Origin of the sequence: Kribbella sp. NPDC051718 (assembly GCF_040681515.1) — a bacterium.
GTDB lineage: Bacteria > Actinomycetota > Actinomycetes > Propionibacteriales > Kribbellaceae > Kribbella.
Genome location: NZ_JBFAYZ010000004.1, coordinates 507,927 through 563,476, shown reverse-complemented (window position 1 = coordinate 563,476; position 55,550 = coordinate 507,927). Strand labels below are relative to the sequence as shown.

The window sequence follows — 55,550 nt, the reverse complement described above, 5'->3', positions numbered from 1 at the left end:
GGCCCAGGCCGGCGTACTGCTCGAGCTTGGCGCGGGAGTCGGCGATGTCCAGGTTCCGCATGGTCAGCTGGCCGATCCGGTCGACCGGGCCGAACGCCGAGTCCTCGGTCCGCTCCATCGACAGCTTGTCCGGGTGGTAGCTGAACGCCGGGCCGGTGGTGTCGATGATCGAGTAGTCCTCGCCCCGCCGCAGCCGCAGGGTGACCTCACCGGTGATCGCCGAGCCGACCCAGCGCTGCAGCGATTCCCGGATCATCAGCGCCTGCGGGTCCAGCCAGCGACCCTCGTACATCAGCCGGCCGAGCTTGCGGCCCTCGTTGTGGTACGCCGCGACGGTGTCCTCGTTGTGGATCGCGTTCACCAGCCGCTCGTACGCCGCGTGCAGCAACGCCATCCCGGGTGCCTCGTAGATGCCCCGGCTCTTGGCCTCGATGATCCGGTTCTCGATCTGGTCGGACATCCCGAGTCCGTGCCGGCCGCCGATCGCGTTGGCCTCCAGCACCAGATCGACCGCCGAGCCGAACTCCTTGCCGTTGATCGTCACCGGCCGGCCCTGGACGAACCCGATCGAGACGTCCTCGGTGGCGATCTCCACCTCGGGATCCCAGAACTTCACGCCCATGATCGGCTCGACCGTCTCGATCCCGGTGTCCAGGTGCTCGAGCGTCTTCGCCTCGTGGGTCGCGCCCCAGATGTTGGCGTCGGTGGAGTACGCCTTCTCGGTGCTGTCCCGGTACGGCAGGTCGTGGGCGACCAGCCACTCGCTCATCTCCTTGCGGCCACCGAGCTCGGTGACGAAGGCGGCATCCAGCCACGGCTTGTAGATCCGCAGCTTCGGGTTGGTCAGCAGACCGTACCGGTAGAAGCGCTCGATGTCGTTGCCCTTGTACGTCGAGCCGTCGCCCCAGATCTGCACGTCGTCCTCGAGCATCGCCCGGACCAGCAGCGTGCCGGTCACCGCCCGGCCGAGCGGGGTGGTGTTGAAGTATGCCCGGCCGCCGGTGCGGATGTGGAACGCGCCGCAGGTCAGCGCGGCCAGGCCCTCTTCGACCAGGGCGGCGCGGCAGTCGACCAGGCGGGCGATCTCAGCGCCGTACTCGCCGGCGCGGCCGGGGACCGAGTCGATGTCGGGCTCGTCGTACTGCCCGATGTCGGCGGTGTAGGTGCAGGGGACCGCGCCCTTGTCGCGCATCCACGCGACCGCGACCGACGTGTCGAGCCCTCCGGAGAAGGCGATGCCGACCCGTTCGCCGACGGGCAGAGACGTGATGACCTTGGACATGAGAATAAGTATGCATTGGTCTGCATGATCATGCAAACCGGCTGGATAGGATGACCGGCATGCGCGCTGTTGTGATCCGCCAGTACGGCGTACCGCCCGTGGTCGAGGAGGTCGCTCCGCCTGTCGCCGAGCCGGGTGGGGTGGTGTTGAAGGTGGAGGCGACCGGGTTGTGCCGGAGTGACTGGCATGGGTGGCAGGGTCACGACCCGGACATCGTGCTGCCGCATGTGCCAGGGCATGAGCTGGCGGGGACGATCGCTGCGGTTGGATCCGGCGTCTCGGGGTGGGCGGTCGGGGAGCGGGTGACGTCGCCGTTCATCTGCGCTTGTGGGACTTGTGAGCAGTGTCTGGCGGGGAATCAGCAGGTGTGCCTTCGGCAGTTGCAGCCGGGTTTCCACTATTGGGGTTCTTTTGCCGAGTACGTCGCTCTGCCGTTCGCCGCGGTCAATTTGGTGCGGCTGCCGGACGCGTTGGACTTCGGGACCGCGGCTGGGCTGGGGTGCCGCTTCGCCACGTCGTTCCGCGCTGTGCGGCAGGTCGGGCGGGTGGTTGCCGGCGAGAACGTGGTGGTCTTCGGCTGCGGCGGGGTTGGGTTGTCGGCGGTGATGATCGCCGCCGCCTTGGGTGCCCGGGTGATCGCCGTCGATACGAATCCCGCGGCGTTGGAGCTGGCCCGCTCCTACGGTGCTGCCGAGGTGGTGCTGTCGTCGGCTGACGTCGTACCGGAGTTGTTGGACTTAACTGATGGTGGGGCGCAGGTGACGATGGACGCTCTCGGTTCGGCTGCCATCGTTCAGTCGGCCTTGACCGCCTTGCGGCCGCGAGGGCGGCACGTGCAGGTGGGTCTGTTGCCGGGTGGGGTTCAGCTGGATGTGGGGCGGTTGATCGGGCAGGAGCTGGAGTGGTTGGGGAGCCACGGGATGCCGGCGCACGCCTACCCGGAGATGCTCGGGCTCGTCGCCTCCGGCGACCTCGCCCCCGACAAGCTGATCACCCGCACGATCACCCTCGATGAAACCCCCGAAGCCCTAGCTGCCCTAACCAACGGCACCCCAGCTGGCGTAACCGTCATCAACCCCTGGCCGTAGCAACCGTCGAGTGGGCTAGAGGCGGATCAGGTAGACGGTGGGTGGGCGGCCGGTTCGGCCGTGTTGTTGGCTGCCGATGGGGTCGGCCAGGCCGGCTCGTTCCAGGCGTTTGAGGACTCGTCGGGCTGTGCGGAGTTGGACTGCTAGGTGTTCTGCGACGTCTTGCGTGGTCAGGCCTTCGGGGAGGGTGGCTACCAACTCGCGCATGCGGGAGAGGGTCTGGGTGTTCAGGCCTACCCGGCGGGCCAGCAGAGGGAGCGACTCGGGGGCGCGGTCGGGGGCCGGCTGGTCCTGGTCGCTGGAAGGCTCGATGACTATCTCTACGTCGTCGGACATGGAGACGACACCGGCGACAGGGCCCATGGAGGCGGCTCGGCTGACGGCTCGGCGGGCTAGTGCCTCGGCCTCGGCGGCAGTACGGCCTACTCCGAAGCCGACTCGGGCGGTCGCGTGACGGGCGGCTAGTGCGTCCAGTAGGGGCATGCGGCTGAACTCTTCGGTCGCCTGCTCCAGGAGGCCGCGGGTGGTGACTACCAGGTTCCGGCCGTCGGGTAGTACGGCGAGGCTGCCGCCGAGGGTGATGAGGTCGCGGGCGAGCGCCTCGTCGGGCTCGGGCAGCTCGATGATGCCGAGCGCGACCTGGGCGTCGCCGACGTGCTGGCCGGTGGTGGTGAGGACAAGCGCCTGCAGGGTCGACTGGATCGAGTACCGCGAGGGGGCGAGCCGCACCGACGGCATCTCGTTCTCGAGCAGGTGGAAGGCCGAGCCGAGGCAGCTGATCGCGATCTTCGTCTCGTGCTGGTCGCGCGCGTTGCGGTGGAAGGCGACGATGTCGCCGGACGTGAGGCCGGCCCGGTACGGAAGTACGTGGATGTCATCGGTCGGCAGTTTCGCCTCGATCAGCGTCTCGAACACCTCGCTGCGGCGCAGGGTGTCGATCGACAGCCGGGTGACGTCGTGGCCGAGCCGCAGCAGCTCGACGAGCGCGCGCAGCAGGGTGGCGCCGTCGTACGAGACGTACATCGCCGGCCGGTCGATGACGCCGGCCTCGGTGGCGATCGTGAACGGCACGACGCCGGTGAAGAGGATCGCGTCGACCTGCTCGTGGACCTGCTCGACCAGCTGGACGGCCTCGGTCTCGTGCCGGTACGGCAGCGGGACGAGGGTGGCCGGGTGGTTGGCGGTACCGACGGCGAGGACACGCTGGACCAGGTCCTCCGGGCCGATGATCCCGACGCTGATCACTGCGCTGCGCTCCTCAGGAGGCCGATTTCGATTCAGGTCCGGCCCTCAAATCGGCACAATAGCGCACTGTTTGCGCGATGTGAGGCAACTTGACGCCATCTGACGCCGTCTCCTACCTTTCGGTCAGGGCCTAAATTACCGCAGACTGGGAGAGGTGCTCATGACCGATGACCCAGTACGCCGTACGCCGCTCCCCGGAGTGCTCGAACCGGCCGGCCGGACCATCGGCGCGGAGGAGCGCGCGGCGGTGCTCAGGGTGCTCGACTCGGCTGTGCTGTGCAGCACATTCGGCGGCGAGGCCCGGGCGCTCGAAGCGGAGATGGCTGACCTCTACGGGCGGGAAGCGGTCGCCTGCAGTTCCGGTACTGCGGCGTTGCACCTCGCCGTCGCGGCCGCCGGATTCGACCCGGGGGACGAGGTCATCACGACGCCGATCTCCGATTTCGGGACTGTCGCGCCGATCCTCGCGCAGAACGGCGTACCGGTCTTCGCGGATGTGGACCCGGTGACGGGCAACCTGGACCCGGCGGCCGTCGAGGCAGCCATCACGCCGCGCACGCGGGCGATCGTCGTGGTGCATCTGTTCGGCGGGGCTGCTGACGTGGTGGCGCTGCGGTCGATCGCTGACCGCCATGGGTTGCTGCTGATCGAGGACTGCGCGCAGGCGTGGCTCGGGACGACGGCCGGCGGTGAGCTGCTGGGGACCTTCGGCGACATCGCGTGCTTCAGCCTGCAGCAGTACAAGCACATCACCGCCGGGGATGGCGGGCTGGCAATCACCGCTTCTGCTGAGCTGGCGACCCGGATGCGGCTCTTCATGGACAAGGGCTGGGACCGCTCAGGCGGCCGGGTGCACCTGATGCTCGGCCTCAACTACCGGATGACAGAACTGGTCGCCGCCGTCGCCCGAGCCCAACTGGCCAAGGTCGCCGACGTCGTGAAACGCCGCCGCGAATCCGCCGAGCAGCTGGTGACCGCACTCGACGGGCTCTCCGGCATCACACTGCCTTCACTGGCAGGACACGCCTTCTGGCTTCTCCCGCTGGTCGTTGCTGAAGGCAATCGAGTGTGGGCCGATGCGCTGACCGCTGAAGGTGTACCTGCCTCGGCCGGCTACCTGGACCGCACCCTCTACGCGAACCCGGTCTTTACCGGCCCGATCTACGGAACCTCCCGCTACCCGTTGGAGGGCAGGGACTATCCGACCGGCCTGTGCCCGAATGCCGAACGCATGATCAACCAGACGCTCATCGTCTTGCCCTGGAACGAGGCCTACACGGAAGCTGACGTAGACGACATCACCCGCGCGATCCGGAAGGTGCACCCCGATGGCTGACTGGCTCACCCCATCGCCCGAGGAGCACATCCAGTACGACGTAGACGTCCTCTTCGGCCCCTGGCCCAGCCACCCGACCGACATGGACCTGCCCGCCCTCAAGTCCCACCTGGCCCACCACCACATCCAGACCGCCCTGACCCTCTCCACCCGAGGCGCCCTCTTCTCCGACCAAGCCGGCAACACCGAAACCCTCTCCGCGCTGGACTCGGAGGACGGCCTCATCCCCGTGGGCACTGTGGATCTGCGGGATGCGGTGACGGCGGCGGAGCAGTTGGACGGGTTGGTGGGCGAGGGCGTCAAGTTTCTGCGGTTGTTTACCGGGCTGCAAGGGGTGCAGGGGGAGACTCCGGCGTACAAGTACGTCGTGGGTGAGGCGGTTGAGCGGGGTTTGGTGATTTTGCAGGATGGGGATCCGCGGAAGTTCGGGGCGGTGTTGGCGGGGCGTGGGGCGGATGTGATCTTCCTGGACCTGCATGTCTATCTGCTCGGCGACTTCGTGTTGATGGCGAAGCAGGAGCCCGGGTTCAAGGCGACTACGCGGATGTTGTCCAGTCCGGATGGGATCGAGCGGGTGGTGGAGAGCGTCGGCGCGAGGCATTTGGTGTTTGGGTCGAGGACGCCGTTCATGGACATCTCGCCTCAGACGTTGCGGTTGAGGTATGCGCGGATCAGTGCGGGCGATCGGGCTTTGATTGCTGGCGGCAACATTCAGGAGCTGGTCTGATGCGGATCATCGACGTGCATGGGCATTGGGGGCCGTGGCCGTTTCATATGGACGTGGGGGATGTGGCGCTCAATCTCGAACTGATGGATCGGTACGGGATCGAGCGGCAGATCGTGTCGGGTGCCGAGGCGGTGGTGTACGACGCGGTGGCGGGGAATGCGAAGCTCGCCGAGGTGCTGCAAGAACAGCCGCGGCTTCATGGGTATGCGGTGGTCAACGCGAATCGGCTGGAGCGTAGTGCGGAGGATCTGAAGGACTGTCTGAGCACGGGACGGTTTGTCGGGGCGAAGATCCATACGACTTATCCGGGCGTGGGGATCGGGTCGCCGCTGATGGCGGACGCGTTCGACATGCTGAATGAGGTCGGCGTGCCGTTGCTGCTGCATACCTGGGGGACGGATGTCGCGTTGCTGCCGGGGATGTTGGCCACCAGGCCGAATCTCACGGTGATCGCGGGGCATGCGGGAGGGGACGCTTGGCGGGAGGCGGCGAGGGCTGCCGTCGAGTGCGACCGGATTTATCTCGAGCATTGCCGGACGGTGACGGACGCCGGGCGGATCGCGTTCGCGCGCAGCGTCGGCGTACCGATGGAACAGTTCTTGTTCGGGACGGACTCGACCTTGATCGATCCCTGTGTCTCGCTCGGCGTGATCCGGGACGCGGGATTCACTGAGTCAGAGCTTCGGAAGGTGCTGTCGGGTAATGCGCTGCGACTGTTCAAAGGCCTTGCAGACAATGGATGACGAGGTCGCGCTCCGAGCGCGGCAGCACGGGGCCGTAGGGGTCGTACGCGGCTTCCTCCGGGATGAGCCCTTCCCAGACCGCGGCCCACAGCATGCGCTGGACATAGCCCTCGATCGGAGCGTAGAAGGTGGCGGCGGCGAAGCGGTCAAGCCGCTCCGACGCAAGCAAGAAGCCTGACGAGTCCCCGGCCGTCCACGCACGCAGTACGGCGGCTGAAAGCTCCACCTGAGCCGCAGCGATGCCCACCAACGCGGTATCGGCGCCCCACATCATCGACGGCCCGTACATCCGATCCTCGCCCGTGATCAACAACTTCCCCGTACTACGCCCCGCCCAGATCGCGTCCTGGCAGTCAACGGCCCGGTCGAGCGTCGCCGTCTTCACCCCGAGCATCTCCGGAAGCGACAACAGCTCCTTGATCAGCGAAGGTGGGTACGGATACCCACCAGCCTCCCCATGCAGGTAGAAGCCGACCAGCGGCAACCCACTCTCAGCAGCGACCCGCTGATGCAGCCGTACCGCCGCCGCCTCTCCATCAGGCAAGTCCCCATAGGCAGCCAACGGATAGACCATGACCGCATCGGCCCCGAAGCCCGCTGCGGTCACGGCCATCCCGACAGTGGCGTCCTCCGCCTCCCGCAGCCCCACAACCCCTGCACTGCGTGGCACGCCGACCCCTGCGACCAACGGAGCCGTAGTAGCGGCCCGCCAGGTCGCCAGAACCTTCCCGCGATCCGCCTCACTCAGGTAGAGCCCCCGCCCGGTGTGAGCCCACACCGCCACCCCACCGATCGGCCCTGCCGCGATGGCGGCCGCATAGGCAGACAGCGCGTCGTACGCCACCACACCGTCAGCGCTCATCGGTGTGACGACAGCCGGGAGCAGTGTGCCGCGGAGTTGATCAACCAGTGCGTGCATCAGAGGTCATGCCCCAGTCCGGGTCGAGTAGGCACTTCCACCCAGCCGTTGACGTCGCTGAAGGTCTTGGGAGCCAGCGGCTCCTCACGGACGAGCAGCGGTCCGACCAGGTCGGCCGGGACGGTAGCACCCGGCACAGCGGCCGCGAGGTGCACTGCGGCCAGCGTCGCCACCCCCAACTCCGGCATCGACCCCACCTTGACCGCCAGCCCGGCCGCCTCGGCCAGATGAGCGATCTGCAGCGCCCGATGCAGCCCACCCACCTTGAGGATCTTGATGTTCAGTACGTCCGCAGCACCCCGCCGCACGATCTCCAGCGCGTCCTGCAGCGACTGCATGCTCTCGTCGACCATCAGCCGCAGGTCAAGCCGCTCTCTGAGCCGCACCAGGCCGACCAGGTCCCACCGAGGCAGCGGCTGCTCCACCAGCGCCAAACCCGCAGCGGCCATCTTGGAGAGCACCGGCAGCGCAGTACCCGCGTCATACCCCTCATTGGCATCCAGACACAGCTCCGCGCCGGGTGGAAGGGCAGCAAGGACCGCCCGGACCAGTTCGAGGTCCCGTACCGGGTCCTCACCGCCCTTGACCTTCAGGTGCCGGAACCCGCGCTCCGCGTACTCCGCAGCCTCCGCCGCCATCTCGTCCAACGTGCCGAGCCCGACAACCCAGGCAGTCTCCACCCGGGAGCGGATGCTGCCGCCAAGCAGCACATGCACCGGCCACCCGCTCAAGACGCCGGCCAAGTCGAACAGCGCGATGTCCAGCCCCGACTTGGCCACATGCTGGCCGCGCAGTGCGGAATCCATCAGCAGATGGGCACCGGCCCGGTCGAGTGGGTCGTGGCCGACCAGGGCCGGCGCGAGGTGCTCTTCGATCGCAGTACGGACGCCTGCGAGCGTCTCCCCGGTGTATGCGGTCATCGGCGACGTCTCCCCGATGCCGACGACGCCGTCGGTGGTCTCGACCTCCACCACCAAGCTGACCAGCTCGTTGCTGACCCCGCTGCTGATCCGGAACGGCCGCCGATAGGCAGCGCGCACCACGCGTGTACGGATCTGCGCGATGGAGCCGGCGGCCGCGGCGGCCGGCAGACCGATGGGCTGCGATGCAACACTCATAAGTCTGGGCTCCTAAGGTCGCGCCATGTAAGAAAATGACTTACGGTCAAGACCGTAAGTAGCTGACACGGTTGATGTCAATGGACGGAAAGGCGGCATCCATGCGGCTGGGCCTCTATCTGAACCTGTACGGCGACGAGGCGGATCGACCCTCCCTCGAGGACGGCGTCGAGCAGGCCCGGCTGGCCGAGCAGGCCGGCTTCGCATGGGTGGTGCTCGGCGAACGCCACCTGCACCGCCCTGGCTATCACGAGATCCTCACCTCCGCGACCTGGTTGGCCGCCAAGACCGATCGGATCGGCATCGCGACGGCCGGCATCGTCGCGCCGCTGTACCAGCCGGTCGTACTGGGCGAGGCGCTCGCGCATCTCGACGTACTGTCGGGCGGGCGGCTGACCGCGGGATTCGTGCTCGGCTACCGGCCGGAGGAGTTCGCCCTGTACGGCGTGACGCAGGCCGAACGCGTCGCGCGGTTCGAGGAGTGCCTCGAGATCCTGACCCGGTTGTGGACCGAGGACGAGGTGACGTACGACGGCAAGTTCACCAGCATCCAGGAAGCGTTCCTGTCGCCGAAGCCGGTGCAGAACCCACGTCCGCGGATCTGGAACGGCGGCCGCGTCTCGGCGATGCTCGAACGCACCGCCCGGATGTGCGACGGCTGGACCACGTCGTTCAACGAGCTGGACGCCGACCTGCCCGGCAAGATCGCGGAGTACCGGTCGTACGAACGCGGCGAAGGCACTCTCGGTGCCGAGGTGATCCTTTGCAGGGAAGGGTTTGCGGCGCCGACGACGCAGGAAGCACGGCAGACGCTGGAGGAGCCGCTGCGGGACCTGTACGACGCTTACACCGGCTGGAAGCGCACCTCGGCCGACGCCTCGCGCTACACCCAGGGCTGGGACGACATCGTCGACCGCAGCATCATCGGCTCACCGGCGGAGTGTGCCGAACGGATCCAGCACTACGAGGAGTTGGGTGCCGACGGCATCATCCTCCGGATCCAACCGCCGGGAATGCCGCAAGCCGATGCCCTGAAGGCGATCGAGGCCTTCGGGAACCTCTAGACCGATCAGGCCTTCAACCCTGACATCGCGATGCTGTCGGTCAGATAGCGCTGCAGCAGGCCGAAGACGAGCAGGCTCGGGACGACGGTGATGGTCGCGCCGGCCATCACCTGGTTGATCGGGACGGCCTCGGTCTGCAGGCTGGCCAGGCCGACCGTCAGCGTCTGCATGTTCGCCGACTGGCCGATCACCAGCGGCCAGAGGAAGTCGTTCCAGTGCCAGAGGAAGACGAAGATGCCGAGCGTCGCCAGCGCCGGCCGGACCAGCGGCAGCACGATCATGGTGAACGTCCGCCACTCCGACGCGCCGTCGAGCTCGGCCGCCTCGAACAGTTCGTCCGGCAGCTGGCTGATGAACTGGCGCATCAGGAAGACGGCCTGCGAGTTGGCCAGCGTCGGCACGATCAGACCCCAGTACCCGTCCACCCAGCCGAGCTTCGCGACCAGGATGTACGACGGGATCAGGGTCGCCTGGAACGGCACCATCAGCGTCGCCAGGAAGGCCCAGAACAGCAGCTCGCGCCCGGGGAAACGCTTCTTCGCGAAGGCGTACCCGGCCATCGCCGCGAACAGCAGGATGAAGAGCACCGAGACGAGCGAGTAGACCAGCGAGTTGATCGTCCAGCGTGGGATGTCCGAGCTGGACAGTACGTTGGAGAAGTTCTGCCAGGTCCAGCGCGAGGGATCGAGCGCGCCCGGGAAGGTCTGGCCGCTCGGCGGCGCGAAGGCGACCAGCACCATCGCGGCGAACGGCACGATCGTCACGATCGCGGTCAACGCAAGCAAAGTCGGCAGGGTCAGCCGGGCTGGTCGCACAAGCATCAGTCGTCCCTCCCGACGAAGCGACGCTGGATCAGCGAGACCACCAGCACGATCAAGAACAGCACCAGCCCGATCGCGCTCGCGTAACCGAAGTCGAAGAACTTGAAGCCCGAGTCGTACAGGAAGTACACGAGCGAGTAGCTGGAGCGGACCGGCCCGCCGGCCGTCATCACGTACATCGCGTCGAAGACCTGGAACGCGCCGATCGTCTCGATCACCAGCACGAAGAACAGGATCGGCCGCAACTGCGGCAGCATGATGTAGCGGAACCGCTGCCAGCGACCGGCGCCGTCGATCGTCGCCGCCTCCAGGTAGGACTGCGGTACCGCCTGCAACCCGGCCAGCAGGATCAGCATCGAGTAACCGAAGCCTTTCCAGGCCGACGTCACCGCGATCGACGGCAGTACCGACGATGAGTTGCCGAGGAAGTCGTACGGGCCGAGTGAGAGCAGCCCTAGGGCGCCGTTGAGCAGGCCGTCCTCGACGTTGTAGATCCATTTCCAGAGCACCGCCGCGAGCACGATGCTGGTCACGTACGGGAGGAAGAAGACGCCCCGGAAGAAGCCGCGGCTCCAGACCACCTGGTGCAGCAGCAGCGCGGTACCGAGCGAGACCAGGACGGTCAGCGGCACGAAGATCAGCGCGTAGGTGACGGTGACCAGCAGGCTGTCGCGGAAGAGCTGGTCACCGAACAGCCGGGAGTAGTTGTCAAAGGCAATGAAAGACCACTGACCGTTGAGCCGGTAGTCGGTCAGCGACAACAGGAACGCGCCGACCACCGGTACGAACCGGAAGACCACGAACAGCACCAGCATCGGTGCCACGAACAACAAGCCGGCCAGCGAGCGCGGCGACAGGCGCCGGCGCACCGCCCCTGCGGCCGGGCCTGTCGCCTGGTTCTGCGGAGAGGTCGCGCGGCCTCCCTCCGTCATTGCCGCGCGCCCTCCCCGCAAGCTCACCGTTGTCGCGACAGCAGGTCGTTCGCCTGCTTCGCCGCGTCGTCCAAGGCTTGTTGCGGAGTCTTCTTACCGGTCAGCGCGGCCTGGAGCTCGACCGCGAGTACGGCGTTGACCTGCCGGGCGGCCGGATTCGGCTGGCCGGGGAAGGCGTACTGCAGTGCGTCGGCGAACTTGCCTGCCTCGGCGTCCTTGGCCGGTACCTTCGCGTCGGTGCGAGGCGACAGGAAGCCGGACGCGGTACCGAGGCTGACGATCTGCTTCGGGTCGATCATGAAGGACAGGAACCTCTCCGCGCCGGCGACGTTCTTCGACGCCGCGTTCACGCCGAGCCCGCCGGGCAGTCCGAAGCCGACCTGCTTCTTGTCCTTGAGCGGCAGCCCGATGATCACGTTGCCCGCGCCCCAGGTGGTCTCCACCGTCTTGGCGTCGGCGAGCGTGTTGGCGAAGCCCATCGCGACCTGCTGCTTGCCGAGCGGCGCGTCGGCGACCAGGTTGGCATTCGTCAGCGCGCCCTTCGGGATCGCGCCGTCGTTGTACAGGCCGGTCAGGAAGGTCAGCGCCTCGACGCCGGGCGCCTCGTTGAAGGTCGCCTTCTTGCCGTCCTCGGAGAAGACCGAACCACCGGCCTGCCACAGCAATGGATAGAAGTTCAGGTTCATCGTCGCGCTCGGCGAGGCCGAGTAGTCCAGCGTCGCGACGCCGGCCGCCTTGAGCTTCGGCGCGGCCGCCTTGATCTCGTCCCAGGACTGCGGCGGGGTGGTGATCCCGGCCTTGTCGAGCAATTTCTTGTTGTAGATCGTCGTCGTGACCGTGTGGTAGATCGGCGCGGCGTAGAGCTTGCCGTCGACGGTCAGCGCGGTGAGGGCGCCGGGCAGGAAGCTGCTCTTGGCCGGCTCGATCACCTTGTCGACCGGCGACAGCGACCCGTTCTTCACGTACTGCGGGATCTGGTCCGGGTTCAGCACCACGACGTCCGGACCCTTGCCGCCGGAGAACGCAGTGGCGAGCTTCTGGTCGCGCTCGGCCCAGGGCTGCTGCTCGATCTTCAGGTCGGTACCGGAGTTGGCCGCCTCGAAGTCCTTCTCGACCTGAGCCCAGTAGGCGTCGCCGGCCTTCTGGTCGCCGATCACGGGGTACATCCAGACGGTTACTGTGCTTGATGACGACGACGGCTCGTCGGAGCCGCCGCAGGACGTGATCGAGGCCGCCACCGCCAGCACGGCGAGCGGTGCCAGGATGCGGTTGACGCTGGTTCTCATCGGACCCCCTCTAATAACGGTCCAGGCCGAAACTACTGGCTCGGAATTTCGGCTGTCAACGATTCAGGTCGATCCGGAAGAGCTGTGCTCCGGTTGTGACCAGTAACTGGTTGTCACCCTGTACGGCGAGCCGCCGGTTGGCCTGGGTCAGCCAGACAGCCGGTGGAGTGCGTTGCCAGGGGGCGAGCTTGTAGAGCTTGGTGCCGTCGATTCCGGCGTACAGGGCGTCCCGGGTCGCGACGATGTCACCGCAGGCCGTGGTGCTGCCCAGGTCGAACCGGCGCTTGAGTCGGCCGCGCAGGGTGTCGACGGCGAAGATCGTCTTGCCGGCCACACCCCAGAGCAGGCCGTCGGGGCCGATCGCGACCGAGTTGACCGTACCGGCGCCCGCGATCGGGGTCTCCCAGAGCTTGCGGGAGTGCCGGACGTCCCACGCGAAGACGGTGCCCTCGGCCCGGGTCGGGGGAGTCGTGGTCAGGCCGCCGGTGATCGACGTACCGCCGTACACGATGCCGTGGTCGGCGGCGAGCCCGAAGATGCTCTCGTCCTGGACTACGTTGCGGAAGGTCTGGGTGGTACGGGTCACCGGGTCGTGGATGGCGAGGGCGCCACCGAGCCGGTCGCCTTCGGGGACGGTGCCGATGGCGATCTTGCCGTCCACCTCGGCGAATGCCCGGGCGCGCATCTGCTGGTCTGCCTTCATGTTGACCTCGAGCCGCGGGTTGTCCGGTGTGCCGGGTGGTCCGGGCGAGTACTCCGGGCTGCTCCACGGCTGGTGCGGGTCGTAGGAGTAGACACGTGCCTCGGGGTAGTTGCCGATCCAGACACGGCCGTCGGACGCTTCCATCAGAGCCTCGGTCTGCGAGAAGCGGTTGAAGGTGGCCGCGCCGGTCAGTGGGTTGACGACTGAGACGCCGCCGTTGAGGAAGCCGCCGACGTAGGCCGACTGCTTGCCGCCGGCAACCGAGAGGATCTCGATCGGCTCCCGGCGTACGGCGGACTGGATGAGGTCGGACTTGCCGGTCTGCGGGTTGTAGCGGAAGAGCTCTCCGCGCCACAGCGTGCCGACGATGCTCTTGCCCGGGTAGTCGGGCAGGCCGAGCTCGGCCCAGCCGATCGCGCGGGCGTTCTGGATCCGGCCGGTGAAGGTCAGGCCGGTACCGGCCAGGGCTTTGGTGGCTGGGTCGTAGCGCTTGAGCTCGCCCTGCTGGATCAGGTAGATCTCGCCCTGGTCGCCGACCGGTGAGATGTCCAGGCCGTGCGCGGCGGGGATCTGGTCGGTCCAGGTGCGGGTGGCGAGGTCGAAGACGCAGAGCGGTGCCGGGTATGCCGTACTGAAGCGCGCGTAGAGCTTGCCGGCGCGGGCGGCGAGGTCGTAGATGGCGAGGTTCCTGATGTCCGGAATCCCTGGTGGGGAAGGGATTTCGGATACTGTGCCGGTCGCCGGATCGAGCTCGACGAGGTGGGCGTCGGGGTTGGTGCCGGCGTAGACCTTGCCTGTTGCGTAGGCGATGCTGCGGACGTACGTCTGGCCGTGGACGGCCTGGCCGTAGTCGCGGACCGCGCCGGTGGCGGCGTCGTACCGGAAGATCTTGCCGCCGGGGAAGGTGCCGCCGTAGATGTTGCCGTGCTCGTCGGAGGTCAGGCTCCAGATGTAGTTCTCACTGGCGACCGGACGGCCCAGGTCCTCGACGGTGTCGCCCATGCCGGGGCGCCAGCGGTAGAGGTGGCCGTTGCTGTAGGTGCCGACGTAGATCGAGCCGTCGGGGGTCGCGGTGACGGCGTAGCCGGAGTCGGCGCCTTCCAGCGGGGCCGAGACGAGGCTGGCGCCGGTGGCTGGGTCCATGGCGTTCAGGTAGCCGGGTTTGCCGGTGGAGACGTTCCAGATGGCTGCTTTGCCGGCGACCGGGCCGGGGGCGACGGTGCCGCCGATCAGGAGTACGTCAGAGAGGGGGATGCCCAGGGAGACGGGGGTCGGTGGTGGTGGCTCGCTTGCCTGGGCGGCCGTGAGGGGCGCCAGTAGGAGGGCGGCGAGGGCAGCAGTCAGGAGTGCTCGCATGGCGGGTGACCTCCCGTGGGGCGGGGCAATAACGGTCCTGTCCGAAAGCGTAGATGCTCAGGGGGTCGGGAGGCGGGCCAGCAGGGTTTCGAGCATTTCGCGGGTGGCGGCGAAGTAGCTGTTCTCGCGGGTCAGGGCGCGGTGGAAGGCGGCCAGCTCGGCGGCGGAGATGGTGTTGGAGAAGGTGCTGATCTCGGTCAGGTCGAGGCGGCGGTTGAACAGGTGGACGGTGTCACGCCAGCGGTGCAGGAGGGTGACGAGCTCGGCGTCGCGGTGCCGGCCGAGGGCGCCGGAGACGAGCGCCAGGTCGACCGCGGAGACGACGAGTCTCGGGTAGACCTGCCGTTGGGTGGGCGTCTTCGGGGTGAAGCGCTCGTCGGACAGCAGCCGGGTGTTCTCCTGCAGCTCGTCGGCGACAGCCCGCAGTACGCCGGTACGCCGCTCAGCCTCCGCACTGAGCCGCTCGACGAAGATGCCGGTCAACCCCGCGACCAGCGTCAGCGAGTTGACCGCCGGCTCCCACCGACTGTTGTCCGGCCAGAAAAACCAGATCACCCCCAACACGAACGCCACCGCCAGCAACCCATAGCTGACCCACGTCACCACCACCCGCCGATACCCAGCCCACCGCGCATCGCTACGTGTCACCCGCAACGCCGCAGCCAGCAGCCGCAAGCGAGCGAGCACCCGCCACCGCGCCCGCCTGACCGGAGTACCGACGGGGTCTTCGGTCATTGAGACCAGATGTCTTCGGCTAGGAGGTTGGGGATCTCGGCGCCTTCGGGGGCCAGGAGGAGGAGGTCGAGGCCGAAGGGGCTGGGGCGGCGGGTGTAGCGGAAGCCGGAGTGGGCGTGTTCGATGGCGGTCAGGCCGCACTCGGCGGTGAGCTTCTTCAGTCGCTCGGTGGAGAACTTCCGGGTGGTGTAGAGCAGGATCGTGTCGTTGGGCTTGAGGGTGACCTGGGTATGGTCCGGCAGCCCCATCGCCATCGGCTCCGAGGTGTTGTTCTGCCAGACGATCTTGACCAGCAGCGCGTCGTCGGTCTCCACCTCGCCGCGGTAGTCGATCAGCCCGTCCTCGATCCGCAGATCGGTGTTGTAGCGCAGCGCGCTGGTGACGAACTCGGCGAACATGCGGGTCTGCTGGTACTCGTCGGCCGCCGCATCCGCCGCCGTCTGGTCGAGGCTGCTCGTGCTGGCGACCTCGAGCAGCAGCCGGTCCTGCGGGCGCAGCACCCGGGTGATCGTGCCGAGCAGCTCCAGATCGCTCTCGAAGTTGGCCAGCGTGTTGCCGGTCAGCGTGAACAGGATCGGCTCGTCGCCGACCAGCCGGGCCAGCATCTGGCCGAGCTCGTTCATGTTGTCGGCGATCGAGAAGTCGAGCTGCACCGGCAGCACCTGTGACATCGGGAAGCCGAGCCCACGTACCGGCTCCAGCGTGCCCATCCGGAGCATCTCCGAGCTCATGTCGACCGGGATGTAGAACATGTCCCGGTTCTTCCGGTACATGTCGGCCAGGATCGTCCGGTCCTTCACCCCGGTACCGACGCCGAGGCTGACGAAGTGGAAACCGGTGTTGTCGGTATGCGGCCGGACCTTGCGCCAGTGCCGCAGGAACGACTCGGCGCCGGCCTTCATCACCAGGTAGAACGGGTCGTTGGTCGCGTTCGACCAGGCGATCGTCGGGCCGATTCCCCAGTACGAGAAGCCGGAGGTGATCTGCTTGCCGTCGCCGGTCTCGGAGTGCGGTCCACGCAGGTCGCCGGTCAGCGTCGCGAGCTTGTCGGTCTGGTCCTCGCCGACCAGCATCAGCGACCAGTTGAAGTCGTCGTCCTGGAGCGCCTGCTCGAGCTTCCGGATCACGTGCACCGGCTCGTCGGTCACTTCGTTTCCCCTCCCACAGTGAGAGGTCAGGTTACCGGTTGCCCACGCTCCGCGCAGGTGTGGAAAAGCGCTGTCGCGCCGCTCGCCTCAGAGGGTCTGGACCGCGTCGGCCTCGCGGCCCTTGGGTCCGTCCACCACCTCGAACTCGACCTGCTGGCCGTCCTCGAGCGTCTTGTACCCGTCGGTGACGATCTTGCTCCAGTGGACGAACACGTCGTCCTGGCCGTCCACGGCGAGAAAGCCGTAGCCCTTGTCGGCGTTGAACCACTTCACGGTGCCGCGCACCATCACAACTCCTGTTGACCTTCAACGGAACCCGCTGACCGGGCCCCTCGGGTGCCCGGCCACCGGTGAACCGGTTGATCGAGCGGTCAACAAGACTAACCCAGCGGTTGTCGGCGCCGTGTGAGGATCAGCCCCAGTGGACTGATCAGCCTCGGTGGGAGGCGGCGAGGCCGATGATGCCGGCCGCGACCAGCAGCAGGGCGGCGGTGAGGCCGACGTCGTCGGTCTGGACCACGCCGTTGTCGTTGAGGATCCAGATCGAGGCGCCGCCGGTCAGCACGGTGCCGGCGATGATGCCCGGGACGTCCGGCTTGATCTTCCTCATCAGCGCTCCACCTTGATGCTGCCGAGCTTGACGTGCAGGTCCAGCACCACGCTCTGCGGGCTCACCTTGCCGTCGACGCCCAGGTCGCTCACCGCCATGTCAGCAGTGTGCCCACCCTTGACCTTGCCGAAAGCATCGACCTGGCCGGTGTCGGCCTTCACGGTGCCGGTGACGTCGACGTTCGGCGGCAGCTTGACGACGACCTCGCCGGCCCCGCCCTCGACGAACACCTCGGCGCCGGGCTTGAAGACCGCCTTGGTCAGGTCCAGCTTCACCGAGCCGGCGTCGAACCGGTACGTCGTACTGGCGGCGTCGATCGAATCGGCGGGCGTGGCGACGAAGTTCACGCTGGCGATGTCGCGTGGGACGTGCGGGAAGACCGTGCTGGCTGCGATGCCGAACGCGAGCAGGATCCCGAGTGGCAGCAGCCCGATGGTCTTGCCCAGGAATCCACCGATCAGCATGCCGGCGCCGAGGGCGGCCAACCCGATCACCAGCATCGTGGTGGTCGGTGCGCCGGCCAGCCAGGCGATGGTGATCGCGGCGGCGGACAGCAGGACGACCACTGGCTTCACTCCGCGGTACCCCTTGACCGGGGGAGCAGCGGGCGGTCGGGCGGCCGCGGTGGTGGTGGTCGGGGGCTCATCGACGTACAGGCCGAGGGGGTCGTCCTCGGTCCAGACAGGCTGGACCGGCTCGGTCACCCGGTCCTGGGGCCGCTGGGTGGCAGCGGACGGCTGGTCCGCGGGGGGAGCTTGTGTACCGGTCTGGTCGGTCGGTCGGTTTGCTGCGCTCCACTGGGCTGCCTGCTGGGCCCATTGGGTGCCGTGATGGCCGCCGTGCTGCTGTGCCCGCTGGATGTGCCGCTCAGCGTGGCGCTGGACGCGCTCGACCGTGCGCTGGGCCCGCTCGGCGCTGCGCTCGCCCCAGGCGGCGTTGCGGTGCCCCCAGTGGCTGCGGCCCTTGCGGCGGAACACGAACAGCCAGAGCAGCCCGAGCACCACCAGTGGTCCGGGGATCAGCTTGCCGAAGTTGAAGGACGACATCAGCGCGATGGCGGAGAACACGCAGACACCGATCACCACGGGCCACAGCCACGGGTGATCGGGCCGTACCCGGTCACCGAGCACGCCCTGCGCGGCGGAGCGGTCGCTGCCCTCGTCCGGCATCAGCACCCAGGCCGCACCGTAGAAGATGATGCCGGGGCCGCTGAGGATCAGTACTGCCATCACTACCCGGATCAGCACCGGGTCGACGTTCAGTGCGCGGCCCATGCCGCCGCAGACGCCGGCAAGCATCCGGTCCGACCGACTGCGGCGCCAGCTCTGCACGTCCTTCAGCTGGTCGCGGTCGAATCCCCCGCTCGTGTTCTGCTCCATGAGATCGATAGTGTCCCCTTCCGGGCGGCGGCAACATCGGGGATCCCCCTTTGCCGACCCCGGGTCGCCACTCGGCCACGGTCGGCTAGGGGTTCTCCCCGGGCCGACCCTGAGCGCAGCGGGTGACCGTTGAGGAGTCAGCCGGGGAGAAGCCTGCTGGTGTGCGGCCTGCTGGCATGTGACGATCGTGGGGATGACACAACCAGCTGCAACCGCGCCTCCGGGCGGGTCCTCGGGCCCGGTCGGCGGTTCGTATGCCCCGGGGCCGCAATTCGGTCCCCCTGGAGCGCAGCAGCAGCCGCCGCCCGGCACCGAGCCCCCGCCGATACGCCGCGCCTACCGGCGAGCCGAGGGCCGCGTATTGAGTGGCGTGGCCGGCGGCATCGCTGACCACCTCAACGTGTCCGACACCGTGGTCCGCCTGGTCTTCATCGGCGCGACCGTGTTCGGCGGCTTCGGCGTACTCATCTACGCAGCCCTGTGGTTCCTCATGCCGCTCGAGGTGTCGACCGGCCCCAACGCGCCCGGTCTGGCTGCGGCGACCCGGAACGGGATGCGGCCCGAGACGCCGGTGCCGCCGATCGCGTCGCCGACCAAGGAGCGGCGCAAGGAGAAGAGTCGCGGCCAGCTGACCGCGCTCGTCGTGGTCGGCATCGGTGTGCTTCTGCTGCTCAACGTGGCCGGGTTCGGGGTGGCCGGCAAGATGTTCTGGCCGCTGGTGTTCGCCGGGACCGGTCTGGCGCTGATCTGGCGGCAGGCCGACGAGGGCCAGCGCAACGCCTGGGTGGGCAAGGCTCCGACGCTCAACACGTTGTTCGGCAAGGGTGGCTGGAAGTCGGTCATCCGGGTAGCGGTCGGGCTGATCCTGATCGGGACCGCGGTCACCGTGTTCCTGGTGCAGAACGGCCGGCTGTCGATGGTCGGCGACGTACTGGTCGCGCTGCTGCTGGCAGTGGTCGGTATAGGCGTCATCGCGGGGCCGTGGGTGCACCGGCTCAGCCGGGACCTCAACAACGAGCGTGCCGAGCGGGTGCGGTCGCAGGAGCGCGCCGACATGGCCGCGCATCTGCATGACTCGGTGCTGCAGACGCTGGCCCTGATCCAGAAGCAGGCGAACGATCCGCGGGCCGTAGTACGGCTGGCTCGGTCGCAGGAGCGCGACCTGCGGTCCTGGCTCTACGACGAGGACGACAACACCGACCAGACGCTGGCCGGCGCGGCGAAGCGGGCCGCTGCCGAGGTGGAGGACTCCCACGGCGTACCGGTCGAGGTGGTGACGGTGGGCGACTGCGACCTGACCGAAGGACTGTCGGCGATGGTCCGGGCCGCGCGCGAGTCGATGGTGAACGCCGCCAAGCACTCCGGAGCTGACAAGATCGACGTGTTCGTCGAGGTGGACGGGGACCGGGCCGAGATGTTCGTCCGGGACCGCGGCAAGGGCTTCGACACCGACGGTGTGCCGGAGGACCGGCTCGGGCTGCGGCACAGCGTGATGGGCAGGATGGAACGGCACGGCGGCCGCGCAACGGTGCGGTCGAACCCGGAGACAGGCACCGAAGTGCGACTGGAGATGGACAGATGACGCAGAGGCGAGTGGTGGTCATCGACGACCACGACATGTTCCGGGCAGGCGTGCGCAGCGAGATCGGTGCGTCGGTGGAGATCGTCGGCGAGGGCGCGGACGTGGAGTCCGCGGTGAAGGCGATCGTCGGCACCGAGCCGGACGTGGTGCTGCTCGACGTCCACCTGCCGGGCGGCGGTGGTATCGAGGTGATGAAGCAGGTGCACCAGCGGCACCCGGAGATCAAGTTCCTGGCGCTGTCGGTCTCCGACGCGGCCGAGGACGTGATCGGCGTGATCCGGGCCGGCGCCCGCGGCTACGTCACCAAGAACATCAGCGGCACCGAACTGGTCGACGCGATCGGCCGGGTCGCCGACGGTGACGCGGTCTTCTCACCGCGGTTGGCCGGCTTCGTCCTGGACGCCTTCTCCGGCGCCATCGACATCGCCTCGGTCGACGAGGACCTCGACCGGCTCTCCCAGCGCGAGCGCGAAGTCCTCCGGCTGATCGCCCGCGGCTACGCGTACAAGGAGGTAGCCCGCGAGTTGTTCATCTCGGTCAAGACCGTCGAGACCCACGTCTCCTCGGTGCTGCGCAAACTCCAGCTCTCCAACCGCCACGAACTCACCCGCTGGGCGACTGACCGCCGCCTGGTCTGAAAGTCAGCGGCCGCCGGTGGAGGCATAGGGCAGCAGGGCCATCTCGCGGGCGTTCTTGATGGCCCTGGCTACCTGCTTCTGTTGCTGGACGGTGAGCCCGGTGACCCGGCGCGAGCGGATCTTGCCGCGGTCGGAGATGAACTTGCGGAGCAGAGCGGTGTCCTTGTAGTCGACGAACTCGACCTTGTGGAGCGGATTCTGCTTCGGCTTGCGGGGACCGGCCGGCTTGCCACGTTGTGCCATCGTCACACCTTACCTACTATTGACAACCGTTTTCAACTAGCTTGGCGAGTTGTGGCCAGGGCACAGATTCGCCACCCCGACAGGGGCGCAGCAGGCTTTGGGACTGTTATACCGTCGACTCTCATGGAGCGGAATCTCACAGCTGAACAGCTCGCGCTCTTCGAGAAGGAGTTCGCGTCGAACCCGCAGTACCGGGTGATGCAGAACGCCGTCACGGAGACGCCGATCGCCAAGATCGCCCTGGATCGCCAGATCGTCACCTCGATCGACCATTCCGTGTCGAACCTGCTGGACGACTGGAAGGTGACGAACCAGAAGAAGAGCGGCCGGTGCTGGCTGTTCGCCGGCCTGAACCTGCTCCGGGCCGGCACCGCCGCCAAGCTCGGCGTGAAGGACTTCGAGTTCTCCCAGAACTACCTGCTGTTCTGGGACAAGTTCGAACGCGCGAACTTCTTCCTCGAGGCGATGATCGACACCACCGATCGCGACGTCGACGACCGGACCGTGGCGCACCTGCTGTCCGACCCGATCGGTGACGGCGGCCAGTGGAACATGTTCGTCGCGCTGGTCCGCAAGCACGGCCTGGTGCCGAAGACCGCGATGCCGGAGACCGAGAGCTCGTCGGCGACCGCGCAGCTGAACGACTCGCTGCGCAAGCTGCTCCGCCAGGGCGCGCGCGACCTGCGCAAGATCGAGGGCGCCGAGGCACAGCGCGCGCACAAGCAGGAGCTGCTGACCACGATCCACCGGGTGCTGAGCATCCACCTGGGCACGCCGCCGCAGAAGTTCCTGTGGCAGTGGAAGGACAGCGACAAGGGCTTCCACCGGGACGGCTGGACGACGCCGGCCGAGTTCGCCGCGGCGTACGTGACGCTGCCGGTCGACGAGTACGTCTGCATCGTGCACGACCCGCGCGAGTCCAGCCCGACCGGCAAGACCTTCACCGTCGACTACCTCGGCAACGTCATCGACGCGCCGCCGGTGGTCTACCTGAACGTCGAGATCGACCTGATGAAGCAGCTCACCCAGGACGCGATCGTGGCCGGCGAGCCGGTCTGGTTCGGCTGTGACGTCGGCAAGCAGATGTCGGCCGACCTCGGCTACTGGGACGCCGCGCTGTACGACTTCGGCGCCGTCTACGACACCGAGTTCTCGCTCGACAAGGCCGAGCGGCTGCTGCACCACGAGACGCTGATGACACACGCGATGCTGTTCACCGGCGTCGACCTGGTCGACGGCAAGGCGCGCCGCTGGCGGGTCGAGAACAGCTGGGGCGACGAGAAGGCCGACAACGGCTTCTGGACGATGAACGACTCCTGGTACGCCGAGCACGTCTTCGAGATCGCCGTCCGCAAGTCGGCCCTCCCGGCCGATCTGCAGGCCCGCTTCGACGAGGCTCCGATCGTCCTGCCGGCCTGGGATCCGATGGGCGCCCTCGCCGACTGATCGCCAGCACCACCTGTACTTCCGAACGGCCGGCGCTCGATGCGCCGGCCGTTCGCCATCTCACCCGTCGAGCGAGGCGCGGATCAGCGCCGTCATCTCCGCCGGCCGCTCCAGCGACGGCAGATGCCCGGCCCAGGCCAGCTCGGTGTGCTCGACGTTCGGCAGTAGCTCACCCAGGTACTCCGCGCAAGCGCCGAAGAACTTCAGTTCATGCGCCCCGGTGAAAAGCCGGATCGGCGCCGGGATCCCGCCGACCTCCCATTCGTCGGCGTCCACCTCGCCCGCCGCCACCTGCACCTCGAACGCGTGCCGCTGCATCACCCGCACCAGTTCACGTGCCGCGTCATCCGCCTCGGGCCCCACCGACGTCCGCACGTTGAGCTCCGTCGCCCCCTCGACGTCCCCGGCCTCCAGCAGCGCGTTCTCCTCCGCCGCAAAGGCTCTGAAGTCATCCGTCGGCACCACGTTGTCTGCCGGCGGTGACATCAGCACCAGCCGCTCGAACCGCTCCGGCGCCCTGCTGGCCGCCTGCAACACGACGTACGCCCCGTAGGACGACCCGACGGCCTTCGTGCTCGACACCCCCAGCTCATCGAGCACCTCGAGCACGTCCGCGGCATCGGCGTACTTCGCCCCGGCCTCGAGCGGCGTCTCGCCGTACCCGCGCAGATCCACCGTAATCACCCGATGGTCGGCCCGCAGATCCTCGACCTGCCGCTCCCACATCCGCGCATCACAAACCCCGGCGTGTACCAACAGCACAGCCGGTCCGTCCCCAACCACTCGATGAGAAATCACCCCTGGAGCCTCCCGCTCCACCCCTGTCCACCGCAAATCCTTTAACCGGTCGGGCCCCGGAAGCCCTTGTTTCTCAGGGGTTTCTCAGGGCTGGGTCATGCTCTGTTCGCCGTCTGTTCAAGTGCCCGGGCTACTCGGGACCGGCTTATTGCAGGCTGATCGAAAAGAGGCCGGAGAGGACCGCTGATCGGGCATAGTCGCCAGGGCCGGGGACTTTCGGCCCTGGTGGGGTTCAGAAGGGACTGGGGGTTCCTGGTGACGATCCGGTTCGCACTGCTCGGCCCGTTGCGGGTCGATCGTGCTGGACGGCCGGTGCGGATTCGCGCCGCGAAACAGCGGGCGCTGTTGGCTGCGCTGCTGGTGTCGGCGCGCCGGGTGGTACCGGCGGAGGAGTTGATCGACCGGTTGTGGGGAGGCGACGAACCGTCGGACGCGCGGCGGGCGTTGCAGATCCACCTGAGCAGGCTGCGCACGGCGCTGGGCGATCCGGATCTGATCCGGACCGAGCAGGACGGCTATCTGATCGAGGTGGCGACCGACCAGCTCGACATCCTCGAGTTCCGCGAGCTGATGAGCCGCGCACGGTCGGCCGGCCAGCTCACCGGCGAGGCTGAGTTGGTACGCGCCGCGCTGAGCCTGTGGACAGGACGTCCGCTGGCCGACATCGCGTCGGACTCCCTGCAACGCGATGTCCTGCCACAGCTGGAGGAGGAGTGGTTCCAGGCCTTGCATCGGCGCTTCGACGTCGAGCAGGCGCTCGGGAACCACCAGGACGTCATCGGCGACCTGCGCAACCTGGTCACGCAGTACCCGACCCGCGAGCGGTTCTGCGCCCAGCTGATGCTCGCGCTCTACCACTCCGGACAGCAGGTGGAGGCCCTGGAGGCCTATCGCAAGGTCGAGCAGACCCTTCGCGAGGAACTCGGACTGGACGTCGGCGCCGAGCTTCGTCAGGTGCAGCAGCGCGTCCTGAGCCAGGACATCGCGGCGGTCGTCGCGCCGGTACTGCGAGACGACGTCTGGCCGACGCCGTACCAGCTCCCCGCGGGGACCATCGACTTCGTCGGCCGCGAGGAGCCGCTCAAGCACCTCACCGGGCTCTTCGCCGAGAACAGCCCCGCAGTGCGGATCGCGGCCATCTCCGGCATGCCAGGCGTCGGGAAGAGCGCGTTCGCGGTACATCTCGCGCAGCAACTGCGGCCACGCTTCCCGGACGGCCAGCTGTACGTCCAGCTGCACGGCCAGATCGAGGACCGGCTGGCCGACGTACTGGAATCGTGCGGCGTGCCGCGTACGGCGATCCCCGACGGTCTGGACCAGCGCGCTGCTGCCCTCCGCGCCGCGCTGGCCGACCGGCGCGTGCTGATGCTCCTGGACGACGCCACCTCCACCGAGGACGTCCTGCCGTTCCTCCCCGGTACGCCGACAGCGGCCGTGGTGGTGACCAGCCGGTCCTTGCTGGCCGGACTGGCCGGCGCGCATCAGGTCCGGCTGAACCCCTTCGATGACGACGACGCGGTCGAGCTGCTCGGCCGGATGACCAGCCCACAGTGGATCGCGGAGCAGCGCGCCGGTGTGGTCCGGATCAACGCGGCCTGCGGAGGCCTCCCGCTCGCGCTCCGGATCGCGGGCGCGCGGATCCTGGCCAGGCACCCGGCCAGTGTGGAGTCGTTCGCCGACCGCCTGGTGGAGCGCCGGATCCTGTCCGAGCTGACGATCGACAACCTGGGCGTCCGGACGAGCCTGGAGGAGACGTACCGAGGGCTGGATCCGACGGCTCAGCAGGCGTTTCGGCGTCTCGGCCCGCTCGGTACGTCCGGTGTGCCGAGCTGGGCAGCGGACGCCTTGTTCGCGGACCTGGCCGACGAGCACCCGTTCGACCTGTTGGTCCAGGCCAACCTGCTCGTCTCCACAGGTCTCGACCCACTCGGCGTACTCCACTATCGGCTGAGCCCGCTGCCGGCCGCGTTCGCCGCCGAGCTGGCCGCGGACGACCCGGAGACAGCTCTGGCTGCCAGCCGCTATCACGAGGTCCAGCTGGGTTTGGCTGAGCTCGCGTTCGGTGACAAGACCGCGGCGATGGGCCTGCCGGTCAGCGAGTCGGTCCGGCGGCGCGTGCAGGAGAACCCACTCGGCTGGGTGATCGCGGAGAAGGAACAGTTGTCCGCGACGATCATGCGTTGTTTCCGCAGTGGCGAGTACGAGGTCGCCGTCCGGCTGGGCGATCTCGTCGTACCGGCGCTTTTCGAGCACTGTGAAGAAAGCGGCCGACGGGCTTCTTGATCCGCACCAAGAAAACGAAGCCCGGACGAAAGCGGGCCGAAAGCCCGGCTGAATAGAGTTTTTCCAACAGCCGAGCACGGTGGGGAGGTGGAGAAAATGCGTGAGTACGAGCGCCCGACCCTGATCGAGGCCGGTGACTTCGGTCAGGAGACCGCGGGTTCCGGTGGACACAACTGGGAGTGGATCGACGCCTGGGGGTGGTGAACCACCTTTCCCCGGTCTGAGGTGGTGGGCGGCGAACCCTAGTCGCCGCCCACCACCGGCATCTCACCACACGAGCGTGAAAGGAACCACCGTGAAGAAGCTTCTGCTCAGTGGCGTCGCCGTCGTCGGCGCCGTCCTGTCGCCGCTGGCCGTGGCGGCCCCCGCGAACGCCGCACCGGCGCCGCAGGCGCGCACGGTCCAGACCAGCACCGACTCGACCCTCGGTTTCTGGGCCGACGTCGCCTACTTCGCCACGATGGGCGACTGCATCGGCGCGGGTGAGTTCGGCCGTGCCCGCGGCACCTGGTCCGCCTACAACTGCAACGTGGTCCCGCGCAAGGGCGTCCTGCTGCGCGCCTTCTACAACTGAGCGTCGCCGTCCGAGGAGGATCGTCGTGAACTGGTTCGTGGTCCTCCCGGACGCCGACCCCGGCGAACTGCTGGCCACCCGACTGGCCCGCCGACTGGCCGCCCAGCCCGGCGCCTCCGGGTTCAGCGCCTCCCGGTCCGGCGCCGCCTCGGCCCGGGTGGATCATCCATCCGGCCGGCCCTGGATCCTGACCAGTTGCCCTGAGCAACTGACTTTCGGTCGAGCGGGCCACAAAGCCGTCGCCCTGATCGGCGAACACTCGCTCCCGGAGTCCGTGCTCGAGACAGCAGCGGACCGCCTGCGCGACCACGATGCGCGGCACGATTTCCCCGGCAGCTCCCACCTGATCACCGCCATCGGCGACAGCGTCGGCATCCGCGGCACAGCCTCGGGCTTGCGCCGCGTCTTCACCGCCACTGTGGACGGTCTCCCGATCGCCAGTGACAACGCCGCCGTCCTCGCCGAGTTGCTGGACGCATCCATCGACACGACCCAGCTCGCCACCCGCCTCCTCTTCCCCGGCGCCCCCTGGCCACTTGGCTGGCAACCTGTCTGGCCGGCCGTACACGCCGTCAGACCGGATCACTTCGCCGTACTACGTCCCGCCGGCCCGCCCCAGGACCGGCGCTGGTGGCAGCCGCCCGAGCCCCGACTCGACCTGAAACAAGGCGGCGAGGCACTCAGGCAGGCCCTGATCGAAGCGACCAAAGCCCGCCCCGTCGAAGGCCGGACCGTGGTGTCGCATCTCAGTGGCCTGGACTCCAGCTCGATCTGCTCGCTGGCCGTCCACGAAGGCGCCGAGGTGGTCGCGCTGACCGCCGCCCAGCCGGACGCGATGGACGACGACGTGGCCTGGGCCGGCCGTACCGTCGCCGCGCTGAACGAGTCCGAGCATGCCGTCAAGCACGACGTGATCCCCGCCGACGAGTGCCCGCTGGTGTACGACGGTCTGCTGACCACCGGTGATCGTTTCGACGAGCCGTTCCTCTACGCCCACAACCGGGGCCGGTTCGTGCACATCCTCGAGCGCGGCGAGCAGTACGGACCCAGCCTGCACCTGATGGGATTCGGCGGCGACGAGCTCTGCGCTCCGGGCCCGGCCTGGCTCGCCACGATGGTCAGGCAGTCGCCGCTGACCGGTTGGAAAGCCGTTCGGTCCGCCGCGGCGAAGCACCGGATGCCCTTGTCCCGGGCGGTCCGCGGGCTCGTCCGGCATCGGACCTATGCCGACTGGCTGCGCGCCGCCGCGGCCGAGCTCGACCAGCCCAAACGCCGTGAGCTTTACCTCGGGTGGAGCACGCCACCGCTACTTCCCGGCTGGGTGACGCCGGAGATCGTCGAGGCCGTCCGCGGGGACCTGAGTGCGGCGGCCGGCCCAGGACTTGCCGACGATCGCGGACTCCACCACAACCTGGCCGCCGTGTACTCCGGAGCGCAGGTGGCCCGCGGATTCCTGCAGCTCGCCGCCGGTCAGGGTGTGGCGGCCGCGGCCCCGTTCTTCGACGACCGGGTGCTCGAGGCGGCCCTCTCGGTGCGGATCACCGCCCGCCACCAGCCGGCGGCGTACAAGCCGTTGCTGGTCGAGGCGATGCGCGGGATCGTGCCGGACGCCACGCTGCGCCGGGTGACCAAGGCCGAGACGGCCGCCGCGGCGGTGCTGGGCAGTCGAAGGCATCGGGACCAGATCGTCGGCGCTGTGCAGGACTCGCGGCTGGCGCGGCTCGGCGTGGTCGACGCGGATCGGCTGCGGGCGGTGGTCGCCGGCCCGATCGACGTCCAGACCGCGCATCGCAGGCTCGAGCCGACCCTCGGCTGCGAGCTGTGGCTACGCAACCAGGAGGAGAGCCGTGTACAGCTTGGCGGATGAGCACTCGGTGGCCCGGACCGACTACGGCGTCGTACTGCTGAACGAGGCGACGGGCAAGTTCTGGAATCTCAACCCGAGCGGCGCGTTGGTGCTCGACGCGCTGCTCGGCACCGGCACGGTGGAATCCGCGGCCGAAGCCGTGATGGCCGAATTCGCGGTGGATTCCGAGATCGCCACCGCGGACGCTTCCGCGGTGCTCGAACAATTACTCGCCGCCGGAATTCTGGTGCCCGCATGAGTATTTCCCAGGTGATGCCGGAAAACACCGTCGGCAATTTGCGCACCAAGTTGGCAGCAAAGGTCGCGGTCGCCGTTGCGCGGTCGCTGGCCAAGAAACCGCCGAAGAAAATCCAACGCGTTCTGCGGCTGCTCTCGAAAGGCGCCCGCCCGGCTTCGTACGCCGAGGCAGCCCGCGCCCGAGAGGTGGTGGTCGCCACCAGCCTGGCCTGCACCGGACCGGAAGGCTGCCTGCCGAGGTCGATCGCGACGGTGGTGCTCTGCCGGCTCCAGGGGACCTTCCCCACTTGGTGTGCAGGCGTCCGGGTGACACCGCCGTTCGGTGCGCACGCCTGGGTCGCCGCCGAAGGGCGTGACGTCGAGGAGCCGTACCCACCCGGCTATCACCGGGTCCTGCTGAAGGTGGAACCGCGATGAAGTTTCCGATGGCGCGCACCTGCCCGTACCAGCCACCGCCCGAGTACGCCGTACTCCGGGAAGCCGGCCCGATCACCAAGGCGCAACTGTTCGACGGACGGATGGTCTGGGTCGTCACCGGTCACGCCGAGGCGCGGCAACTGTTCTCGGACCCGCGGTTGTCGGTCGACCGGTCGAACCCGGACTACCCCCGGCTGGCGCACAGCCCGGTCGATCCGGCCGCGATGAAGGCGGTCCAGACCTTCGTCGACATGGACGAGCCCGAGCATGCCGAGCACCGGCGGATGGTCGTCGGCAGCTTCACGGTGCGGCGTACCAGGGCCCTGCGGTCCGCGATCGACGCGGACGTGGAGAAGCTGGTCACCCGGCTGCTCGTGCTGGGTCCGCCGGTGGACCTGTTCGCGGAGTTGGCCGTGCCCTTGTCGGCCAAGGTGTTCGCGCGGCTGTTCGGCGTACCGGCGATTCAGGCTGGGCGGTTCCATGACCTGATGCGGCTGGCGGCCGAGCGGATGACGTCGGGCAAGGCGTTGTACCAGATCCAGGAGTCCTTCGATCGTCGGATCACCGAGCTGGCTGAGGGTCGCGAGGAGCTCGGCGACGATCTGCTCAGCACCCTGGTGGCCGGGCCGTTGGCGAACGGCGAGCTGACCCCGAAGCAACTGCTGAACATGTGCATGACGCTGCTGGTGTCAGGGCACGAGAACACGTTCAACCTGATCGCCCTCAGCGTGCTCACCTTGCTGGATCATCCGGAGAGCCGGTCGGCCCTGCGTGACGATCCGGCGGCCGCGGTCGAGGAGTTGCTCCGGTACCTGTCGATCGCGGACACGGTGCCGCGGCTGGCCGTCGCGGAGATCGAGATCGCCGGTGAGCTGATCCAGCCCGGTGACGGGGTGATCCTGCCGGTCGCTGCGGCCAACCGGGATGCGGCGGCATTCCCCGATCCTGACCGGCTGGAGCTGGGGCGGCCCGCGCGGCACCACCTTGCCTTCGGGCACGGCGTACATCAGTGCCTTGGGCAACATCTGGTCCGGGAGGTGCTGGAGGCGACGGTGATCGGGGTGTTCGGACGGTTGCCGCGGCTGCGGCTGGCGGTGCCGGGGGACGAGATCCCGGTGCGGGGCGCGATCGGCGTACAGGGCATCAGTGCGTTGCCGGTGACTTGGTAGAGGAGGCTGGATGATCAGCGCGGATCGTGACGTCTGTGTCGGCGCGGGCCAGTGTGTGCTTGCGGCGCCGGCGGTGTTCGACCAGGACGAGGACGGGCTGGTGGTGGTGAACGCGCCGGACAGTTCGGACGACGAGGCGGTGCGGGATGCCGTGCATCTGTGTCCGGCGGGGGCGATCCGCCATGGCTGACTTCCCGATGCCGCGCGGGACGTGCCCGTTCGGCCAGCACCCCGGTTATGCCGAGGCCGCCGCGCAGGGGCCGTTGACCAAGGTGTCGATGGCGCACGGGCAGATCGTCTGGTTCGTCGCCGGGTACGCCGAGACGCGGGCGCTGTTCGCCGACTCGCGGCTGTCCGTCGACCGCACCAATCCCGGCTATCCCGGCTCGGCCGGTGCGACTGCCGAGCAGTTGGCGAACATGGCGGAGACGCAGAGCTTCAACCAGTTGGACGATCCCGAGCATGCGGCGTACCGGCGGCTGGCCATCCCCAGCCTCACCGTCCGTCGCGTCAAGGAGCTTCGTCCTGCCTTGCAGTCGGCGGTCGACGCCATCGTCGACGACCTACTCGTCGCGGGACCGGTCGCCGACCTGGTCCCGGCGCTGGCGGTCCCGCTGCCGTCGATCATGCTCTCGCTCCTCTACGGCATCCCGGCCGAGGACCGCCCGTACTTCGAGCAGCGGGTGCGCCAGGCCGCGACCGATCGCCGTTTCGGCGGCCGGGCGCTGAGCGAGCTGAGCAGCTACCTCGATCGGCTGCTCGAATCGAAGGACGGGGATGGCGCCGACCTGCTCAGCGGGCTGATGAGTGGCCGGCGAGCCGACCTGGTCACGCAGCGACGGGTACTCAACCTGGCCCTGCAGACGCTGGTCGCAGGCAACGAGTCGACGCTCAGCATGCTGGCGATGGGCCTGCTGTCATTACTTGCCCACCGCAACCAATGGACCGCGCTGGTCGCCGACCCGTCTCGTGTGCCCGCGGCCGTGGAGGAGTTGCTGCGGTACCTCTCGGTCGCCGACAGCGTCCCACGGGTCGCCCTGTCCGACGTCGAGATCGCCGGTGAGGTGATCCGGGCCGGCGACGGCGTCCTCCTGGCCACCCCCGCCGCCAACCGAGACCCCCAGACCTTCGCCGATCCGAACCAACTCGACATCACTCGCTCAGCCCGCCACCACGTCGCCTTCGGCTACGGCATCCACCAATGCGTGGGCCAGAACCTCGCCCGAGCCACGCTCGAGATCGCCATCACCACGCTGGTGACCCGGATCCCCGACCTGCACCTGGCAGTACCAGCAGAAGAGATCCAGATCGACGGCGGCGTAGGCGTCCACCGAACCACCCGCCTCCCCGTGACCTGGACCCCGCAATGACCGGGCTGGACGATGACGGGGGTCGCGGGCTGGGTGGGGGCGCTCCGGTGGTGGGGTTTCCGATGCCGCGCGGCTGCCCCTACCATCCGCCGGCCGGCTATGCCGGCCTTGGTGGGCCGCTGGCTCGGGTGAGGCTGGTTAGTGGGCAGGAGGCTTGGGTGGTGACCGGGTATGCCGAGGCCCGCGCGCTGTTTGCTGATCCGCGGTTGTCGGCTGATCGGGCTGATCCGGACTATCCGGAGCTGACGGGGCGGCGGGCCGATCCCGCGGCGATCCGGGAGGTGCGAACCTTCGTCGAGATGGATCAGCCGGAGCATGGTGAGCATCGGCGGATGGCGATACCTAGCTTCAGCCTGCGACGGGTCCAGGCGTTGCGGCCGCGGATCGAGCAGGCAGTGGAGGAGTTGCTGGACCGGATCGTGGCGACCGGGCCGCCGGCTGATCTGGTGGAGTCGCTGGCGTTCGACGTACCGGCCTTTCTGCTGGCCGAGATCTTCGGTGTGCCGATGGAGGATCGGCCGGCGTTCACCGCGGCGGTGAAGGAGAAGAACGGCGCTGGGCTGCCAACACTGGCACGCTACTTCGACCAGCTTGCCGAGACCGGACAGGCCATAGACGGGTTGCTGGCGGACTTGCTCGAGCGCGACGAGTTGGATCGGCGGCAGGTGATCAACCTGGCCATGATGATCGTCGTCGCGGGGAGCGAGACGACCGCGAACGCGATCGGCCTAGGCACGCTCGCGCTGCTCGACCACCCGAGCCAGCAAGCCAGACTACGAGAGGATCCGGCGGCCGCCGTCGACGAGTTACTGCGGTATGTGTCGATCGCCGACACCATCCCGCGAGTGGCGATCGCAGACATCGAGATCGCCGGCACCACGATCCGGGCCGGTGAGGGCGTCGTCCTGAGCACAGCGGCCGCCAACCGTGACGAGCAGGCCTTCCCGGCTCCGGACGAGCTGGACCTCGGGCGCGGAGCCAGGCATCACGTCGCCTTCGGCTACGGACTCCACCAGTGCCTCGGACAGAACCTCGCCCGTACAGCGCTGGAGATCGTCTTCACCAGGCTCTTCGACCGCCTGCCGGGCCTGCGTCTCGCAGTACCGTCGGCTGAGTTGCCCGTCAAGGGAGCGGTCGGCCTGCAGGGGATCACCTCGCTACCGGTGACCTGGTGAACTGGCTGGGCCGGCTGGCCGTCGTCTGCCGCCACCACCTCGGTACTGCGCTGCTTGCCGTCGGGGCCGCAGTGCTCTTCGCCGGAGTGGCCGCTGCGACCCCGCTGATCGCACGACAGGTCGTCGACGAAGCAGTCGCCGGCGGTACCAACGGCCTGCTCCCGCTGCTCGCCGGTCTCATGGTGATCGCGCTCGTCCGCTTCGCCGGCTCGTTCCTGTCCCGGTACGCCGCCGACCGGCTGGGGGCCGGCGTCCAGCATGACCTCCGCCGGGGAGTGTTCGCCGTCATCCAGCGGTCCGACGGCGGACAGCAGGACCGGCTGCGGGGCGGTGACGTGATGTCCCGGATGACCACCGACCTGCAGGTCGTCTACGGACTGGTGTGCGCGCTACCCCTGACCCTCGGCACCATCGTGCTCGCCCTCGTCGCCTTCGCAGTGATGGCAGTACTGCAGCCACTGCTCGCAGTGGTCGCTCTGGTCGTGCTGATCCTGGTAGGGATCGTCACCGCTCGGTCGGGCATGACACTGGCGGGAGCGAGCCGCACAGCCCAGGAGCAGGCCGCCGAGTTGGCGCATCAGGTCGACGAGACCGTGGCCGGAGCACGGGTGGTGAAGTCCTTCGGGCAGGAGGATCGGGAGATCGCCCGCTTCCGGCGGCGGGCACGCGACCTGGTCCAGGCCAGGCTCCGGGTGGTCCGGCTCACCTCACGACCCTCGTTCCTGCTGGCGGTACTGCCGGGCCTCGGCCAGGTGGGGATGCTCGCCCTCGGCGGCTGGCTGGTGATGCAGGGCCGGATCAGTGTGGGCACCTTCCTGGCGTTCTCGACCTACATCGCCATCCTGGTCGGGCCGATCGGCACGCTGTCGGCGACTGTACTCACGATGCAGTCGGCCAGAGCAGCGGCTGAGCGGGTGTTCGAGCTACTCGACTCCCAGCCCGAGGTGGTCGAATCCGAGAGGGCGGTAGAGGTCGCGCCCGGGCCGTTGTCGATGGAACTCGACGCGGTGACCTTCGGATACCGGCCTGATCAGCCTGTCCTGGACGGGGTCTCGCTGTCGGTGCGGCCGGGCGAACGGGTCGCACTGGTCGGTACCGCGGGATCGGGGAAGTCGACGGTCTCCCTGCTGCTCTCGCGCTTCTACGACGTCCAGGCCGGTACTGTCCGGATCGGCGGTACGGACGTCCGCGAGCTGCAACTCGCGAGCCTGCGGTCGGCGATCGGGGTCGCCTACGAGGACGCCTTCCTGTTCGCGGACACGGTCACCGCCAACCTCACCCAGGGGCACCCGTTCTCGCGGGCGGAGGTGGAGGCAGCAGCACGCGGCGCCGCCGCCTACGACTTCGTGATGGCGCTGCCAGAAGGCTTCGGCACAGTGCTCGGTGAGCGAGGCCTGACCTTGTCAGGAGGTCAGCGCCAGCGGCTCGCGCTGGCCCGGGCCCTGCTGACCGGTGCCAGGATCCTGATCCTCGACGACGCAACCTCGGCCGTCGACACAGTGACCGAGGCGTCGATCAACACTGCCCTGGTCGAGGCGACCCGCGGCCGTACGACGCTACTGGTCACGCATCGACGCTCCACCCTTGCGCTGGCTGACCGGGTCGTCGTACTGGACCAAGGCAAGGTGGTGGACGAAGGGACGGTCGCGGAGCTGGACCAGCGCTGCACGCTCTTCGCCTCGCTACTGGATGGGGACGTCGCCGAGCAGGCCAAGGCCCCGGCGTCTACTGAGTCGCCACTGGTCGAGGATGCTGAGCCGGATCATCAGGTCGGACACTGGTTGCGGCCCGCGCGATGGGGCCTGGCATCGGCCGGCGCACTGATGGTGCTGGAGGCGTTGGCAGCTCTTGCCCTGCCCACCCTGATCAGCCGGGCTCTCGACCACGGCGTGCTCGCCGGTAGGTCGCAGGTCCTCTGGGCCCTTGCTGCGTTGGGATTCATCGTCGTCGGAGTACAGGGGGCGGCGGTGGTCGGCCGGAACCTCGTCAGCGCGGCCGCTGTCGAGAAGACCTTGTACTACGTGCGTCTGGGCATCTTCACCCGACTCCAGCGGATCGGACTCGAGTACTACGACCGCGAGCCCGCCGGCCGGATCATGACTCGCTTGACCAGCGATCCGGCGATACTGGGCATCTACCTGCCGACTGCTCTCACCGGGGTGGCCGTGAGCCTGCCGACCGTGGTGGGCGTCGGCGTGATCCTGCTAGCCACTGACCTGCCGCTCGCGCTGCTCACACTGGGACTGCTGCCGCCACTGGTGATCACTACGTGGCTCTTCCGTCGTACGAGCCTGGACGCGCACACCGAGGCCGACCGCAAGGGTAGTTCGGTCAATGCCGATCTGCAGGAGAACCTTGCCGGGGTACGGGTCTCTCAGTCCGGCAGTGCGACCGCCCGGGCGACAGCAGGCTTCGTGCGGCGCAGTGACGAGTACCGGCGATCCCGGTTGCGGGGACGGCGCTACTTGGCCGCGTGGGTGGCCGTGATGACTTTGCTGGTCGATCTGGCCCAGGTGGTCGTGTTGGGAGCCGCCGCCGGTCGCTTGGCGGCCGGAGGTCTGACAGCCGGAGTACTGATCGCCTTCCTGCTCTACCTGAACCGGCTATCGGCGCCGATCCAACAGCTGTCGAGCTTGCTCGACTATCACCAGCAGGCGCGGGTCGCGCTGCGGCGAATCGGCGAGGTGCTTGCCACCCCGGTCACCCCGTCCGGCGAACGGGCGGTGTCGGGCAGGCTGCGGGGAGAGGTCGAGCTGGTCGACGTCGGCTTCTCCTACGGTGACAAGCCCGTGTTGGAAGGAATCTCACTGCGGATCGAAGCCGGGGAACGGGTCGCGCTGGTCGGCGGCACGGGAGCGGGCAAGTCGACGCTGGTGAAGCTGCTGGCGCGGTTGTACGACCCGACCAGCGGTGCGGTGCTCGTCGACGGGGTCGACCTGCGGCGGTACCGGCTGACGGAGTACCGGCAGCGGCTGGGCGTTGTACCGCAGGAGGTGCAGCTGTTCAGCGGGTCGGTGGCGGACAACATCAGGTACCCCCGGCCGGGTGCGTCCGACGAGCTGGTCGAGGCCGCGGCGCGCAAGGCCGGGGCGTTGCCGATGATCGCTGCCCTGCCAGGCGGCTTCGGCCAGCCGGTGGGAGAGCACGGCCGTGGACTGTCCGCCGGGCAACGGCAGTTGGTCGCGCTGGCCCGGGCGGAGCTGGTGGATCCCGACCTGCTGCTGCTGGACGAAGCGACCGCCTCCCTGGACGGTGGGACGGAGAGCCTGGTGCTGGCCGGGTTCGAGCGGCGTACGACCATTCTGGTTGCGCACCGGCTCGCCACCGCCGCTCGGGCTGACCGGATCGTCGTTCTCGACCGGGGACGCATCGTCGAGGTGGGGAGTCACCAGGAACTGCTTGCTGAGAAGGGGCACTACGCGCGGCTGTGGTCCGCGGGAACGGTGGACGCGGCATGAAGGAGTCGCTGTACGTGGCGAGTCTGCGCACGGGTGAGGTCTACGTCCTCGACGTACCGGGCCGGGAGTTGGTCGGTATCATCCCAGTCGGCGGTCGCCCGTACGGCGTCGCGGCGGCGGCTGACCGGATCTACGTCACGGACTTCGGCGGTACGAGGATCCAGGTGATCGATCCCGCGGCGGGACAGGTCACCGGCTGCGTCGAGGTCGCCTCGGCGCCTGGCGACGTGGTGGTGGCGGGCGACCGGATCTACGTGACGAACTACCACGGTCACAGCGTTTCGGTGATCGAGCGCGATGAGGTCGTCGCCGTGATCCCGGTCGGCCGGAATCCGGCGAAGGTCGGGGTGGGGGACCGGGTCTACGTGACGAACTTCGAGAGCGACGACGTGTCGGTGATCGATCCGCAGACCTGCCGGGTGATCGCGACGATCCCGGTCGGCACCCATCCCAACGGTGTCGTGGTGGCACCGGACGGTCGTGTCTACGTCTCGAACTCGGGGCGCGGCGAGCGGCGGGTCTCGGTGATCGATGGCCTTGAAGTGGTCGGGAGCCTGCCTGTTGGCGAGGGTTGCTTTGGTGTTGCCCTTGGCAACGAATGTCTCTATGCGGCGAACTACTACGACGACTCGGTGACCGTGCTCGACCCGGTCGGCGGCGGCTGCGAGGCGGTGGTGCCGGTGGGGGTGCGGCCGGAGAACGTCGCCGCCGGGCGGAGCGAGGTCTTCGTGGCGAACACCGGTGACCAGTCGGTGTCGGTGCTGGCGGGGGCCGAGGTGATGGCGACGATCGGGCTGGCGAGTGTCCCTGGCGGGCTCGCGTACTGGAGCGGGCCATGAACCGGCCGTCGATGGCGGTGACCCTGCGCGGCTCGGCCGGTGGCTTGCCGGTTTGCGTCGTGTTCCTCGGTACGGCGGTCGGGCGGATGTGCATCGTGCCTTATCTGCAAGAGGTGCTGGGTGCGCCCGCCGGCGAGGTACGGGAGATCGTGGATCCCTTCGACCTTGCCGAGGCCGACGGTGCCGACCTGGTGGTGGTCGAGGGCAGTGCCGAGCAGGTGTGGGAGCTGCCGCGCGAGGGGTCGGTGGTGCTGCCGATGCACGTCCACATGGTGACCGAGTTGCCCGCGTCGGTGGCTGAGCTGGACTCGATGATGCCGCGCAAGGAGCGGGCCCGGGTGCGGCGGCAGATCCGCGAGCACGGCTACAGCTATCGGGTCACCGAGGACGAGGCCGAGTTCGGCTGGTTCTACGAGCAGATGTACGCGCCGACGATGCTGGCACGGCATGCGGACAACGCGCGGTCGGTCGGGGCTCAGGAGGCGTTGGAGCGGGTGTTCCGGCAGGGCAATCTGCTGCTGGTGTGTACGGAGGACGGGCCGGTCGGTGGGACGGCGAACTTCCTGGACCGGGAGCGCGGGCAGGTGATGGGGCGGCTGGTCGGCGTACTGGGTGGGGATCCGGAGCACTTCCGCAACGGCGTTCTGAAGGCCACTGGTCGGTACCTGCTGGAGTGGGCCTGTGAGGCGGGGTATCGCAGCGTCGACTTTCAGGGGTGCGAGCCGTTCCTGCGGAGCGGGACGTTCCAGGCGAAGGTGTTGCTGGGGGCGACGGTGACGCACGCGCCGGGGCTTTCGGCGTACCGGCTGTGGTTGTCGGCGCAGACGGACAGTCCCGCGACCCGGGCGTTCCTGCAGGCGAATCCACCGCTGACCTGTACGCCGGCCGGCGGCTTCGTCGCGACGCACTTCACCGATAGCGCAGTACCGGCTCCGCTGTCGGCCACCGCCCATCGCGGGATCGAGGCGACGCAGGAACGGCCGCTGGACGAGTTCCTCAGCCGAGCCGGATGACGGTGAAGGCCTCGGCGTAGTGGGTCTCGGGGAAGCCGGCTCGGGTGGCGTTGTGGTTGAGCATGGTGCGGACCCGGGGGATCAGCGTGTCAGGGTCGGCGTGCTGGCTGGTGTGGGCCATCACGGCGGCGAGCTTCTGCTCGACGGTGTCGGTGATGTCGACGTAGTGGTTGAACTCCGGGTGCGCGATCAGCCAGAGCTCGCCGACCGTCCACGCCTCCTCGGTCAGCTCGGGGTAGGCGAACGGGTTGCCGGCGGCCGGGAAGAACGCGCGGACGGTGGCCTCGCCGGCAGCCAGGTGGTCGGGGTGCGAGGCCGGCAGCCGGGACCAGTTCCGCTCGGGCGACTGGCAGAGCAGCCGTTGCGGGCGGACCTGGCGGATCACCCGGGTGATGTCCCGGATCACGTCCTGGGTCGGCTCGAGGTACCCGTCCTGGTAGCCGAGGAAGTGCAGGTCGTGAACCCCTACCTGCGCGGCCGCGGCGGTCTGCTCGGCCCGGCGGACCAGGGGCATCTCGGCGCGATCGCGGTCGGTCTCGAACCCGCTGGCCTGGCCGTCCGTCACCATGCAGTAGCTGACCTCGATCCCCGCCTTGGTCCACAGCGCGACGGTGCCCGCGGCCCCGAAGTCGACGTCGTCCGGGTGCGCGGACACCACCAGTACTCGCTCGATTTCGCTGTCAGGACGGGGATTCGCAGTCGGCACAGTCACGCGGTGACTGTAACTCCCTCCTTGATCAGAGCAGGAGTGCGCTTGAGGTTTCGGTGCTGGATCACCTCGTCGGCGATGCCGTAGTCGCAGGCTTCCTGCGCGGTGAGGACGTGGTCGCGGTCGGTGTCGTGGCGGAGGCGCTCGATCGACTGCCCGGTATGGGCCGCCAGGATCGCCTCTTGCTGGCTGCGGACGCGGACTAGCTCGTCGGCCTGCAGGATCAGGTCGGGGATGGTGCCCCGGCCGCTCGCACCGGGCTGATGCAGTACTACGCGCGCATGCGGCAGGATCGCCCGCTCGCCAGGTGCTCCGGCGGCGAGCAGTACTGCGCCCGCGGCGATCGCCTGGCCGACGCAGAACGTCGCGACGGGCGCGCTGATGACCTGCATGGTGTCGTAGATCGCGAGCATCGCCGTCATGTCACCGCCCTCGCAGTTGATGTAGAGGTTGATCGGGCTCTCCGGCTTGTCCGCCTCGAGGTGCAGCAGCTGGGCGATCAGGGCGTTGGCGACGCCGGCGTCGATCGCAGTACCGAGGTAGATGATGCGCTCGGTCAGCAGGTGCGAGTAGACGTCCATGATCCGCTCGCCCCGCGGGTGCGGGCTGATCACGTTGGGGATCATGTAGCTCATTTGCTCGCTCCTACCTGAGTGGGCATCACCTGGGCGAAGTTCTCGACGATGTGGTCGATGAACCCGTACGTCAGGGCCTCCTCGGCCGTGTACCACCGGTCGTGCAGCGAGTCGTCGAAGACCGTCTCGATCGGCTGGCCGGTGTCGGCCGCGACCAGGCGGAGCACGGTGTCGCGGATGTGCCGCAGGTCGTTCGCCTGGATCTCGATCTCCACCGCGGAGCCACCGATCCCGGCCGACCCCTGGTGCATCAGCACTCGCGCATGCCGGAGCGCGAAGCGCTTGCCCGGCGTACCGGCCGACAACAGGAACTGCCCCGCACTGCAGGCCAGCCCCAGCGCCAGCGTCGACACATCACACGGCACCAGCCGCATCACGTCCCGGATCGCCAGCATCGACGGCACCGACCCACCGATCGAATGGATCCACAAGGACACATCCGCCTCCGGATCCTCAGCCGCCAACGTCAGCAACTGGGTCGCCAGCAGCGTCCCGTTGTCATCGTCCAACTGCCCGTCCAGCACCACCACCCGCCGCCGCAACAACCCCAGCCGGGTCTGCTCACTGAACATCGGAACTTTCGTCTCATCCGCCATGCCTCCCACCATGGCCACCCACGGACCCCCGACCCCAGCTTTTCTGCCGTCAGCAGGTCTGCTCTCAGGCGACGCCCAAGGCCGCCGTCCCATGAATCGGTGTTTGTCGGGAGGGGTGTCTAAGGTGGTGGGCGATGACGACGCTCTTTTCTCCAGATGAATTGCCGGTGCCGCTCGAGGAGCCCAAGAAGCATCGGGCGGATCCGGCTGCGCTGCTCGAGGGGCTCAACCCGCAGCAGCGGGCTGCTGTGGTGCATGCGGGCAAGCCGTTGCTGGTGGTGGCCGGTGCGGGGTCGGGCAAGACGCGGGTACTCACCCGGCGGATCGCGTATCTGCTGGCGGCCCGGGACGCGCACCCGGGGTCGATCCTGGCGATCACCTTCACCAACAAGGCCGCCGCCGAGATGCGCGAGCGCGTCGTCGAGCTGGTCGGGCCGCGGGCCAAGCTGATGTGGGTCTCCACCTTCCACTCCTCCTGCGTGCGGATCCTGCGCCGCGACATCAAGCGGTTCGGGATCAGCTCGACCTTCTCGATCTACGACGACACCGACTCGCGCCGGCTGATGACGCTGGTCTGCCGCGAGCTCGACCTGGACGTCAAGCGGTACAACCCGCGCGCGGTGCTGAACTGGATCAGCACCCAGAAGAACGAGCTGATCGACCACGAGACGGCCGCGTCGAAGACCTCCAACCACCTGGAGGAGACGTACGCCGAGTGCTACCGGATCTACCAGGAGCGGCTGGCCCAGGCCAACGCGCTGGACTTCGACGACCTGCTGATGACCACGGTCAACCTGCTGCAGGCCTTCCCCGAGGTCCGCGAGTACTACCGGCGCAGGTTCCGGCACGTGCTGGTCGACGAGTACCAGGACACCAACCACGCGCAGTACACGCTGATCCGCGAGCTCTGCGCGGAGCTGGAGCCAGGCCCGAACGACGGCCCGGTCAGCCCGCCGGCGGAGCTGATGGTGGTCGGCGACTCCGACCAGTCGATCTACGCCTTCCGCGGCGCGACGATCCGCAACATCCTCGCCTTCGAGGAGGACTTCGTCGGCGCCGAGACGATCCTGCTGGAGCAGAACTACCGCTCCACCCAGACGATCCTGTCCGCGGCCAACGCGGTGATCAGCCGGAACGAGGGCCGCCCGGCGAAGAACCTGTGGTCGGACTCCGGCAAGGGCGAGCAGATCGCCGTCTACGTGGCCGACAACGAGCACGACGAGGCACAGTTCGTCGCCGACGAGATCGACCGGCTGGCCGACGCCGACGGGGTCAAGCCCTCCGATGTCGCGGTGTTCTACCGGACCAACGCGCAGTCGCGGGTGTTCGAGGAGGTCTTCATCCGTACCGGCCATCCGTACAAGGTGGTCGGCGGCGTCCGGTTCTACGAGCGCAAGGAGGTCCGCGACGCGCTCGCGTACCTGCGGGTGCTGACCAACCCCGAGGACACCGTCTCGCTGCGCCGGATCCTCAACGTGCCCAAGCGCGGCATCGGCGAGCGCGCCGAGGCGGCCATCGAGGCGCTGGCGCTGCGCGACCGGATCACCTTCTCGGCGGCACTGCGGCGCGCTCACGACGCGCCGGCGATGGCCAGCCGGAGCGCCAATGCGGTCCAGAGCTTCATCGACATCCTCGACGAGCTGACCGCGATGGTCGACTCGGGCGCCCCGCCGGACGACATCCTGGACGTCGCCCTGCACCGCTCGGGGTACTACGAGGAACTGCAGAAGTCCCCGGACCCGCAGGACGAGACCAGAGTGGAGAACCTGGACGAGTTCATCTCGGTCGCCCGGGAGTTCGTCGAGGAGCGCACCGCGGCCAACGAGCCGGCCGATCTCCAGGCGTTCCTGGAGCGGGTCGCGCTGGTCGCCGACGCGGACCAGATCCCCGACGCCGCCGACGACGGTGGGGTGGTCACGCTGATGACGCTGCACACCGCGAAGGGCCTCGAGTTCCCGGTCGTCTTCCTGACCGGCATGGAGGACGGCATCTTCCCGCACTCCCGGTCGCTGAACGACATGAAGGAGCTGGAGGAGGAGCGGCGCCTCGCCTACGTCGGGATCACCCGCGCCCGGCAGCGGCTGGCGATCTCGCGGGCCGCGGTCCGCAGCGCGTTCGGTGCCCCGCAGCACAACCCGCCGTCGCGCTTCCTGGACGAGATCCCGGGTGACCTGCTCGACTGGCGCCGCGACGAGTCCGCGATCACCCGCTGGTCCGGTACCGGTACGTCGTCCGGTGGGTCCAATGGGGTCCAATCGCGGTGGGAGCCGGCCCGGCGGACGGCCTCCGACAAGCCGATCGTCAGCCTCAACCCGGGCGACCGGGTGGTCCACGACAGCTTCGGCATGGGCACCGTCGTGGTGGTCCGCGGCGAGGGCCAACAGGCCCAGGCCGACATCGACTTCGGCTCCGAAGGAGTCAAGCGCCTGCTGCTCCGCTACGCCCCTGTGGAAAAGATTTAACAGACCACGACGTGCCGAAAAGCATGTCGGCTGCGACAATTGATGTTCGGCCCCTCCCGGACGAAGGTCCAGCCCCATGCCCAAGGCACCAGACGCGAGCAACCGCCGGATCATCCTGGCGGGGGCGAACCCTGGGCTGCGGCTGTTCGACAAGGACGGCAAGGTCACCGCGTTCGCCTCGATCTGGATGGTCGACTGGTCGATCTGCGGGGCCGGTACGGCCGTCGTGCTCTGGTTCGACGGGATCGTCCGGGTGGTCTCCGAGGACGTCGACCTGGCCTCCTGGCTGGAGCGGTACTTCGTCCGCTCGTTCCTCGAGGTGCAGGGGCTGCCCTGGCACGAGCCGGCCGTCGAGCGCGACCTGGTCCAGGTCTCGATGAACCTCGCCGACGGGCTGAGCGCCAAGGCCGCCGACATCCAGATCGAGATGGGCGGCGTGCTCGACCGGCGCCTGTTCGCCACCGACAACTTCCAGCTGGCCGAGGGCGCTCACAGCCTCAGCCTGGTGATCGCCCCGGTCCGCTCCGCCACGGTCTCGATCGGCGGTGCGTCCGTACCGGGCTTCGTCCAGGTCGACGGCTCAGCCGACCGCCCCGGCTCCTCTGCCTTCCTTACGACTGCCGAGGTCTGGCGCCGCTAGCCCACCAGTTCTCCATCCGGAGGGCGGGGACAGCGTCGCGGCCCTGGTCGACCACTCGCGCAGCACGGAACAGGTACGCCGCAATCCCAGCAGCTCCCTGCATCCAGCCGACCCCCGGCGGCAGCAGCGGGATCTCGTCGCGGTGCTCGATGAACCGCCAGTAGGCGTACTGCCCGTCGCGGACCGCACGCTCGACCAACGTGTCAGCCAGCGACAGAGCGAAGTCGCGGTCAACCTGGTCGCCAGTGGACTGCCACGTGTCCAGCAGCACGTCGGCGACGCCCGTAGTACCGCAGCAGCGGCCGTCGTTGTCCCAGAAGCCCGGGTAGAGCCGCTCGGGCAGCCCAGACATCCGAACACTGTGGCTGCAGCGCCGTCGCCAGGTCACCGGCGACTCACCGGCTACCTCGTCGACACCCGCATGCTGCAGCGCGGCGAAGAGCAGTGACGTCCCGGCTGGGCCGTGGCACCAGTTGTAGGTGACCGGGTCGAGATCAGAGTCCTCTCGGATCGGTACCAGCCGCGGGACGAGCAGGCCCTGGTTGTCGCTGACAGTGAGAGTGACCAGGTGCTCTGCTCCACTCTGGGCCGCAGCAATTAGCTCTGGCCGGCCGAGCTCGACGCCGGCGATCGCCAGCGTCGCAGCGATCCCCGCGAGCCCGTGCGAGAGGTTCGGCATCGAGGCCCGCGGTTCGATCATGAAGCGCTCGGGGATGAACGGCCAGTCCAGCCCAGTGGGCCGCGAGACGGCCTCAGTGCGTAGTACGGCCACTGCTTGCTCTGCGAGCCGGGTAGCGCCCTCTACGCCGCTCCTGCGGGCCCAGAGAGCACCCAGGAGCACCCCAGCGGTACCGAGCGTCATGTCGTTGATCCGCGCGCCTGCCAGGTACCTCTCCGGGTCGACGAAGCTAGACGGCCACCCGTCGGGCTCGGCCAGCGCGAGCAGTCGCTCGACGGCAGCATCCGAGCCCGGAAGGCCCAGCGAGGTCAGTACGCCGATATGACTGACCAGCCCGTCGAAGAAGGTGCAGTTGTCCTCCTCCACGATCGCAGCGCGGATCTGCTCGCCCATCGCCGCAGCGAGCCTTTGCTCCTCACCCGCCCAGGGCCGGCTGAGCTTGATCTCGGCGAGCACATGCGCCAGCCCGCCCAGCCCACTGTGCATCCCGTTGTCCCGGTACGCCGGTACCTCCACCGGCCCGGTCCCACCCACCGACTCGGGGATCCAGGCCCCGTCGTCCCAGCGCACCTGGTCGAGCACCCACCGCCAGGCGGCGTCGGCCACCTCCCGGTAGGAGTCAGCGGAACAGGCCATCAGCGGGCGATCGCGTTGCGCAGCCGGATCCCGCTGAACTCGAGCGTGCTGGCGACCACTGCATCCCAGAACTCGTGCAGCTTGGGCAGTACGCGCAGCTGGATCCCAGCCTCGGCATGCAGCTCGAAGAGGTCGCCCACCCGCTCAGGCGGCCCGAGTGGCGTCACCTCGGTCGTCGCCACGAAGGCCGCCTCGGCCGGCCGGAAGGACTCGGCCGGCAGCCGGTACGCGTACAGCTCGACCGTACGGATCGCCTCCAGCCAGCCGTACTCGATCGTGTGCACTCGCGAGCCGCTGCCGTCGCCGATGATCCGGGCACGGTCCTCTGGCGACGTCCCGGGGCCCACCCACGCCATCGCGCGGGGGCACTGCCGGGGGAACCAGTAGTCGGGGGCGCGATCGTGGCCGACGGCCCAGACGTACTCGCCGGTCTTGGTCGACGTCACGGCGACGTGAGGGCGGAAGGTCCGGATCGTCGGATCTTCGGAGAAATGGAGGACCTCACCAGGCCGCGGGCGCATGCGCGGCAGCCTAGTACCGCGGATCAGCGCTGAGCCAAGCCTTATTCAACAGCGTGGATCAGGGGTTGAGACCGCAGTGGTTGCGCAGCCACGGCATCGGGTCGATCGGGTCGCCACCGTTCGGACGGACCTCGAAGTGCAGGTGCGGGCCGGTGGTGTTGCCGGTGACGCCGACGGCGCCGACCTGGTCACCGGCGTACACGGTCTCGCCGACGGAGACGCTGAACTTCGACATGTGGTTGTACCAGGTCTCGGTACCGTCCTCGTGCCGGACGCGGACCTGGCGACCGTACGGGCCGGCGAACTCGGCGCTGACCACGACGCCCTTCATCACGCTGCGGATCGGGGTGCCGATCGGGGCGGCGAAGTCGGTGCCGGTGTGGTTGCGGGCCCAGCGGCCGCCGGCCTGACCGAACCCAGCGGTGATGTGGTAGCCGGAGATCATCATCTCGCAGCGGGTGGCCGACTCGCGGGCGGTCTTCTCGGCCAGCTCGGCCTTGGCCTTCGCGTTCGCCAGCGCGGTGGCGCGCTTGGCGGTCAGTGCGCGGGTGGCGTCGAGCTTGGCGGCGCGGGCCTTCGAGATCCGGTCGGCCGCGGCCTGTTTCTTGTTCGTCTCGGTGCCGGCCAGCTCGACCCGGGAGGAGTCACGGGTGGCCAGGTTGCGGCGCTCGATCCGCGCGGTGGTCAGCGCGTTCATCTGGCCGTCGCCGATGCTCAGCGCGGCGATGTTGACGGCGGAGTTGGCCGACGTCGGGTTCGCGAGCGCGCTGTGGCTGAAGCCGACTGCGCCGGCCGCTGCCGCGAGGGCTGCGGTGAGTCCTACTACCTGCGTACTGCTCGGGGTATTACGCCTGGCTACACGATGCTTGCCACTATGACGACCTGCGCCGGTCTTGCGCGCAGCACTGGCAGCTTTGCCTGGCGTGACGCGGCTGGCCGCGGCACGATGCTGGGACACAACGTGGCCTTTCGGTCACAGGGGAGGGGGCTGTCCGTTCACTCCCGGGAGGTTTTATTCCCCTCGGGGGCTCATGCACCATAACGGAACCGCAACGAGCCGACAAACCCTGCCACCCCTTTTGGGGCCCTAGCTTCACGAAACTTTTGCATGCGCGGCTGCACGTGCATCGGCCTGAGCGCTCAGAAGGCTGCTATGTCAGGAAGAACTTTCACGCGACTGTGTGCTGTTCGTCGTCGAGATGCGACAACATTCCGGTGATCTGATGCACCACGTCGCCATGGAACGGCAGCGACAGGTGCCCGACGCCGTCGACCCGGATGTTGCGGGCGACCAGGTCGGGATGCCGGAGCCGGGCCCGCCGCTGGGGCACGATCAGCTGGTCGACGTCGCTGTAGAACGCGACGAAGCGGGTGTGGCAGTCCGGCGCCGGCTCCGCGAGCTCGGTCATCAGGTCGCTGTCCGGCCGGAGCTGCTTGACCAGCGGCCACGGGAACAGCCGCGCGGCGACGGTGCCCTGGTGAGGGGTTCCGAGCGTCACGCAGGTGTGCACGCGCTCGGAGCCGCCGAGTCGCTGGACGTAGTACCGGGCGATCAGGCCGCCCAGGCTGTGGCCGACGATGTGGATCTGGTCCGATCCGGATTCCTCGCAGAGTCGCTCGATCTCGGCGCCCATCCGCTCGGCGGTACTCCGGACGTCGAGCGTCAGCGGGGAGTACGAGAAGGTCTGGATCCGGGTGAAGCCGCGGCGGACGAGCTGGCGTCGCATCAGGGCGAACACGGTGTGGTTGTCGATGATGCCGTGGGCCAGCAGGATCGGCGTACCGGCCGCCCGGACGTCGCCGACCAGGAGGCTGCGCTGGGCCGGGGTCAGGCCGCTCAGGGTGAGGCGCTCGGCGCGGTTGCCGGAGGCGCCGACCAGGCCGAGCGGGTACATCGCCAGGTGGGTCGTGATCCAGCCGAGCTCGACGGCGGCACCCTGCAGCACCCGCGGCGACAGCACCGAGCGGGCGCCGTACTTCAGTCCCTCGAGAGCTCCCCGGATGTCTTCGGCGCTCATCGCGTCTCCTCACTCCCAATCAGACCCCCCGTGCAACTGGTCCGATCAGTTTCAACGGTAACCGGTTCCCGGTTCGCGTGGCCGGGAACACACGGCTCCGTGTCTGATCCGTGAGGTAGCTTCTGCATATGTCTGCCACGAGCCCTCTGCGAGTTGTTGTTGCCAAGCCAGGACTGGACGGCCACGACCGCGGCGCGAAGGTGGTCGCCCGCGCCCTGCGGGACGCCGGTATGGAGGTCATCTACACCGGCCTGCACCAGACGCCCGAGCAGATCGTCGAGACGGCGATCGCCGAGGACGCCGACGCGATCGGCCTGTCGGTGCTGTCCGGCGCGCACATGACCCTGTTCAAGAAGGTCCGTGAACTGCTCACCGAGCGGGACGCCGACGACATCGTGGTGTTCGGCGGCGGGATCATCCCGGAGGCCGACATGCAGCCGCTGGCCGAGCTGGGCGTGCACAAGATCTTCACCCCCGGCGCCACCACCACCGAGATCGTCGAGTGGGTCCGCGCCCACGTCGGCGACGCCTCAGCGACCGCCTGAGTACTCCCCGCCACCGATCGGCTTGTTACTGATCGGTAATACCTAATCGTTAAGAAACACCTGGTTGTGCACGGTGTGGAATCGCGGTCGCATACAGCCATGCGTTTGTTCGTTCATGGCGCTGGGATCGATGAGATGTGTGGCTCAGGACACATCGGCCCCGATCTCGGTTACTGTCCGGATAGGGCGGTTCGCAGCGTGGTGGGGGTCTGCGGACGCCGACGCAGGACCATGTGACATCCCATCGGGAGAGGGCAGGTACACGATGAGGTTTGAACGATCACACACACGCAAGGCGGTCGCTCTGGCCGTGGCCGGCAGCCTGGCGCTGCTCGCCTCCGCGTGTGGCGGTGACGACGGAAGCAGTGGCGACACGGGCGGGTCCGCGGCGGGGGCACTGGAAGGCACCGGTCCGATTACGTTTGCCACCGGCAAGGACACCTCCGGCAACCTGACGAGTCAGGTCGCGGCGTGGAACTCACAGCACCCGGACCAGAAGGTGACCGTCTCCGAACTGCCGGAGTCGGCCGACCAGCAGCGCGCTCAGATGATCCAGAACGCGCAGAACAAGTCCGATGCCTTCAGCGTGCTCAACCTGGACGTCGTCTGGACCGCCGAGTTCGCCGCGAACCGGTGGATCACCGAGCTGCCACAGGACAAGTTCCCCGACCTCGGCAAGTTGCTGCCGTCAACGGTCGACACGGCGAAGTACCGGGAGAAGCTGTACGCCGTCCCGGTCACGTCCGACGGCGGATTGCTCTACTACCGCAAGGACCTGCTGGACAAGGCGGGCGTGAAGCCGCCGACGACGTGGGCCGAGATGAAGGCCGCCTGTGACAAGGTCAAGGCGCTGCCCGAGGGCAAGACGATCGGTTGCTACGCCGGTCAGTTCGAGAAGTACGAAGGCCTGACGGTGAACTTCTCCGAGGCTGTCAACGGCGCGGGCGGTGTGGTCGTCGGCGACGACGGCAAGCCGAACGTGGACACCCCGGAGGCGCTGGCCGGTCTGCAGTTCCTGGTCGACGGCTTCAAGTCGGGTGAGATCCCGAAGGCCGCCATCACGTACCAGGAGGAGCCGGGCCGCCGTGCGTTCCAGGAGGGCAACCTGGTCTTCCTGCGCAACTGGCCGTACATGTACGCGCTGGCCAACAAGACCGACGGTTCGTCGAAGGTCGCGAACAAGTTCGCGGTCGCACCGCTGCCGGGCAAGGACGCCGCCGGCGTCTCCACCCTGGGCGGGCACAACTACGCGATCTCCGAGTTCGCCAAGAACAAGGGCACCGCTGTTGCCTTCATCAACTTCATGGCCAGCGAGGAGCGGCAGCGCGCCAACATCGAGAAGACCTCGCAGGCGCCGACCTGGGCCTCGCTGTACGACGACCCCGCGCTGAACAAGTCGTTCCCGTACCTGGCACCGCTGAAGGCTTCGATCGGGTCCGCGAAGTCGCGGCCCAAGGTGGTCAAGTACGGCGATGTCACCACTGCCATCCAGGAAGCCGCGTACGGCGCCCTGACCGGCACGACACCACCCAAGGATGCGCTGGCCGGTCTGCAGACCAAGCTGAGCACACTCATCACCCAATGATCGAAACGGCGGGGCCGGTACGCGACGAACTGTCGACGTACCGGCCCCGGCCTGTCCCTGCCCGGCCCCGCCGGGTGGAGAGAAGGAGGCAAAGGTGAGTGCATCCGCCCCGGTCGCCCAGCGACCGAGCGAGGAAACCACCAAGGGCGGCCGTCGCACCTCGTTCAACGAGGGCACCGGCCGGCTCGCAGCCACGCTGCTGTCACCGACCCTGATCGTCTTGGTCCTGGTCGTCGTCTACCCGATCATCTCGGCGCTGCGCGAGTCGCTCTACACCAGCGGCGACCGCGTCGGAGCCGACGGTTTCGTCATCCAGGGCTCGGAGTTCGTCGGGCTCAAGAACTACACCGCGATCTTCAGCGGTGAGACCGGGGACCGGTTCTGGAACGCCTTCGGCAACACGACGTTCTTCACCGTCACCTGTGTGGTGCTCGAGACGGTGCTCGGCGTCGCGATGGCGCTGGTGATGCACAAGGCCTTCAGGGGCCGCAGCATCGTCCGGGCCAGCATCCTGGTTCCGTGGGCGATCCCGACGGTCGTCTCGGCGCTGCTGTGGAAGTGGATCTTCCAGGCCGACGGCGCCGCGAACGCGCTGCTCGGCACGCAGATCCTGTGGTCGACCGAAGGCTGGCAGTCGGTGCTGTCGGTCATCATCGCCGACACCTGGAAGACGGCCCCGTTCATCGGGCTGCTGGTACTGGCGGGCCTGCAGACGATTCCGGACGAGGTCTACGAGGCGGCCAAGGTGGACGGCGCCAGTCCGTGGCAGACGTTCGTCCGGATCACGTTGCCGCTGGTCAAGCCGGCCCTGCTCGTCGCCGTCCTGTTCCGCATCCTCGACACGCTGCGGATCTTCGACCTTCCGTTCGTACTGGTCGGGCCGAACAAGTCCTCGGTGGAGACGTTGTCGATCCTGGCCTACCTGGAAGCCAACCAGACCAGGTACGGGCCGGCCGCGGCGTACGCGACGTTGCTGTTCATCTACGTCGCCGTGGTCGCGTTCGTCTTCGTCAAGCTGCTCGGGGCCGATGTGCTCGGTGACGCCGTGAAGAAGAAAAAGAAGAACGGCAAGAGTGACGACAAGCTCAGCGCGCCGCCCGGCATCGGTGCCGCGGCCGGCTTCGGTGGGGGAGGTGGGATGTGATGGCCGTGGCCGAGAAAGCACCCGCGAAGATCGACGTCAAGGCCGCCGAGGCGAGCCCGTTGCGCCGGTGGGCACCGCTGGTCGGTGTCGCGATCATCGTCATCTACTGCCTGGCGCCGTTCTACTGGATGGTCGTGTCGGCGCTCCGCCGGCCGTCGGACCAGTTCAGCAACCGGATCATTCCGAGCACCTGGTCGCTGGAGAACCTGAAGGACGTGTTCAAGTCGGGCACCGGTTTCGGCCGGGGTCTGCTGAACAGCCTGATCGTGGCCGGCACGGTGACGATCCTGACCCTGGTCATCGGGATGGTCGCGGCCTACACGCTGGCCCGGCTGGACTTCAAGTTCAAGAACTTCGTGCTGGCGATCATCATCACCACCTCGATGTTCCCCGGCATCTCGCTGGTGATCCCGTTGCTGAAGCTGTTCATCGACATCAAGTGGATCAACACCTACCAGGCGATGATCGTGCCCAGCCTGTCGTTCGCGCTGCCACTGGCGGTGTGGAACCTGACCACGTTCTTCCGGCAGATGCCGCGGGAACTGGAACAGGCGGCGATGGTGGACGGCTGTACGCCGGCCCAGGCCTTCCGCAAGGTGATCATCCCGCTGGCCGCGCCCGGTGTGTTCACCACGGCGATCATTACCTTCATCGCAGCCTGGAACGAGTTCCTGATCGCGCTGAGCATGGTGAACAAGAAGCAGTACCAGACCGCCAACGTGGTGATCTCGCAGTTCACCGGCGCGTCCGGCCGGGACCAGCCGTTCGGCAGCCAGATGGCGGCCGGCGTGGTCGTCACCATCCCGCTGGTGATCGCGGTCCTGATCTTCCAGCGCCGCATCGTCGCAGGCCTCACCGCCGGCGGCGTGAAGTAGGACCGCCGACCAGCGTATGGTCGGAGGCCTAGCCGCTGGAGGTGGCAGATGAGCTACGGAGACAACCGGAACAAGCGCGATCAAGAGGACCGGGACCGCAGGGACCGCGAAGAGCAGGAGCGTCGCGCCCGTGATGAGCAGGACCGGCGGGATCGCGACGAGAAGCGTTGACGGTGAGGAAGTACCGAAGGGCCGGACCCGAGTCAGGGGCCGGCCCTTCGGCTTTGTCAGACCTTGAGCCAGACGGTGGTGTCCACCGGCAGTTTGTTGTCGGTGAGGGGCTCGCTGGCCAGCAGTACCTCGCCTGTGGGGAGGTCGATGGGAGCGTCGGTCAGGTTGACCACGCAGTGGAAGCCGGGGTCTCGGGTGAAGGACAGGACGCCGTCGGGGGCGTCGAGATCCCAGGTGAGGCGGCCTTCGCCCAGGGCTTCTTCCGAGCGGCGGATGCGGAGCGCTGCTCGGTAGAGGGCCAGGTGGCTGTTGGGGTCGGCTGCCTCGGCCTCTGCTGTCAGGGGAGCCCAGTCGGCCGGTTGAGGGAGCCAGGGCTGGGCTTCCCCGGTACCGAAGCCGTACGGCGGTTCGCTGCCGCTCCACGGGATCGGAACCCGGCAGCCGTCGCGACCGCGGACCGTGTGGCCCGAGCGCTCCCAGGTGGGGTCGTCCAGTACGTCCTCCGGCAGGTCCTCGACCTCAGGTAGACCCAACTCGTCGCCCTGGTAGATGTACGCACCACCAGGCAACGCCAACTCAAGCAGCGCAGCCGCCCTGGCCCGGCGAAGCCCCAGCGCCAGATCAACCGGTACTACGCCTGCACCCTCCAACGCATCGCGCTGGTCCCGCCCATAGCGGGTGCGGTGCCTAACGGTGTCGTGATTGCTCAGCACCCACGTCGCCGGAGCCCCAACGGCCCACAGACTCTCGGTCGTGTAGTCGATGACCTGCCGCAACTCCTTCGCGTTCCACGCGGCCCGCAGCACGTCGAAGTTGAATGCGGAATGCAACTCGTTCGACCGGACGTACTGCGCGAGCCGCTCGGCAGGCGACAGCCAGGCCTCGGCAACGAACACCCGCGGCCCCTGTGGGCTATCGGCGTACTCGTCCGCGATCGCCCGCCAGCGCTGGTGGATGGCGTGCACCCCGGGCTGGTCGTAGAACGGGTTGCCGACGTACTTCTCCCGGGTCGGATGACCGTCGGCGTCGAGCGGTACGTCCGGCAGCGACGCGTCCTTCGCCATCGAGTCGGCGACGTCGATCCGGAAGCCGTCGATACCCCGGTCGAACCAGAACCGCAGGATCGAGTCGAACTCCTCGATCACCTTCGGGTGGTCCCAGTTCCAGTCGGGCTGCGAGATGTCGAACATGTGCAGGTACCACTGGCCGTCCTCGATCTGCTGCCAGGCGCCACCACCGAAGGCAGCCGGCCAGTTCGTCGGCGGGAGCCCGCCGTCCTTGCCGTCGCGGAACCAGAACAGGTCGCGCTCGGGCGAGCCCTTCTCGGCGGCCAGCGCGGCCTTGAACCACGGGTGCTCCCAGGAGCAGTGGTTCGGGACCAGGTCGATCAGGATCCGGATCCCCAGCGCGTGCGCGTCGGCGATCAGCGCGTCGGCGTCGGCGAGGGTGCCGAACTCCGGGTTGATGTCGCGGTAGTCGGCCACGTCGTACCCGCCGTCGAGCAGCGGGGACGGGTACCACGGACTGATCCAGATAGCGTCGATGCCGAGGTCGGCCAGGTACGGGAGCCGGGACCGGATGCCGTTCACGTCGCCCGTTCCGTCACCGTCCGCATCGGCGAACGACCGTGGGTAAACCTGGTAGACGACGGCACTACGCCACCAGTCGTCAGCTGGTCTGGTCGCATGTTCTGTCATGTCAACCAGCCTTTCACGCGAGCGCAAGCGGGCTGTGACGGTCGTCTCAGCGCGTACCCCGACTGTCGCAGCAAGGCAAGAGGTGGCTAGTCTCAGGCCGACGGAACGCGCCGGCGACCGTGCCTCTCTAGCACCGCAGCCTGCCGCGGCCTAACTCGAACAGGCGAGAGAGGGACCACACTCGTGGATCTGATGGAGTACCAGGCGAAGACTGTCTTCGCCAAGCACGGTGTAGGGACGACGGTGGGTGAAGTCGTCCACACGCCCGAGGAAGCCCGCGCTGCGGCCGAGAAACTCGGCGGCGGCACAGTGGTCGTCAAGGCCCAGGTGCTGACCGGCGGCCGAGGGAAGGCCGGTGGCGTCAAGCTCGCCGCCAACCCGGACGAGGCCGAAGAGCGCGCCCGCGAGATCCTCGGTCTGGACATCAAGGGCCACATCGTCAAGACGCTGAACATCGTGCCGGCCGCCGCGATCGCCGAGGAGTACTACTTCTCCTTCCTGATCGACCGGGCCAACCGCAACTACCTCTGCATCGCCTCCGCCGCCGGCGGGATGGAGATCGAGGAGGTCGCGCACACGAACCCGGACGCGGTCGCCAAGATCTCGATCGACCCGGCCAAGGGCGTCGACGAGGCCAAGGCGCGCGAGATCGCGACCGAGGCCGGCTACCCGGCCGACATCATCGACGCGGTCGCGCCGGAGATCGTCAAGCTGTACGAGGTCTTCCTGAGCGAGGACGCGACGCTGGTCGAGGTCAACCCGCTGGTCAAGCTGAAGGACGGCCGGGTCGAGGCGCTGGACGGCAAGGTCTCGCTCGACGAGAACGCCGACTTCCGGCACCCGGAGTTCGCCGACTACGCCGACTCGTCGGCGGCGGACCCGCTGGAGGCGAAGGCCAAGGCCAAGGGCCTGAACTACGTGAAGCTCGACGGCTCCGTCGGCATCATCGGCAACGGCGCGGGCCTCGTGATGAGCACTCTCGACGTGGTCGCGTACGCCGGTGAGGAGTTCGGTGGCGTCAAGCCCGCGAACTTCCTCGACATCGGTGGCGGCGCGTCCGCCGAGGTGATGGCGAACGGCCTGGAGATCATCATCTCCGACCCGCAGGTGGAGAGCGTCTTCGTCAACGTCTTCGGCGGTATCACCGCCTGTGACGCGGTCGCCGACGGCATCGTGCAGGCGTTCGAACTGCTGGCCGGCCGCGGCGAGGCCGTGAGCAAGCCGCTGGTCGTCCGGCTGGACGGCAACAACGCCGAGGAGGGCCGCCGGATCCTCGACGAGGCCGGCCTGGCCGGACTCGAGCGGGTCGACACGATGGACGGCGCCGCCAAGCGGGCCGCCGAGCTGGCAGCGAAGTAAGGAATAAGAGCAGATGTCTATCTTCCTGACCAAGGACAGCAAGGTCATCGTCCAGGGCATGACCGGCTCGGAAGGCACCAAGCACACCACCCGGATGCTTGCCTCCGGCACCAACATCGTCGGCGGCGTGAACCCGCGCAAGGCCGGCCAGTCCGTTCAATTCCCAGGCTTCGACGGCCAAGACACAGCGGTGGCCGTGTTCGGGTCCGTCGCCGACGCGATCAAGGAGACCGGCGCCGATGTGTCGGTCATCTTCGTCCCGCCGAAGTTCACCAAGGACGCGGTGATGGAGGCGATCGAGGCCGGCATGCCGCTGGTCGTGGTGATCACCGAGGGCGTGCCGGTGCACGACACCGCCGCGTTCTTCGCCGCCGCCCAGGCGGCCGGGACCACCCGGATCATCGGCCCGAACTGCCCCGGCATCATCACGCCGGGCGAGTCCAACGCGGGCATCATCCCGGCCACCATCGCGGGCGCCGGCCGGATCGGTCTGGTGTCGAAGTCGGGCACGCTGACCTACCAGATGATGTACGAGCTGAGCGACTTCGGCTTCTCCACCGCGATCGGGATCGGTGGCGACCCGATCGTGGGCACCACCCACATCGACGCGCTGCAGGCGTTCCAGGACGACCCGGAGACCGACGCGATCGTGATGATCGGCGAGATCGGCGGCGACGCCGAGGAGCGGGCGGCGGCGTTCATCAAGGACAACGTCACCAAGCCGGTCGTCGGTTACGTGGCCGGCTTCACCGCGCCCGAGGGCAAGACGATGGGCCACGCCGGCGCCATCGTCTCCGGCTCGTCGGGCACGGCCGCCGCGAAGAAGGAGGCCCTCGAGGCCGTCGGCGTGAAGGTCGGCAAGACGCCGACCGAGACCGCCAACCTGATGCGCGGCATCATGCAGGAGCTCAGCAAGTAGTACTCAGGCGAAGGGCCCCCGAGGATCAGGCGTCATCCTCGGGGGCCCTTTCCACGTTCTACTTGTAGGCGGCCGACCGCTCGGCGGCCCGGATCAGCACCTCGTTGAAGCCGGAGTTGGTGATGTCCAGGTCCTCCAGCACCGGATAGAGCACGTAGACGGCCCGCGAGCCGGAGACCGCGATCCCGATCCGGTAGGTGAAGGTCTTGTCGTTGCCGGTCTCGTACGACGCGCGCCAGCTCTCGCCGGTGATGCTCTTGCCCAGCGCGACGTCGCCGGTCTGCTTGACCGTCGCGTTCGACTGGGTCTTCTTGCAGTTGTCGACCGCCTTGCGGATCGCGCTGACGTAGTTGCTCGCCGCGGCCGGGCTGGCGAAGGAGACCACCATCGTGTCCAGCCCGAACTCGGCCGGCACCTTGGCCTCCGGTACGACGTACGTCTGCGACTTGGACGACTTGGGCTTGGCCTTCTTCAGGTCGAGCTTCTCGGTCTCGCAGCCGGTGCCCTTCGGGGTGGTACCGGACGTGCTGACCCAGGGCTTGTCGATGCTCGGCAGCACCGGCAGGTCGATCGGCGCCATGAAGCCGGCCGGCTCGGTGGTCGGCAGCAGCCCCGGCTTGGCCGTCGGTGTCCCGGTCGTGCACTTGGCCTCGGCGCAGATCCGCTGCATGCCCGAGCCGGCGGTCGCGATCACGGTGTCCGGCTTCGGCGGGGTCTTGGCGGTGGTGTCGAACTCGACCACCATCGTCGCCTGACCC

General features: G+C 68.2%; 54 protein-coding genes (2 of these 54 cut by a window edge). 30 read left to right on the top strand and 24 right to left on the bottom strand.

Annotated features, from left to right (window positions below):
- A protein-coding gene (argG, locus tag AB0M15_RS18225; RefSeq protein WP_363819712.1) for an argininosuccinate synthase crosses the window boundary here: on the bottom strand, positions 1–1,282 show its 5' portion. Its footprint begins 173 nt before the window's first position; 1,282 of the gene's 1,455 nt are visible here — the first part of the coding sequence; the start codon lies at positions 1,280–1,282; the stop codon falls past the left edge of the window.
- Positions 1,283–1,341: 59 nt separating this feature from the next.
- Here argG and AB0M15_RS18220 point away from each other — a divergent pair, with 59 nt between their 5' ends.
- Complete coding sequence (locus AB0M15_RS18220) at positions 1,342–2,370, top strand: zinc-dependent alcohol dehydrogenase family protein (RefSeq protein WP_363819709.1); 1,029 nt, start codon at positions 1,342–1,344, stop codon at positions 2,368–2,370.
- A gap of 15 nt (positions 2,371–2,385) precedes the next feature.
- Here AB0M15_RS18220 and AB0M15_RS18215 read toward each other — a convergent pair whose 3' ends face one another.
- Positions 2,386–3,615: a helix-turn-helix domain-containing protein gene (locus AB0M15_RS18215; protein ID WP_363819707.1), complete on the bottom strand. Its 1,230-nt coding sequence runs from the start codon at positions 3,613–3,615 to the stop codon at positions 2,386–2,388.
- A gap of 160 nt (positions 3,616–3,775) precedes the next feature.
- Between AB0M15_RS18215 and AB0M15_RS18210 the strand changes: the two genes are divergently transcribed.
- From AB0M15_RS18210 to AB0M15_RS18200, 3 genes are read left to right on the top strand one after another with little or no spacing between them, the layout of a single operon-like run.
- Positions 3,776–4,951 carry a DegT/DnrJ/EryC1/StrS family aminotransferase gene (locus AB0M15_RS18210; RefSeq protein WP_363819705.1) on the top strand — a complete coding sequence of 392 codons (1,176 nt, stop codon included), beginning with the start codon at positions 3,776–3,778 and terminating at the stop codon, positions 4,949–4,951.
- Positions 4,944–5,678: a hypothetical protein gene (locus AB0M15_RS18205; protein WP_363819703.1), complete on the top strand. Its 735-nt coding sequence runs from the start codon at positions 4,944–4,946 to the stop codon at positions 5,676–5,678. The genes AB0M15_RS18210 and AB0M15_RS18205 overlap by 8 nt, the downstream gene beginning before the upstream one ends.
- On the top strand, positions 5,678–6,421 hold the full coding sequence (locus tag AB0M15_RS18200; RefSeq protein WP_363819701.1) for an amidohydrolase family protein: 744 nt from the start codon (positions 5,678–5,680) through the stop codon (positions 6,419–6,421). Before AB0M15_RS18205 ends, AB0M15_RS18200 begins: the two co-directional genes overlap by 1 nt.
- Here AB0M15_RS18200 and AB0M15_RS18195 read toward each other — a convergent pair.
- Complete coding sequence (locus AB0M15_RS18195) at positions 6,396–7,340, bottom strand: dihydrodipicolinate synthase family protein (RefSeq protein WP_363819699.1); 945 nt, start codon at positions 7,338–7,340, stop codon at positions 6,396–6,398. The two genes, AB0M15_RS18200 and AB0M15_RS18195, sit on opposite strands and share 26 nt — an antisense overlap.
- Complete coding sequence (locus AB0M15_RS18190; protein ID WP_363819696.1) at positions 7,340–8,458, bottom strand: enolase C-terminal domain-like protein; 1,119 nt, start codon at positions 8,456–8,458, stop codon at positions 7,340–7,342. The genes AB0M15_RS18195 and AB0M15_RS18190 overlap by 1 nt, the downstream gene beginning before the upstream one ends.
- An 80-nt stretch (positions 8,459–8,538) precedes the next feature.
- On the opposite strand from AB0M15_RS18190, the gene AB0M15_RS18185 reads away from it, so the two are divergent.
- Positions 8,539–9,522: an LLM class flavin-dependent oxidoreductase gene (locus tag AB0M15_RS18185; RefSeq protein WP_363819694.1), complete on the top strand. Its 984-nt coding sequence runs from the start codon at positions 8,539–8,541 to the stop codon at positions 9,520–9,522.
- Positions 9,523–9,527: 5 nt separating this feature from the next.
- On the opposite strand, the gene AB0M15_RS18180 is transcribed toward AB0M15_RS18185, so the two are convergent.
- The 9 genes from AB0M15_RS18180 to AB0M15_RS18140 all read right to left on the bottom strand — a co-directional run bounded on the left by AB0M15_RS18180 (position 9,528) and on the right by AB0M15_RS18140 (position 18,492).
- Positions 9,528–10,343, bottom strand: a complete 816-nt coding sequence (locus AB0M15_RS18180) for a carbohydrate ABC transporter permease (RefSeq protein WP_363819691.1) — start codon at positions 10,341–10,343, stop codon at positions 9,528–9,530.
- Entirely contained in the window at positions 10,343–11,275 is a 933-nt protein-coding gene (locus tag AB0M15_RS18175) for a sugar ABC transporter permease (RefSeq protein ID WP_363819688.1), read from the bottom strand. Before AB0M15_RS18175 ends, AB0M15_RS18180 begins: the two co-directional genes overlap by 1 nt.
- Positions 11,276–11,298: 23 nt before the next feature.
- Complete coding sequence (locus tag AB0M15_RS18170; RefSeq protein ID WP_363819686.1) at positions 11,299–12,561, bottom strand: sugar ABC transporter substrate-binding protein; 1,263 nt, start codon at positions 12,559–12,561, stop codon at positions 11,299–11,301.
- Between the two features lie 55 nt (positions 12,562–12,616).
- Positions 12,617–14,620 (bottom strand): PQQ-binding-like beta-propeller repeat protein, encoded by a 2,004-nt coding sequence (locus AB0M15_RS18165; RefSeq protein WP_363819683.1) that lies wholly within the window; start codon positions 14,618–14,620, stop codon positions 12,617–12,619.
- A 57-nt stretch (positions 14,621–14,677) separates the two neighbouring features.
- Complete coding sequence (locus AB0M15_RS18160; RefSeq protein WP_363819681.1) at positions 14,678–15,355, bottom strand: hypothetical protein; 678 nt, start codon at positions 15,353–15,355, stop codon at positions 14,678–14,680.
- Positions 15,352–16,503, bottom strand: coding sequence for an L-histidine N(alpha)-methyltransferase (locus tag AB0M15_RS18155; protein ID WP_363819678.1), 1,152 nt, complete (start codon positions 16,501–16,503; stop codon positions 15,352–15,354). The genes AB0M15_RS18160 and AB0M15_RS18155 overlap by 4 nt, the downstream gene beginning before the upstream one ends.
- Positions 16,504–16,590: 87 nt before the next feature.
- Positions 16,591–16,791, bottom strand: coding sequence for a cold shock domain-containing protein (locus tag AB0M15_RS18150; protein WP_343969179.1), 201 nt, complete (start codon positions 16,789–16,791; stop codon positions 16,591–16,593).
- A 142-nt stretch (positions 16,792–16,933) separates the two neighbouring features.
- Positions 16,934–17,113 carry a hypothetical protein gene (locus AB0M15_RS18145; protein WP_343969177.1) on the bottom strand — a complete coding sequence of 60 codons (180 nt, stop codon included), beginning with the start codon at positions 17,111–17,113 and terminating at the stop codon, positions 16,934–16,936.
- On the bottom strand, positions 17,113–18,492 hold the full coding sequence (locus tag AB0M15_RS18140) for a PspC domain-containing protein (protein WP_363819675.1): 1,380 nt from the start codon (positions 18,490–18,492) through the stop codon (positions 17,113–17,115). The genes AB0M15_RS18145 and AB0M15_RS18140 overlap by 1 nt, the downstream gene beginning before the upstream one ends.
- A 193-nt stretch (positions 18,493–18,685) precedes the next feature.
- Here AB0M15_RS18140 and AB0M15_RS18135 point away from each other — a divergent pair, with 193 nt between their 5' ends.
- A complete protein-coding gene (locus AB0M15_RS18135) occupies positions 18,686–20,074 on the top strand; it encodes a PspC domain-containing protein (RefSeq protein WP_363819673.1) in 1,389 nt (462 codons plus the stop codon).
- Positions 20,071–20,712, top strand: a complete 642-nt coding sequence (locus AB0M15_RS18130; protein WP_328334195.1) for a response regulator transcription factor — start codon at positions 20,071–20,073, stop codon at positions 20,710–20,712. Before AB0M15_RS18135 ends, AB0M15_RS18130 begins: the two co-directional genes overlap by 4 nt.
- Before the next feature lie 3 nt (positions 20,713–20,715).
- Here AB0M15_RS18130 and rpsR read toward each other — a convergent pair whose 3' ends face one another.
- On the bottom strand, positions 20,716–20,955 hold the full coding sequence (gene rpsR, locus AB0M15_RS18125) for a 30S ribosomal protein S18 (protein WP_343969169.1): 240 nt from the start codon (positions 20,953–20,955) through the stop codon (positions 20,716–20,718).
- A 123-nt stretch (positions 20,956–21,078) separates the two neighbouring features.
- On the opposite strand from rpsR, the gene AB0M15_RS18120 reads away from it, so the two are divergent.
- Positions 21,079–22,401: a C1 family peptidase gene (locus AB0M15_RS18120; RefSeq protein WP_363819669.1), complete on the top strand. Its 1,323-nt coding sequence runs from the start codon at positions 21,079–21,081 to the stop codon at positions 22,399–22,401.
- Positions 22,402–22,461: 60 nt separating this feature from the next.
- Here the strand turns inward: AB0M15_RS18120 and AB0M15_RS18115 are convergent, their stop codons facing one another.
- Complete coding sequence (locus AB0M15_RS18115) at positions 22,462–23,163, bottom strand: alpha/beta hydrolase (protein ID WP_363819668.1); 702 nt, start codon at positions 23,161–23,163, stop codon at positions 22,462–22,464.
- 291 nt (positions 23,164–23,454) lie between these two features.
- Between AB0M15_RS18115 and AB0M15_RS18110 the strand changes: the two genes are divergently transcribed.
- The 13 genes from AB0M15_RS18110 to AB0M15_RS18050 all read left to right on the top strand — a co-directional run bounded on the left by AB0M15_RS18110 (position 23,455) and on the right by AB0M15_RS18050 (position 37,601).
- Positions 23,455–25,482 (top strand): BTAD domain-containing putative transcriptional regulator, encoded by a 2,028-nt coding sequence (locus AB0M15_RS18110; RefSeq protein WP_363819665.1) that lies wholly within the window; start codon positions 23,455–23,457, stop codon positions 25,480–25,482.
- Between the two features lie 96 nt (positions 25,483–25,578).
- Positions 25,579–25,686, top strand: coding sequence for a keywimysin-related RiPP (locus tag AB0M15_RS18105; RefSeq protein ID WP_363819662.1), 108 nt, complete (start codon positions 25,579–25,581; stop codon positions 25,684–25,686).
- 91 nt (positions 25,687–25,777) lie between these two features.
- Positions 25,778–26,056 (top strand): hypothetical protein, encoded by a 279-nt coding sequence (locus AB0M15_RS18100; protein ID WP_363819660.1) that lies wholly within the window; start codon positions 25,778–25,780, stop codon positions 26,054–26,056.
- 25 nt (positions 26,057–26,081) lie between these two features.
- Entirely contained in the window at positions 26,082–27,923 is a 1,842-nt protein-coding gene (locus AB0M15_RS18095) for an asparagine synthase-related protein (protein ID WP_363819658.1), read from the top strand.
- Positions 27,904–28,161: a lasso peptide biosynthesis PqqD family chaperone gene (locus tag AB0M15_RS18090; RefSeq protein WP_363819657.1), complete on the top strand. Its 258-nt coding sequence runs from the start codon at positions 27,904–27,906 to the stop codon at positions 28,159–28,161. The genes AB0M15_RS18095 and AB0M15_RS18090 overlap by 20 nt, the downstream gene beginning before the upstream one ends.
- Positions 28,158–28,577 (top strand): lasso peptide biosynthesis B2 protein, encoded by a 420-nt coding sequence (locus AB0M15_RS18085; protein WP_363819654.1) that lies wholly within the window; start codon positions 28,158–28,160, stop codon positions 28,575–28,577. The genes AB0M15_RS18090 and AB0M15_RS18085 overlap by 4 nt, the downstream gene beginning before the upstream one ends.
- A complete protein-coding gene (locus AB0M15_RS18080; RefSeq protein ID WP_363819651.1) occupies positions 28,574–29,746 on the top strand; it encodes a cytochrome P450 in 1,173 nt (390 codons plus the stop codon). The genes AB0M15_RS18085 and AB0M15_RS18080 overlap by 4 nt, the downstream gene beginning before the upstream one ends.
- Before the next feature lie 10 nt (positions 29,747–29,756).
- Entirely contained in the window at positions 29,757–29,936 is a 180-nt protein-coding gene (locus tag AB0M15_RS18075) for a ferredoxin (RefSeq protein WP_363819649.1), read from the top strand.
- Complete coding sequence (locus AB0M15_RS18070; RefSeq protein ID WP_363819647.1) at positions 29,929–31,116, top strand: cytochrome P450; 1,188 nt, start codon at positions 29,929–29,931, stop codon at positions 31,114–31,116. The genes AB0M15_RS18075 and AB0M15_RS18070 overlap by 8 nt, the downstream gene beginning before the upstream one ends.
- Positions 31,117–31,274: 158 nt before the next feature.
- On the top strand, positions 31,275–32,291 hold the full coding sequence (locus AB0M15_RS18065) for a cytochrome P450 (protein WP_363819644.1): 1,017 nt from the start codon (positions 31,275–31,277) through the stop codon (positions 32,289–32,291).
- The gene (locus tag AB0M15_RS18060; RefSeq protein ID WP_363819642.1) at positions 32,288–35,749 is read left to right on the top strand and encodes an ABC transporter ATP-binding protein; all 3,462 of its coding nucleotides are present in this window, start codon (positions 32,288–32,290) and stop codon (positions 35,747–35,749) included. Before AB0M15_RS18065 ends, AB0M15_RS18060 begins: the two co-directional genes overlap by 4 nt.
- Positions 35,746–36,588 (top strand): YncE family protein, encoded by an 843-nt coding sequence (locus AB0M15_RS18055; RefSeq protein WP_363819640.1) that lies wholly within the window; start codon positions 35,746–35,748, stop codon positions 36,586–36,588. Before AB0M15_RS18060 ends, AB0M15_RS18055 begins: the two co-directional genes overlap by 4 nt.
- Entirely contained in the window at positions 36,585–37,601 is a 1,017-nt protein-coding gene (locus tag AB0M15_RS18050; protein ID WP_363819637.1) for a GNAT family N-acetyltransferase, read from the top strand. The genes AB0M15_RS18055 and AB0M15_RS18050 overlap by 4 nt, the downstream gene beginning before the upstream one ends.
- Here AB0M15_RS18050 and AB0M15_RS18045 read toward each other — a convergent pair.
- The 3 genes from AB0M15_RS18045 to AB0M15_RS18035 are packed head-to-tail and all read right to left on the bottom strand — an operon-like array spanning position 37,585 to position 39,541.
- Complete coding sequence (locus AB0M15_RS18045; protein WP_363819635.1) at positions 37,585–38,313, bottom strand: PIG-L deacetylase family protein; 729 nt, start codon at positions 38,311–38,313, stop codon at positions 37,585–37,587. The genes AB0M15_RS18050 and AB0M15_RS18045 overlap by 17 nt on opposite strands.
- Positions 38,310–38,945: an ATP-dependent Clp protease proteolytic subunit gene (locus tag AB0M15_RS18040; RefSeq protein ID WP_363819632.1), complete on the bottom strand. Its 636-nt coding sequence runs from the start codon at positions 38,943–38,945 to the stop codon at positions 38,310–38,312. The genes AB0M15_RS18045 and AB0M15_RS18040 overlap by 4 nt, the downstream gene beginning before the upstream one ends.
- Complete coding sequence (locus AB0M15_RS18035; protein ID WP_363819630.1) at positions 38,942–39,541, bottom strand: ATP-dependent Clp protease proteolytic subunit; 600 nt, start codon at positions 39,539–39,541, stop codon at positions 38,942–38,944. Before AB0M15_RS18035 ends, AB0M15_RS18040 begins: the two co-directional genes overlap by 4 nt.
- Positions 39,542–39,675: 134 nt before the next feature.
- Between AB0M15_RS18035 and pcrA the strand changes: the two genes are divergently transcribed.
- Positions 39,676–42,003 (top strand): DNA helicase PcrA, encoded by a 2,328-nt coding sequence (pcrA, locus tag AB0M15_RS18030; RefSeq protein ID WP_363819628.1) that lies wholly within the window; start codon positions 39,676–39,678, stop codon positions 42,001–42,003.
- Between the two features lie 76 nt (positions 42,004–42,079).
- On the top strand, positions 42,080–42,643 hold the full coding sequence (locus AB0M15_RS18025; protein ID WP_328334211.1) for a hypothetical protein: 564 nt from the start codon (positions 42,080–42,082) through the stop codon (positions 42,641–42,643).
- Here AB0M15_RS18025 and AB0M15_RS18020 read toward each other — a convergent pair.
- The 4 genes from AB0M15_RS18020 to AB0M15_RS18005 all read right to left on the bottom strand — a co-directional run bounded on the left by AB0M15_RS18020 (position 42,615) and on the right by AB0M15_RS18005 (position 46,497).
- Positions 42,615–43,958: a lanthionine synthetase LanC family protein gene (locus tag AB0M15_RS18020; RefSeq protein WP_363819625.1), complete on the bottom strand. Its 1,344-nt coding sequence runs from the start codon at positions 43,956–43,958 to the stop codon at positions 42,615–42,617. The two genes, AB0M15_RS18025 and AB0M15_RS18020, sit on opposite strands and share 29 nt — an antisense overlap.
- Entirely contained in the window at positions 43,958–44,479 is a 522-nt protein-coding gene (locus AB0M15_RS18015) for a DUF6886 family protein (RefSeq protein ID WP_363819623.1), read from the bottom strand. The genes AB0M15_RS18020 and AB0M15_RS18015 overlap by 1 nt, the downstream gene beginning before the upstream one ends.
- Before the next feature lie 58 nt (positions 44,480–44,537).
- Positions 44,538–45,437 (bottom strand): peptidoglycan DD-metalloendopeptidase family protein, encoded by a 900-nt coding sequence (locus tag AB0M15_RS18010; RefSeq protein WP_363819620.1) that lies wholly within the window; start codon positions 45,435–45,437, stop codon positions 44,538–44,540.
- A 211-nt stretch (positions 45,438–45,648) separates the two neighbouring features.
- Positions 45,649–46,497, bottom strand: a complete 849-nt coding sequence (locus AB0M15_RS18005; protein ID WP_363819617.1) for an alpha/beta fold hydrolase — start codon at positions 46,495–46,497, stop codon at positions 45,649–45,651.
- A 128-nt stretch (positions 46,498–46,625) separates the two neighbouring features.
- Here AB0M15_RS18005 and AB0M15_RS18000 point away from each other — a divergent pair, with 128 nt between their 5' ends.
- The 5 genes from AB0M15_RS18000 (at position 46,626) to AB0M15_RS17980 (ending at position 50,817) form a co-directional block, all read left to right on the top strand.
- The gene (locus AB0M15_RS18000; RefSeq protein ID WP_363819615.1) at positions 46,626–47,042 is read left to right on the top strand and encodes a cobalamin B12-binding domain-containing protein; all 417 of its coding nucleotides are present in this window, start codon (positions 46,626–46,628) and stop codon (positions 47,040–47,042) included.
- A 265-nt stretch (positions 47,043–47,307) separates the two neighbouring features.
- Positions 47,308–48,627, top strand: a complete 1,320-nt coding sequence (locus tag AB0M15_RS17995) for an extracellular solute-binding protein (RefSeq protein ID WP_363819613.1) — start codon at positions 47,308–47,310, stop codon at positions 48,625–48,627.
- A 196-nt stretch (positions 48,628–48,823) separates the two neighbouring features.
- Entirely contained in the window at positions 48,824–49,771 is a 948-nt protein-coding gene (locus AB0M15_RS17990) for a sugar ABC transporter permease (RefSeq protein ID WP_363820251.1), read from the top strand.
- Positions 49,772–49,899: 128 nt separating this feature from the next.
- A complete protein-coding gene (locus tag AB0M15_RS17985) occupies positions 49,900–50,646 on the top strand; it encodes a carbohydrate ABC transporter permease (RefSeq protein ID WP_363820249.1) in 747 nt (248 codons plus the stop codon).
- A 48-nt stretch (positions 50,647–50,694) separates the two neighbouring features.
- Positions 50,695–50,817: a hypothetical protein gene (locus tag AB0M15_RS17980; protein WP_343969137.1), complete on the top strand. Its 123-nt coding sequence runs from the start codon at positions 50,695–50,697 to the stop codon at positions 50,815–50,817.
- Positions 50,818–50,873: 56 nt separating this feature from the next.
- Here AB0M15_RS17980 and AB0M15_RS17975 read toward each other — a convergent pair whose 3' ends face one another.
- A complete protein-coding gene (locus tag AB0M15_RS17975) occupies positions 50,874–52,514 on the bottom strand; it encodes a glycoside hydrolase family 13 protein (protein ID WP_363819611.1) in 1,641 nt (546 codons plus the stop codon).
- Between the two features lie 183 nt (positions 52,515–52,697).
- Between AB0M15_RS17975 and sucC the strand changes: the two genes are divergently transcribed.
- Both sucC and sucD read left to right on the top strand, forming a co-directional pair.
- Entirely contained in the window at positions 52,698–53,873 is a 1,176-nt protein-coding gene (gene sucC, locus AB0M15_RS17970) for an ADP-forming succinate--CoA ligase subunit beta (RefSeq protein ID WP_363819608.1), read from the top strand.
- A 13-nt stretch (positions 53,874–53,886) separates the two neighbouring features.
- On the top strand, positions 53,887–54,792 hold the full coding sequence (gene sucD, locus AB0M15_RS17965) for a succinate--CoA ligase subunit alpha (RefSeq protein ID WP_363819605.1): 906 nt from the start codon (positions 53,887–53,889) through the stop codon (positions 54,790–54,792).
- Positions 54,793–54,850: 58 nt separating this feature from the next.
- On the opposite strand, the gene AB0M15_RS17960 is transcribed toward sucD, so the two are convergent.
- Positions 54,851–55,550, bottom strand: partial view of a hypothetical protein gene (locus tag AB0M15_RS17960; RefSeq protein WP_363819602.1) — the 3' portion only. It continues 647 nt past the right edge of the window; the window shows 700 of its 1,347 coding nt (coding positions 648–1,347); the start codon falls outside the window, past its right edge; it ends in the stop codon at positions 54,851–54,853.

Bases quoted from the DNA above. Each gene is read 5' to 3' on its own strand.
- AB0M15_RS18175 (WP_363819688.1), bottom strand. From the start codon at position 11,275: ATGACGGAGGGAGGCCGCGCGACCTCTCCGCAGAACCAGGCGACAGGC.
- pcrA (WP_363819628.1), top strand. From the start codon at position 39,676: ATGACGACGCTCTTTTCTCCAGATGAATTGCCGGTGCCGCTCGAGGAG.
- AB0M15_RS18210 (WP_363819705.1), top strand. From the start codon at position 3,776: ATGACCGATGACCCAGTACGCCGTACGCCGCTCCCCGGAGTGCTCGAA.
- AB0M15_RS18145 (WP_343969177.1), bottom strand. From the start codon at position 17,113: ATGAGGAAGATCAAGCCGGACGTCCCGGGCATCATCGCCGGCACCGTG.
- AB0M15_RS18170 (WP_363819686.1), bottom strand. From the start codon at position 12,561: ATGAGAACCAGCGTCAACCGCATCCTGGCACCGCTCGCCGTGCTGGCG.
- AB0M15_RS17995 (WP_363819613.1), top strand. From the start codon at position 47,308: ATGAGGTTTGAACGATCACACACACGCAAGGCGGTCGCTCTGGCCGTG.
- AB0M15_RS18035 (WP_363819630.1), bottom strand. From the start codon at position 39,541: ATGGCGGATGAGACGAAAGTTCCGATGTTCAGTGAGCAGACCCGGCTG.
- AB0M15_RS18120 (WP_363819669.1), top strand. From the start codon at position 21,079: ATGGAGCGGAATCTCACAGCTGAACAGCTCGCGCTCTTCGAGAAGGAG.
- AB0M15_RS18185 (WP_363819694.1), top strand. From the start codon at position 8,539: ATGGACGGAAAGGCGGCATCCATGCGGCTGGGCCTCTATCTGAACCTG.
- AB0M15_RS17980 (WP_343969137.1), top strand. From the start codon at position 50,695: ATGAGCTACGGAGACAACCGGAACAAGCGCGATCAAGAGGACCGGGAC.
- AB0M15_RS18070 (WP_363819647.1), top strand. From the start codon at position 29,929: ATGGCTGACTTCCCGATGCCGCGCGGGACGTGCCCGTTCGGCCAGCAC.
- AB0M15_RS18180 (WP_363819691.1), bottom strand. From the start codon at position 10,343: ATGCTTGTGCGACCAGCCCGGCTGACCCTGCCGACTTTGCTTGCGTTG.
- AB0M15_RS18075 (WP_363819649.1), top strand. From the start codon at position 29,757: ATGATCAGCGCGGATCGTGACGTCTGTGTCGGCGCGGGCCAGTGTGTG.
- AB0M15_RS18050 (WP_363819637.1), top strand. From the start codon at position 36,585: ATGAACCGGCCGTCGATGGCGGTGACCCTGCGCGGCTCGGCCGGTGGC.
- AB0M15_RS18085 (WP_363819654.1), top strand. From the start codon at position 28,158: ATGAGTATTTCCCAGGTGATGCCGGAAAACACCGTCGGCAATTTGCGC.
- AB0M15_RS18190 (WP_363819696.1), bottom strand. From the start codon at position 8,458: ATGAGTGTTGCATCGCAGCCCATCGGTCTGCCGGCCGCCGCGGCCGCC.
- AB0M15_RS18165 (WP_363819683.1), bottom strand. From the start codon at position 14,620: ATGCGAGCACTCCTGACTGCTGCCCTCGCCGCCCTCCTACTGGCGCCC.
- AB0M15_RS18200 (WP_363819701.1), top strand. From the start codon at position 5,678: ATGCGGATCATCGACGTGCATGGGCATTGGGGGCCGTGGCCGTTTCAT.
- AB0M15_RS18150 (WP_343969179.1), bottom strand. From the start codon at position 16,791: ATGGTGCGCGGCACCGTGAAGTGGTTCAACGCCGACAAGGGCTACGGC.
- AB0M15_RS18160 (WP_363819681.1), bottom strand. From the start codon at position 15,355: ATGACCGAAGACCCCGTCGGTACTCCGGTCAGGCGGGCGCGGTGGCGG.
- AB0M15_RS18020 (WP_363819625.1), bottom strand. From the start codon at position 43,958: ATGGCCTGTTCCGCTGACTCCTACCGGGAGGTGGCCGACGCCGCCTGG.
- AB0M15_RS18000 (WP_363819615.1), top strand. From the start codon at position 46,626: ATGTCTGCCACGAGCCCTCTGCGAGTTGTTGTTGCCAAGCCAGGACTG.
- AB0M15_RS18015 (WP_363819623.1), bottom strand. From the start codon at position 44,479: ATGCGCCCGCGGCCTGGTGAGGTCCTCCATTTCTCCGAAGATCCGACG.
- AB0M15_RS18205 (WP_363819703.1), top strand. From the start codon at position 4,944: ATGGCTGACTGGCTCACCCCATCGCCCGAGGAGCACATCCAGTACGAC.
- AB0M15_RS18220 (WP_363819709.1), top strand. From the start codon at position 1,342: ATGCGCGCTGTTGTGATCCGCCAGTACGGCGTACCGCCCGTGGTCGAG.
- sucD (WP_363819605.1), top strand. From the start codon at position 53,887: ATGTCTATCTTCCTGACCAAGGACAGCAAGGTCATCGTCCAGGGCATG.
- AB0M15_RS18040 (WP_363819632.1), bottom strand. From the start codon at position 38,945: ATGAGCTACATGATCCCCAACGTGATCAGCCCGCACCCGCGGGGCGAG.
- AB0M15_RS18140 (WP_363819675.1), bottom strand. From the start codon at position 18,492: ATGGAGCAGAACACGAGCGGGGGATTCGACCGCGACCAGCTGAAGGAC.
- AB0M15_RS18130 (WP_328334195.1), top strand. From the start codon at position 20,071: ATGACGCAGAGGCGAGTGGTGGTCATCGACGACCACGACATGTTCCGG.
- AB0M15_RS18135 (WP_363819673.1), top strand. From the start codon at position 18,686: ATGACACAACCAGCTGCAACCGCGCCTCCGGGCGGGTCCTCGGGCCCG.
- AB0M15_RS17975 (WP_363819611.1), bottom strand. From the start codon at position 52,514: ATGACAGAACATGCGACCAGACCAGCTGACGACTGGTGGCGTAGTGCC.
- AB0M15_RS17985 (WP_363820249.1), top strand. From the start codon at position 49,900: ATGGTCGTGTCGGCGCTCCGCCGGCCGTCGGACCAGTTCAGCAACCGG.
- AB0M15_RS18195 (WP_363819699.1), bottom strand. From the start codon at position 7,340: ATGCACGCACTGGTTGATCAACTCCGCGGCACACTGCTCCCGGCTGTC.
- AB0M15_RS18105 (WP_363819662.1), top strand. From the start codon at position 25,579: ATGCGTGAGTACGAGCGCCCGACCCTGATCGAGGCCGGTGACTTCGGT.
- AB0M15_RS18080 (WP_363819651.1), top strand. From the start codon at position 28,574: ATGAAGTTTCCGATGGCGCGCACCTGCCCGTACCAGCCACCGCCCGAG.
- rpsR (WP_343969169.1), bottom strand. From the start codon at position 20,955: ATGGCACAACGTGGCAAGCCGGCCGGTCCCCGCAAGCCGAAGCAGAAT.
- AB0M15_RS18025 (WP_328334211.1), top strand. From the start codon at position 42,080: ATGCCCAAGGCACCAGACGCGAGCAACCGCCGGATCATCCTGGCGGGG.
- AB0M15_RS18005 (WP_363819617.1), bottom strand. From the start codon at position 46,497: ATGAGCGCCGAAGACATCCGGGGAGCTCTCGAGGGACTGAAGTACGGC.
- AB0M15_RS18055 (WP_363819640.1), top strand. From the start codon at position 35,746: ATGAAGGAGTCGCTGTACGTGGCGAGTCTGCGCACGGGTGAGGTCTAC.